General features: G+C 64.5%; 58 protein-coding genes (2 of these 58 running past the window's edge). 25 read left to right on the top strand and 33 right to left on the bottom strand.

Features of this window, described 5'->3' with window-relative positions; translation table 11 throughout:
* A protein-coding gene (locus HWX53_RS01590) for a septal ring lytic transglycosylase RlpA family protein (protein WP_175938826.1) crosses the window boundary here: on the bottom strand, nt 1–186 show its 5' end (the start). It extends 417 nt beyond the left edge of the window; 186 of the gene's 603 nt are visible here — the first part of the coding sequence; the start codon lies at nt 184–186; its stop codon lies beyond the left edge, outside the window.
* Nucleotides 187–852: 666 nt separating this feature from the next.
* Here HWX53_RS01590 and HWX53_RS01585 point away from each other — a divergent pair.
* From HWX53_RS01585 to HWX53_RS01575, 3 genes are all read left to right on the top strand, one after another.
* Nucleotides 853–1,497 (top strand): MBL fold metallo-hydrolase, encoded by a 645-nt coding sequence (locus HWX53_RS01585; RefSeq protein ID WP_175938824.1) that lies wholly within the window; start codon nt 853–855, stop codon nt 1,495–1,497.
* Entirely contained in the window at nt 1,494–2,147 is a 654-nt protein-coding gene (locus tag HWX53_RS01580) for an exonuclease (protein WP_175938822.1), read from the top strand. The genes HWX53_RS01585 and HWX53_RS01580 overlap by 4 nt, the downstream gene beginning before the upstream one ends.
* Before the next feature lie 95 nt (nt 2,148–2,242).
* Nucleotides 2,243–2,701, top strand: coding sequence for an Lrp/AsnC family transcriptional regulator (locus HWX53_RS01575; protein WP_008352298.1), 459 nt, complete (start codon nt 2,243–2,245; stop codon nt 2,699–2,701).
* A gap of 9 nt (nt 2,702–2,710) precedes the next feature.
* Here the strand turns inward: HWX53_RS01575 and HWX53_RS01570 are convergent, their stop codons facing one another.
* The 3 genes from HWX53_RS01570 to HWX53_RS01560 form a co-directional block, all read right to left on the bottom strand.
* Nucleotides 2,711–3,889, bottom strand: coding sequence for a cation diffusion facilitator family transporter (locus HWX53_RS01570; protein WP_175938820.1), 1,179 nt, complete (start codon nt 3,887–3,889; stop codon nt 2,711–2,713).
* Between the two features lie 191 nt (nt 3,890–4,080).
* The gene (locus HWX53_RS01565; protein ID WP_159837423.1) at nt 4,081–4,383 is read right to left on the bottom strand and encodes an H-NS histone family protein; all 303 of its coding nucleotides are present in this window, start codon (nt 4,381–4,383) and stop codon (nt 4,081–4,083) included.
* Nucleotides 4,384–4,733: 350 nt separating this feature from the next.
* Nucleotides 4,734–5,399, bottom strand: coding sequence for a pyridoxamine 5'-phosphate oxidase family protein (locus tag HWX53_RS01560; protein WP_175938818.1), 666 nt, complete (start codon nt 5,397–5,399; stop codon nt 4,734–4,736).
* 159 nt (nt 5,400–5,558) lie between these two features.
* On the opposite strand from HWX53_RS01560, the gene HWX53_RS01555 reads away from it, so the two are divergent.
* Entirely contained in the window at nt 5,559–6,782 is a 1,224-nt protein-coding gene (locus HWX53_RS01555) for an MFS transporter (RefSeq protein ID WP_244139979.1), read from the top strand.
* Between the two features lie 59 nt (nt 6,783–6,841).
* Here HWX53_RS01555 and HWX53_RS01550 read toward each other — a convergent pair whose 3' ends face one another.
* Nucleotides 6,842–7,987 carry a branched-chain amino acid ABC transporter substrate-binding protein gene (locus HWX53_RS01550; protein WP_175938816.1) on the bottom strand — a complete coding sequence of 382 codons (1,146 nt, stop codon included), beginning with the start codon at nt 7,985–7,987 and terminating at the stop codon, nt 6,842–6,844.
* A gap of 534 nt (nt 7,988–8,521) precedes the next feature.
* Here HWX53_RS01550 and HWX53_RS01545 point away from each other — a divergent pair.
* Complete coding sequence (locus tag HWX53_RS01545) at nt 8,522–9,226, top strand: dienelactone hydrolase family protein (RefSeq protein ID WP_175938814.1); 705 nt, start codon at nt 8,522–8,524, stop codon at nt 9,224–9,226.
* Between the two features lie 33 nt (nt 9,227–9,259).
* Here HWX53_RS01545 and HWX53_RS01540 read toward each other — a convergent pair whose 3' ends face one another.
* Together HWX53_RS01540 and HWX53_RS01535 are read right to left on the bottom strand one after the other, a co-directional pair.
* The gene (locus tag HWX53_RS01540; protein WP_175938812.1) at nt 9,260–9,442 is read right to left on the bottom strand and encodes a hypothetical protein; all 183 of its coding nucleotides are present in this window, start codon (nt 9,440–9,442) and stop codon (nt 9,260–9,262) included.
* 208 nt (nt 9,443–9,650) lie between these two features.
* Nucleotides 9,651–10,916, bottom strand: coding sequence for an MFS transporter (locus tag HWX53_RS01535; protein WP_175938810.1), 1,266 nt, complete (start codon nt 10,914–10,916; stop codon nt 9,651–9,653).
* Between the two features lie 324 nt (nt 10,917–11,240).
* Here HWX53_RS01535 and HWX53_RS01530 point away from each other — a divergent pair, with 324 nt between their 5' ends.
* From HWX53_RS01530 to HWX53_RS01520, 3 genes are all read left to right on the top strand, one after another.
* Complete coding sequence (locus HWX53_RS01530; RefSeq protein ID WP_175938808.1) at nt 11,241–11,453, top strand: hypothetical protein; 213 nt, start codon at nt 11,241–11,243, stop codon at nt 11,451–11,453.
* Nucleotides 11,454–11,530: 77 nt separating this feature from the next.
* The gene (locus HWX53_RS01525) at nt 11,531–12,565 is read left to right on the top strand and encodes a serine/threonine protein kinase (protein WP_175938806.1); all 1,035 of its coding nucleotides are present in this window, start codon (nt 11,531–11,533) and stop codon (nt 12,563–12,565) included.
* A gap of 230 nt (nt 12,566–12,795) precedes the next feature.
* On the top strand, nt 12,796–13,446 hold the full coding sequence (locus tag HWX53_RS01520) for a PepSY-associated TM helix domain-containing protein (RefSeq protein WP_347879140.1): 651 nt from the start codon (nt 12,796–12,798) through the stop codon (nt 13,444–13,446).
* A gap of 31 nt (nt 13,447–13,477) precedes the next feature.
* On the opposite strand, the gene HWX53_RS01515 is transcribed toward HWX53_RS01520, so the two are convergent.
* The 12 genes from HWX53_RS01515 to mgrA form a co-directional block, all read right to left on the bottom strand.
* Nucleotides 13,478–14,497: an XdhC family protein gene (locus HWX53_RS01515; protein WP_175938801.1), complete on the bottom strand. Its 1,020-nt coding sequence runs from the start codon at nt 14,495–14,497 to the stop codon at nt 13,478–13,480.
* Entirely contained in the window at nt 14,470–15,021 is a 552-nt protein-coding gene (locus tag HWX53_RS01510) for a carbon monoxide dehydrogenase subunit G (protein ID WP_175938799.1), read from the bottom strand. Before HWX53_RS01510 ends, HWX53_RS01515 begins: the two co-directional genes overlap by 28 nt.
* The gene (locus HWX53_RS01505) at nt 15,012–16,208 is read right to left on the bottom strand and encodes a VWA domain-containing protein (RefSeq protein ID WP_347879139.1); all 1,197 of its coding nucleotides are present in this window, start codon (nt 16,206–16,208) and stop codon (nt 15,012–15,014) included. Before HWX53_RS01505 ends, HWX53_RS01510 begins: the two co-directional genes overlap by 10 nt.
* Before the next feature lie 2 nt (nt 16,209–16,210).
* Nucleotides 16,211–17,107, bottom strand: a complete 897-nt coding sequence (locus HWX53_RS01500) for a MoxR family ATPase (protein ID WP_175938795.1) — start codon at nt 17,105–17,107, stop codon at nt 16,211–16,213.
* Entirely contained in the window at nt 17,107–17,913 is an 807-nt protein-coding gene (locus HWX53_RS01495; protein WP_175938793.1) for a xanthine dehydrogenase family protein subunit M, read from the bottom strand. The genes HWX53_RS01500 and HWX53_RS01495 overlap by 1 nt, the downstream gene beginning before the upstream one ends.
* Before the next feature lie 11 nt (nt 17,914–17,924).
* Nucleotides 17,925–20,324 (bottom strand): xanthine dehydrogenase family protein molybdopterin-binding subunit, encoded by a 2,400-nt coding sequence (locus tag HWX53_RS01490; protein WP_175938791.1) that lies wholly within the window; start codon nt 20,322–20,324, stop codon nt 17,925–17,927.
* 51 nt (nt 20,325–20,375) lie between these two features.
* A complete protein-coding gene (locus tag HWX53_RS01485) occupies nt 20,376–20,852 on the bottom strand; it encodes a (2Fe-2S)-binding protein (RefSeq protein WP_175938789.1) in 477 nt (158 codons plus the stop codon).
* Nucleotides 20,853–21,136: 284 nt separating this feature from the next.
* Nucleotides 21,137–22,579, bottom strand: a complete 1,443-nt coding sequence (locus HWX53_RS01480; protein ID WP_175938787.1) for an amino acid permease — start codon at nt 22,577–22,579, stop codon at nt 21,137–21,139.
* Nucleotides 22,580–22,718: 139 nt separating this feature from the next.
* Nucleotides 22,719–23,375: a response regulator transcription factor RqpR gene (rqpR, locus tag HWX53_RS01475; protein ID WP_175938785.1), complete on the bottom strand. Its 657-nt coding sequence runs from the start codon at nt 23,373–23,375 to the stop codon at nt 22,719–22,721.
* Nucleotides 23,376–23,383: 8 nt separating this feature from the next.
* Entirely contained in the window at nt 23,384–24,229 is an 846-nt protein-coding gene (locus tag HWX53_RS01470; RefSeq protein ID WP_175938783.1) for a sensor histidine kinase, read from the bottom strand.
* A gap of 319 nt (nt 24,230–24,548) precedes the next feature.
* Nucleotides 24,549–25,319 (bottom strand): ferredoxin--NADP reductase, encoded by a 771-nt coding sequence (locus tag HWX53_RS01465; protein WP_175938781.1) that lies wholly within the window; start codon nt 25,317–25,319, stop codon nt 24,549–24,551.
* Nucleotides 25,320–25,688: 369 nt separating this feature from the next.
* Nucleotides 25,689–26,735: an L-glyceraldehyde 3-phosphate reductase gene (gene mgrA / locus HWX53_RS01460; RefSeq protein ID WP_175938779.1), complete on the bottom strand. Its 1,047-nt coding sequence runs from the start codon at nt 26,733–26,735 to the stop codon at nt 25,689–25,691.
* A 212-nt stretch (nt 26,736–26,947) separates the two neighbouring features.
* Between mgrA and HWX53_RS01455 the strand changes: the two genes are divergently transcribed.
* Both HWX53_RS01455 and HWX53_RS01450 read left to right on the top strand, forming a co-directional pair.
* Nucleotides 26,948–27,742: a mechanosensitive ion channel domain-containing protein gene (locus tag HWX53_RS01455; protein ID WP_175938777.1), complete on the top strand. Its 795-nt coding sequence runs from the start codon at nt 26,948–26,950 to the stop codon at nt 27,740–27,742.
* Between the two features lie 76 nt (nt 27,743–27,818).
* Nucleotides 27,819–28,022: a DUF3185 family protein gene (locus HWX53_RS01450; RefSeq protein ID WP_175938776.1), complete on the top strand. Its 204-nt coding sequence runs from the start codon at nt 27,819–27,821 to the stop codon at nt 28,020–28,022.
* 11 nt (nt 28,023–28,033) lie between these two features.
* Here HWX53_RS01450 and HWX53_RS01445 read toward each other — a convergent pair whose 3' ends face one another.
* The gene (locus tag HWX53_RS01445) at nt 28,034–28,810 is read right to left on the bottom strand and encodes a phytanoyl-CoA dioxygenase family protein (RefSeq protein ID WP_175938773.1); all 777 of its coding nucleotides are present in this window, start codon (nt 28,808–28,810) and stop codon (nt 28,034–28,036) included.
* 315 nt (nt 28,811–29,125) lie between these two features.
* On the opposite strand from HWX53_RS01445, the gene HWX53_RS01440 reads away from it, so the two are divergent.
* Nucleotides 29,126–29,473, top strand: coding sequence for a hypothetical protein (locus tag HWX53_RS01440; protein ID WP_175938771.1), 348 nt, complete (start codon nt 29,126–29,128; stop codon nt 29,471–29,473).
* Between the two features lie 77 nt (nt 29,474–29,550).
* Here the strand turns inward: HWX53_RS01440 and metK are convergent, their stop codons facing one another.
* Nucleotides 29,551–30,738 carry a methionine adenosyltransferase gene (gene metK / locus HWX53_RS01435; RefSeq protein ID WP_175938769.1) on the bottom strand — a complete coding sequence of 396 codons (1,188 nt, stop codon included), beginning with the start codon at nt 30,736–30,738 and terminating at the stop codon, nt 29,551–29,553.
* A 284-nt stretch (nt 30,739–31,022) separates the two neighbouring features.
* Between metK and HWX53_RS01430 the strand changes: the two genes are divergently transcribed.
* From HWX53_RS01430 to HWX53_RS01375, 12 genes are all read left to right on the top strand, one after another.
* The gene (locus HWX53_RS01430; protein ID WP_175938767.1) at nt 31,023–31,907 is read left to right on the top strand and encodes a lipid A biosynthesis lauroyl acyltransferase; all 885 of its coding nucleotides are present in this window, start codon (nt 31,023–31,025) and stop codon (nt 31,905–31,907) included.
* Nucleotides 31,908–31,965: 58 nt separating this feature from the next.
* Nucleotides 31,966–32,838: a diaminopimelate epimerase gene (dapF, locus tag HWX53_RS01425; RefSeq protein ID WP_175938765.1), complete on the top strand. Its 873-nt coding sequence runs from the start codon at nt 31,966–31,968 to the stop codon at nt 32,836–32,838.
* Between the two features lie 34 nt (nt 32,839–32,872).
* A complete protein-coding gene (locus tag HWX53_RS01420; protein WP_175938763.1) occupies nt 32,873–33,592 on the top strand; it encodes a DUF484 family protein in 720 nt (239 codons plus the stop codon).
* A gap of 10 nt (nt 33,593–33,602) precedes the next feature.
* The gene (gene xerC / locus HWX53_RS01415) at nt 33,603–34,526 is read left to right on the top strand and encodes a tyrosine recombinase XerC (RefSeq protein ID WP_175938761.1); all 924 of its coding nucleotides are present in this window, start codon (nt 33,603–33,605) and stop codon (nt 34,524–34,526) included.
* A 36-nt stretch (nt 34,527–34,562) separates the two neighbouring features.
* Nucleotides 34,563–35,762, top strand: coding sequence for a class I SAM-dependent rRNA methyltransferase (locus HWX53_RS01410; protein ID WP_175938759.1), 1,200 nt, complete (start codon nt 34,563–34,565; stop codon nt 35,760–35,762).
* A 132-nt stretch (nt 35,763–35,894) separates the two neighbouring features.
* Nucleotides 35,895–36,965 carry a GTP-binding protein gene (locus tag HWX53_RS01405; RefSeq protein ID WP_175938757.1) on the top strand — a complete coding sequence of 357 codons (1,071 nt, stop codon included), beginning with the start codon at nt 35,895–35,897 and terminating at the stop codon, nt 36,963–36,965.
* 517 nt (nt 36,966–37,482) lie between these two features.
* Nucleotides 37,483–37,899: an RNA polymerase-binding protein DksA gene (gene dksA / locus HWX53_RS01400; RefSeq protein ID WP_061122132.1), complete on the top strand. Its 417-nt coding sequence runs from the start codon at nt 37,483–37,485 to the stop codon at nt 37,897–37,899.
* 344 nt (nt 37,900–38,243) lie between these two features.
* Nucleotides 38,244–38,780, top strand: coding sequence for an ATP-dependent protease subunit HslV (gene hslV, locus HWX53_RS01395; protein WP_175938755.1), 537 nt, complete (start codon nt 38,244–38,246; stop codon nt 38,778–38,780).
* 12 nt (nt 38,781–38,792) lie between these two features.
* The gene (gene hslU, locus HWX53_RS01390; protein WP_175938753.1) at nt 38,793–40,130 is read left to right on the top strand and encodes an ATP-dependent protease ATPase subunit HslU; all 1,338 of its coding nucleotides are present in this window, start codon (nt 38,793–38,795) and stop codon (nt 40,128–40,130) included.
* 326 nt (nt 40,131–40,456) lie between these two features.
* Nucleotides 40,457–41,539, top strand: coding sequence for a bifunctional DNA-binding transcriptional regulator/O6-methylguanine-DNA methyltransferase Ada (gene ada, locus HWX53_RS01385; RefSeq protein WP_175938750.1), 1,083 nt, complete (start codon nt 40,457–40,459; stop codon nt 41,537–41,539).
* Between the two features lie 195 nt (nt 41,540–41,734).
* Nucleotides 41,735–43,354 (top strand): glutamate--cysteine ligase, encoded by a 1,620-nt coding sequence (gene gshA / locus HWX53_RS01380; protein ID WP_175938749.1) that lies wholly within the window; start codon nt 41,735–41,737, stop codon nt 43,352–43,354.
* A 141-nt stretch (nt 43,355–43,495) separates the two neighbouring features.
* Nucleotides 43,496–43,996, top strand: a complete 501-nt coding sequence (locus HWX53_RS01375; protein ID WP_175938747.1) for a hypothetical protein — start codon at nt 43,496–43,498, stop codon at nt 43,994–43,996.
* Nucleotides 43,997–44,006: 10 nt separating this feature from the next.
* On the opposite strand, the gene HWX53_RS01370 is transcribed toward HWX53_RS01375, so the two are convergent.
* Nucleotides 44,007–45,566, bottom strand: coding sequence for a DHA2 family efflux MFS transporter permease subunit (locus tag HWX53_RS01370; protein ID WP_279612483.1), 1,560 nt, complete (start codon nt 45,564–45,566; stop codon nt 44,007–44,009).
* Between the two features lie 99 nt (nt 45,567–45,665).
* On the bottom strand, nt 45,666–46,163 hold the full coding sequence (locus HWX53_RS01365) for a MarR family transcriptional regulator (protein WP_175938744.1): 498 nt from the start codon (nt 46,161–46,163) through the stop codon (nt 45,666–45,668).
* 183 nt (nt 46,164–46,346) lie between these two features.
* On the opposite strand from HWX53_RS01365, the gene HWX53_RS01360 reads away from it, so the two are divergent.
* Nucleotides 46,347–46,634, top strand: coding sequence for a hypothetical protein (locus tag HWX53_RS01360; RefSeq protein ID WP_175938742.1), 288 nt, complete (start codon nt 46,347–46,349; stop codon nt 46,632–46,634).
* Nucleotides 46,635–46,935: 301 nt separating this feature from the next.
* Entirely contained in the window at nt 46,936–48,399 is a 1,464-nt protein-coding gene (locus tag HWX53_RS01355) for an efflux transporter outer membrane subunit (protein ID WP_244140034.1), read from the top strand.
* Nucleotides 48,400–48,408: 9 nt separating this feature from the next.
* Here HWX53_RS01355 and HWX53_RS01350 read toward each other — a convergent pair whose 3' ends face one another.
* The 10 genes from HWX53_RS01350 to gspF all read right to left on the bottom strand — a co-directional run.
* Nucleotides 48,409–49,191: a type II secretion system protein N gene (locus HWX53_RS01350; RefSeq protein ID WP_175938738.1), complete on the bottom strand. Its 783-nt coding sequence runs from the start codon at nt 49,189–49,191 to the stop codon at nt 48,409–48,411.
* Nucleotides 49,188–49,691, bottom strand: a complete 504-nt coding sequence (locus HWX53_RS01345) for a type II secretion system protein M (RefSeq protein ID WP_175938736.1) — start codon at nt 49,689–49,691, stop codon at nt 49,188–49,190. Before HWX53_RS01345 ends, HWX53_RS01350 begins: the two co-directional genes overlap by 4 nt.
* Nucleotides 49,688–51,061 (bottom strand): type II secretion system protein GspL, encoded by a 1,374-nt coding sequence (gspL, locus tag HWX53_RS01340; RefSeq protein ID WP_175938734.1) that lies wholly within the window; start codon nt 51,059–51,061, stop codon nt 49,688–49,690. Before gspL ends, HWX53_RS01345 begins: the two co-directional genes overlap by 4 nt.
* 31 nt (nt 51,062–51,092) lie before the next feature.
* On the bottom strand, nt 51,093–52,205 hold the full coding sequence (gspK, locus tag HWX53_RS01335; protein WP_175938732.1) for a type II secretion system minor pseudopilin GspK: 1,113 nt from the start codon (nt 52,203–52,205) through the stop codon (nt 51,093–51,095).
* Nucleotides 52,202–52,885 (bottom strand): prepilin-type N-terminal cleavage/methylation domain-containing protein, encoded by a 684-nt coding sequence (locus HWX53_RS01330; protein WP_175938730.1) that lies wholly within the window; start codon nt 52,883–52,885, stop codon nt 52,202–52,204. Before HWX53_RS01330 ends, gspK begins: the two co-directional genes overlap by 4 nt.
* Entirely contained in the window at nt 52,863–53,261 is a 399-nt protein-coding gene (gspI, locus tag HWX53_RS01325; RefSeq protein ID WP_175938728.1) for a type II secretion system minor pseudopilin GspI, read from the bottom strand. The genes HWX53_RS01330 and gspI overlap by 23 nt, the downstream gene beginning before the upstream one ends.
* On the bottom strand, nt 53,261–53,743 hold the full coding sequence (locus tag HWX53_RS01320; protein ID WP_175938726.1) for a GspH/FimT family pseudopilin: 483 nt from the start codon (nt 53,741–53,743) through the stop codon (nt 53,261–53,263). The genes gspI and HWX53_RS01320 overlap by 1 nt, the downstream gene beginning before the upstream one ends.
* A 12-nt stretch (nt 53,744–53,755) precedes the next feature.
* A complete protein-coding gene (gene gspG, locus HWX53_RS01315) occupies nt 53,756–54,220 on the bottom strand; it encodes a type II secretion system major pseudopilin GspG (RefSeq protein ID WP_244139978.1) in 465 nt (154 codons plus the stop codon).
* A gap of 117 nt (nt 54,221–54,337) precedes the next feature.
* Nucleotides 54,338–54,751, bottom strand: coding sequence for a general secretion pathway protein GspC (locus HWX53_RS01310; RefSeq protein WP_175938724.1), 414 nt, complete (start codon nt 54,749–54,751; stop codon nt 54,338–54,340).
* Nucleotides 54,751–54,838, bottom strand: partial view of a type II secretion system inner membrane protein GspF gene (gene gspF, locus HWX53_RS01305; RefSeq protein ID WP_175938722.1) — the 3' end only. The gene runs 1,130 nt beyond the window's last position; 88 of the gene's 1,218 nt are visible here — the last part of the coding sequence; the start codon falls outside the window, past its right edge — the gene reads right to left on this strand; it ends in the stop codon at nt 54,751–54,753. The genes HWX53_RS01310 and gspF overlap by 1 nt, the downstream gene beginning before the upstream one ends.

The following is a 54,838-nucleotide window of genomic DNA, read 5'->3' as shown; positions in this document are numbered from 1 at the left end:
GTCGGCCGGAACCGTGCTCAGGTTCGTGTCGAATGCGAGCGGCGCATTCGAGCGGGCACTTGCCATGCTAATAGTAGGCGTGGTCTGATGATATGACGCGACATCGCCCGAACCGGGCGCGGCGCAACCTGCCAGGACGCCGACAGCGAACAGGCTTGCGATATGTCGAATGAATCGAGCATTCATAGGCGGTTACCAACGGTAAAAGGGCCGCCGCGCCGCGCCGGTGAGCGCGCGTCAGGCAGCCAAAGGCTTGTCCGCGCAAAGCAGCGCGCCGCTCGCGTAAGCGAACGGCAGACTGATGCTCGGATGCGGCGTACTCGTGCCGCAAATGCCCGGTTATCGTTCACGTCTGGCGCAACCTGTCCCCGGCAGCCTGACCAGACCCCACATGCCGCCATCGAACGTGGCATCACGCTCGTGCCCGCCTCGACCACGAGACGGCGCAGGAACGGCGGCGTAGGCCCCATCCAGCGTGACGGCGGCAAAGGCCATCGAACGGACGCGCAGCGCCCGGCTGGACAAGACGTGTGCACCTACAAGAAGGTGCGTTGAGTTGCAGTTGCGAGGCTTTTGGCCCCTAACAGCTTACTGATGGCGATTGTAAAAACGCACTGGCATTTCGGCAGTCGCCCATTGACGGCATGACCAAACTCATGCACTAGTGAGCCCATTATACAAAAAAAGCGGGGTCTGGCTGCGCCGACTGCGGAAATCGTCATTGATTCTGCCTATGGGCGCAAGAATTTCCGATTGCGACAGTCTTTTCCAAGCGTCCGCGCGCGACCGTCGCGGCTTCCGAGCGGCCGGTACAATGAACGTTTTTACAGGCGCCGTCCCCCGGACAGACCGATGAAAGTCACTCTCGTTCCCGTCACGCCGTTCCAGCAGAACTGCTCTATCGTCGTTTGCGAAGCGACGCGCCGCGCGGCCGTCGTCGATCCGGGCGGCGACATCGAGCGGATCATCGCGGAGGTGGATCGGCAGGGCGTGACGGTCGAGAAGGTGCTGCTCACGCACGGTCATCTCGATCACTGCGGCGGCGCGAAGGCGCTCGCGGATCATTACGGCGTGCAGATCGAAGGGCCGCAGAAGGAAGACGCGTTCTGGATCGATCAGTTGCCGGCGCAATCACAGCGGTTCGGCTTCGCGAACGCGCAAGCATTCACGCCCGACCGATGGCTGGAAGACGGCGAGACCGTGCAGTTCGGCAACGAGACGCTGGAAGTCTTCTTCTGTCCCGGCCACACGCCGGGGCATGTCGTGTTCTTCAGTCGCGAGCATCGGCTTGCGTTCGTCGGTGACGTGCTGTTCGCCGGCTCCATCGGCCGAACGGACTTTCCGCGCGGCGATCACGCCGAGCTCATTCGTTCGATCCGCGAGAAGCTCTGGCCGCTCGGCGACGACGTCACCTTCGTTCCGGGCCACGGCCCGGCATCGACCTTTGGCGAAGAACGCCGCACGAATCCGTTCGTGCGCGATGGAGTCGCCGCATGAACGCGATCCCCGAAATCTACGTCAGCACGGACGTCGAAGCAGACGGCCCGATTCCCGGCCCGCACTCGATGCTGAGTTTCGCGTCGGCAGCGTACACGGCCGACAAGCAACTCATCGCCACCTTCTCCGCGAATCTCGAAACGCTCGAAGGCGCGGCCCCGCATCCGGTGCAGGCCGCGTGGTGGAAGACGCAGCCCGAAGCGTGGGCCGCATGCCGGACCGATCTGCAGAAGCCGGAAGTGGCGCTCGTGAATTACGTCGAATGGGTCGAGGCGCTGCCGGGCAAGCCCGTGTTCGTCGCTTATCCGGCGGGCTTCGACTTCACGCATATGTTCTGGTACATGATGCGCTTCGCCCAGCGCTGCCCGTTTTCGTGGTCGGCGCTGGATATGAAGACGCTCGCCTTCGCCATCACCGGCCTGCCGTATCGGAAGGCGATCAAGCCGCGCTTGCCGAAGCACTGGTTCGACGACTTGCCGCACACGCATGTGGCGCTCGACGACGCCATCGAGCAAGGCGCGCTCTTCTGCAACATGCTCGCGGATCTGCGCCACTTGCAAGCGACTTTGGCTTCAACGAAAGCGGCAGCGAGCGCTGACGAACCGACGGAAGATCATCCTGAAGGTAAAACACCGCCCGCAGGGCAGTGAGTTAGGGAATCTCCCTCGTTGCGCCCGCGTTGCATTGCGCTTCCTTTCTGGGGCCTCTACCATTGGAGTCAGATCGCGACCGAACGGAGGCGCAGTTGACTCTCGATACATTCTCACAAAAAATCCTGCGTCTTCTGCAACTGGATGCGCGGCGCTCCGTTCAGGAAATCTCCGATCAGGTCGGGCTGTCGAGTACGCCGTGCTGGCGGCGAATCAAGGACATGGAGCAGTCCGGCGTCATTCAGCGTTATACGGCGCTGCTCGACCGTGAAAAGCTCGGGCTACACGTCTGCGCGCTCGCGCATATTCATTTGACGCGCCATACGGAAGGCGGCGTCGAGCAATTCGAGCGCGAAATCGCCACCTGTCCCGAAGTGACCGAGTGCTACAGCACGACGGGCGAATCCGATTACATCCTGAAGATCGTCGCGCCCGACATCAAGGCGTACGACGCGTTTCTCCACGATCGCATCTTCAAGATTCCGGCGGTCGCGCAAGTGCGAACGAGCGTCGTGCTGCGGGAAATCAAGTTCGACACGCAATTGCCGCTTTAACCGCGCGCCTTATTCCGACGCGTTTCTCGCGGGTTGAGGCGCGGCCACTTTCACAGCCTGCGTCACGCGAATCTGACGCGCGCCCAGTCGTTGCCTGAGCGCGTCCAGATTTAAGTTAGCGAGTCGGGGAGCCGTCTCGCTCTCTGCCGCGTATGGCAAAACGATCTCCACGTCGAAGCCGCGCTTCAGATAGTGCAGGTTCAACGTATCGACGGATAAGCCCTGCTCTGAAAACGCAGCAGTCACCGCCTTCGTCACCGTCGAACGCAGCGGAAAGTTGCCGGGCAGCGGATTCACCGCATCGCTTTCCGGATCGACGTGAATGAGCGCGTCGATTACGCGCGAATCGGCCAGGATATGCGCCCGCGCGGATTCGGCGATGTAATGACCCTCCGACACGGAGATCAGCGGGTCCACAAGAATGTGCGCGTCGACAATGGCGAGATCGCCCATTTTGCGAGTGCGCAACTCGTGCACATCACGCACGCCGGGCGTGCCCAGCAAAATGCCGCGAAAATCCGCCGTGGTCGTTTCATCCAGCGCGCGATCCGAAAGGTCTTGGAGCGCATCCCATGCGAATGTCCATCCCATTCGGCCTACCAGAAAACCCACAAGGGCCGCCGCGATGGGATCGAGAATGCGAAACCCTGCGATACTGCCGACGATGCCGAGCGCCACGACAAGCGAAGAAGCCGCATCGGATCGCGCATGCCACGCATTCGCGACGAGCATTGCAGAGCGCACGCGTTCAGCCGCGCGCAGCATATAGCGAAACAGCGCCTCTTTCGAAACAAGAACGATTATGGCGACGACCAAAGCGCTCGCATGAACCGGCGGTATGTCGCCGAGATTCATGATGCGCGCGCCCGCGCGCCATAACATGCCGACGCCGACGGCAATCAGTAATCCGCCGAGGAATAGCGACGCCACGGTTTCGTAGCGGCTATGGCCGTAGTTATGATCCACGTCCGGTACGGCCGCCGCCTTTCGGTTCGCAATCAGAACGACGAGATCCGAAACGATATCGGCGAGTGAATGGACGCCGTCCGCAATCAAAGCCTGCGAATGCGCAATCAGCCCGACCGCGAGTTGGGCGGACGTGAGCCCGCTGTTAAGCGCGATACTCGTCCAGGTCGTGCGAACCGCGACATCGTGCTTCTCAGTGGCATGCGCCGTCGAAAGTGTCATGTAAAGTGCTCGTGGTGTCCATTGACAGCATTTTAACAGGCACCCGGCGCTTCCGCTTTTAAATCAACGACTTAATAACGCGACGCATTCTCGCCGAACGATTAACTGATTGCAGTGAAAGAATAGCGCGGCGGAAACGAAAAGGCCGCGCCTTTGGGCGCGGCCTTTTCATGTTTCGACTGAAGCGTGACTTATTTGCCGATCAGGAAACTATCGCGATCCTGACCCGCAATCCACTTGGGCGGCTTACCGCGGCCGGACCAGGTGCTGCCGCTCTCGGGATCGCGGTATTTCGGCGCGACACCCGTGCGGCTGCGTGATGCCTTAGCGGCTTTCGCACCCCGGCCACCGGCCAATTCCTGAAGCGTGATGCCGTAATCGGCCATTTTCTGCTTGATCTCATTAAGTACTTCGGCGTATTCGCGCGACTTCGCTTCTTCGATCTGACGCTCGAGAGACTCGCGCTGTGCGAGCAGTTCCTTGTATGAAGGCATGGCAAATCCCTAAGTGGTGTATTGGCTTGCGAGTCGAGTGCTCGCTCTTCGGTTATCAGTATAGCCTCGGACTGAATCGCAGATTAACACATTTCCGCTAAATAGCGGCATAGACGGATTGCGATTAATTGTATTGGCTAATTACTCGTAACATTTGCCGACTCGCGCGCCGTTTCTGAACGCCGGCGCACTGGCCAAAATCGCCGGATTCACTGTCCGATGCGCGTGAGAATGGCATGAGACGGAAACACCACCCCTCCAACGCATCAAAATTCGCATCAGATGGCAGTTTCTCGCGCAGTTTCGTGGCTCAGGCACAGCGTAAAGCGCCGCAGAAGTGTCAAGGCGCTCTATGCATGGCGTTCGAAACAGTCTATGAGCGCGGCTTTCAGTTCTTCTGCACTCAGCTTGGGTTTATCAAACGTAAAACGATTGCGTGCGCCTGAATCAAGCAAATCGCAGCCATACCGGTCTATCCCCAATAATCGGATGTCGGCGGGCCGGCTTGCAAGCGTGTCGGAGAATGCGCACAGCGCGGCTTCTTCGTCGTCACTCAACGGTTCCAGAGGATCGATTTCATTTCCGTCGAGCCAGCCCATCGCCCCGAAGCCGCCGATATAGCGCATGCGCTCTGTCGACAGTACCCAGAAAGCGAAGTCGCCTAATGCCAGATAACGCGCCGCATCCGGGTGATAGCGCAGATATCGCCGCGCCAGTTGTTCGTGATCCGATTTTGCCGCAGGTTCGAACGTGCCCAGCAAGGTCAGGCGCTGACCTTCCAGGACGCTTGCGCCATTGGCATGCGCGACGAGAAAGCCGGCGCGCGGATCGGCTTGAAGATTGCGCGTGTGTTCCGCGAGGTGACTGATGAGCAACATCGGCGCATGACGCGCGGTAAGCGCGAATGGCAATGCAGTCGGATAAGGAAAGCCGGCCGGATCGCGCGAATGAGTCGCGAGCGTTCCTTCCGAAACACGATGCAGCAAATGAAGCGGCGCTTGCGGCGGGATATTCATGAAAAGAGGTCGACAAGTGAACTGCCGAAAATGGTAAATCAGCGCGGTCAGCGTGTCTCCTGGCCGTTCGATAGAATCGTAAGCTCTCGCGAAAGGCGGCATGATCGGCGGTTGTCCCACGTCATTGCCGCCGCGCGCCACTTTTCCAACGGCTCAACCGTGTCCGACTCGACTTCCGCTTCTTCCACCCGCGAGTCCAACCCATCGCTCGCGGTGCACCGCAGTCTCCCTCAAGCCACGCGCCAGCGCGCCCGCTATGCCACGATGGCCGTCTTCTTCATCGCCGGCATGATGTACGCGTCGTGGGGCGTCCATGTCCCGACTGTGCGCGACAAGTTCGCGCTCAGCCCCGGCATGTTGTCGCTCGCGCTGTTCGCGGTCGCCGGCGGCTCCATTTTCGCGATGATCACCAACGGATCGTGGATCGCGCGCGCCGGCACGCGCACGGCGTGCATGGCGGGCGGCATCGCGATGACGGCATGCGGCGCGCTGATTCTCGTCGTGCCGTCTTTCTGGCTGCTGCTGATCGTGCTCGCGGTGTTCGGCGCGGGCATGGCCACGCTCGATGTCGCGATGAACGCCGAAGCGAGCGCCGTCGAAGAAGCGCTCGGGCGGCCGATCATGTCGTCGCTGCATGGCATGTTCAGCATCGGCGGGATGGCGGGCGCGGCAATCGGCGGCACGCTCCTCGCGCACGGGCTCGCGCCGGCGGCGCACCTGGCGCTCGCGGCGGGCACGAGTCTCGTCGTGCTGCTGGCCTCGATGCCGTCCGTGCTGCCGCACGTGCCGCATCACGAGGCGCACGCGAAGGCGTCGTCGTCGAATCGCTGGCGCTCGGGGGCGCTGTGGGCGTTGGGCGGCCTCGCGCTCGTCGCGCTGATCGCGGAAGGCGCCATGTACGACTGGGCCACCGTCTATATGCGTGATGTCGTCGAGGCGTCGCCTTCGTTGTCGAGCGCCGCGTACGCCGCATTTTCCGGCGGCATGGCGGCCGGGCGTTTCGGCGGCGATGCGGTGCGCGCCCGCTTCGGCGCGCCGCAGCTCGTGTTCGGCAGCGCGGGGCTCGCGTTCGTCGGCATGGTGATGGCGCTCGTCGTGCCGAACGCGTTCGTCACGATGACGGGCTTCACGCTCATGGGCCTCGGGCTCGCGAACATGATGCCGGTGCTCTTCGCGGCGGCGGCGCGCGTCGAAGGCGTGACGGCCGCCGAAGGGCTCGCGCAGGTCGCGGGGCTTGCGTACTTCGGTTTGCTGCTCGGGCCGGTGCTGATTGGCGGCGTCGCGCAGGTGAGCACGTTGCCCATCGGCTTGTGCGTCGTCGCGGCGTGCTGCGCGGCGATCGCGCTGATCGGTCCGCGCATCCTCAGGCGCCTGAAGATATAAAAAAACGCGCGGACTTTCGAAGGTCCGCGCGTTCTTCCCGGGCTCACGCCCAACCGCAATTACATCTTGACGACGTCGAGCAGCGTCTTCTTGCCTGCCTTGTAGTCGTACAGCGAGATCACGCCGTGCTTCAGATCGCCCTTCGAATCGAAGGTCGTCTGGCCGATCACGCCCTTGTAGTCCGTGTTCGGCATCGCGGCGAGGATCTTGGCCGGATCGACCGAGTTCGCGCGCTTCATCGCGTCGACGATGATGTACACGGCGTCATACGTGAACGGCGCGTAGATCTGGATCGGCTGGCCGAAACGCTTCTGATACTTCGCAGCGAATGCCTGACCGCCTTCCATCTTTTCCAGCGCCATGCCTGCTTCCGAGCACACGACGTTGTCGGTCGCGTCGCCGGCCAGGTCAGCCAGCTTTTCCGTGCAGACGCCGTCGCCCGCGAGCACCTTCGCGCGCAGGCCGAGCTGCTTCGCCTGCTTGGCGAACGGGCCGCCGGTCGCGTCCATGCCGCCGTACATCACGGCGTCGGGGTTCTCGCCCTTGATCTTCGTCAGAATCGCGCGGAAGTCGACGGCCTTGTCGTTGGTCGCGTCGTGCGAGACGACCTTCAGACCCAGCGACTTCGCGGTCTTCTCGAACTCGTTCGCGAGGCCCTGGCCGTACGCGGTCGAATCGTCGACCACGGCGACGCTCTTCACCTTCAGGTTCTTCGCTGCGTAGTTCGCGAGCGCCGGGCCTTGCTGCGCATCGGTCGCGACGACGCGGTACGTCGTCTTGAAGCCTTGCTGCGTGTAGGTCGGGTTCGTTGCGGACGGCGAGATCTGGACGATGCCCGCGTCGCTATAAATCTTCGATGCCGGGATGGACGTACCGGAGTTCAGGTGGCCGACCACTGCGACGACCTTGTCGTCGACGAGCTTCTGCGCGACTTGCGTGGCGGTACGCGGGTCGGCTGCGTCGTCTTGCGGGTCCAGTTGCAGGGTGATCTTCTGGCCGCCGATGGTGAGACCCTTCGCGTTGATCTCTTCGACTGCGAGCCGCGCGCCGTTTTCGTTGTCCTTGCCCAGGTGAGCGATACCGCCGGTCAGCGGAGCGACGTGACCGATCTTGACGACCTGGTCGGCTGCTGCGGACGTTGCCAACGTAGCGAACAGCACGGCTGCGGCGCTGATCGGCAACACTTTTTGAAGCTTGGTGTTCATGTAAGTCTCCAGTTTCGGTCCCAAAAACAACGTAATCGCCCTGTGCCCCGTCTTTCATCACGATCGCTCAGTCCCGTGGACGACCACGCCGGATGCATCGTATTGCACTTGGCAAGTCCTTCCGGCCGGCTGTTTGTGGCAGCCGCCATCCGCACCGCGCGAGAAGTGTAGGGTTGTCAAATTAATTTAGGGAAGTTTTTTAAGATACTGGTGTGACTACCGATTAGCGGCCAGTTGAGAACGCCGCCCGTTTGTGGTGGCGATTGCGCCGCGAGGCCCAACCGATGCGGGTTTCGGCCCGGCCTTTACGTCCTCTGCCACTCTGCCGATAATCGCGCGCCGCGCGTCGCCATTAGCCGGTTTCAAAAGCCGTTTAACGCTTGACTTTAGGCATGCGCCTCTAAAAATCGCCTGCCCGGTCAATCCGCGTGCCTGCTTCCCGCCAACGATTGACCGCGCTCAGGCGGCTGAAAGGGAAAGCTGGCAAACTCACTCGCCTGCGTTCTTATAGTCAACCAAGCAAGGAGCATCGACGTGACCGTAACCGTGACTTCCCGATGGATCGACATTCCCGCCGACGGCGGCAGCTTCCAGGGCTACCTCGCGCTGCCCAAGACGGGGACGGGGCCTGCCGTGATCATCCTGCAGGAGATCTTCGGCGTGAACGCGCATATCCGCAGTGTCGCCGATCAATACGCCGCCGATGGCTATGTCGCGCTCGCGCCCGACGTTTTCTGGCGCACGCAGCCGCGCGTCGAGCTGGGCTACGAAGGCGCGGATCGCGAGAAGGCGATGGAACTGCTGCAAAAGACCAACGTGGATTCGGCCGTCGCGGATGTCGGCGCCGCTGCCAAGGCGTTGCGCGCGCTGCCGGAAGTGAGCGGCAAGGTCGCCGCGATCGGCTATTGCTTCGGCGGCCGGCTCGCGTATCTCGCGGCGGCGCAAGGCTCGGTGGATGCGGCCGTCGCGTACTACGGCGGCGGCATCCAGAATCAGTTGGACAAGGCCGATCAGGTGAAGGCGCCGATTCAGTTCCATTACGGCGAACTCGACGCGCACATTCCCGCCGACGCCGTCGATGCCGTGCGCCAGCGTTTCGCCGGCCGCGCGGACTCGGAACTGTACGTCTACCCGGCCGCCGATCACGGCTTCAACTGCGGCGATCGCGCGTCGTATAACGCGAAGGCGTCGGCGCTCGCGCACGGCCGCACGCTGACGTTCCTCGGCCAGCACCTGTAAGTAGCGAACGCGCGCGGCGCACGCCGCGCGCCGTCATATCAGCGCGGGCAAGCCCTCGACCAGCAGGAACGCGACGAGCACGCCGACGAGCGCCCCGCACGCTCGCAGCACATTGTTCTTGAAGTGCGATGCGCACGGAATGGCGCCTAAGAACAGCGCGCCGGCAAGCGCCATCGGGATGACCAGAATGAAATCGCCGATCGTGAAATACGTCATGGTGCGTCTCCCATCGTCCTGCTTTTCTTGCTCGAATCGTGCCGGCGCAAATGTGCGCATCGACGATTCGAGTATAGGCGGCGGGAGAAAGCGCGTTGCGCCGTCGTCGCGAAACAGGGTTCGCTGAAAACGCCGGAGCCTTGTGACAGAAGGCTCCGCAGCCCGCGTTATTAAGTGGACGCGGTAAAACCCTTAGTTTCGTCCGATTTCATTCTGCTTTCGACGGCGCGCGGATCAGCGCCCGTTCGCGGCCGTTCAGATACGCCGCAGCCGCGACGCCGATCACGAGCAGTCCCGCGATCAACCCGACCACGCCCGGCCAGCCGAAGCCGGTCCAGAAGTGCCCGCCATACGATCCGATCAGGCTCGATCCCAGGTAATACGCCAGCAAATACAGCGCGGCGGCCTGACCTTTCGCCTGCGTCGCGAGCCGGCCGACCCAGCCGCTCGCCACCGAATGTCCCGCGAAGAAGCCGAACGTGAGGCAAGCAATTCCGCCGATGATCACCGGCAGCGACATCGAAAGCGTCAGCGCGATGCCGGTCATCATCAGCACGATCGCGGCGATCAGCACGCGACCGCGGCCGAAGACATCGGCCATCTTGCCCGACCACGGCGACGCGACCACGCCCGTGAGATACACGGTGAAAATGGCGCCGATCTGCGTCTGGTTGAGCCCGAACGGCGCGCCCAGCAGCCGATAGCCGACGTAGTTGTAGACCGTGACGAAGCTGCCCATCAGTACGAAGCCGGTCAGAAAGAGAAACGGCAGCCCGCCGTGCTGCAAATGCCCGACCAGCGAACTGCGGTGATGCGAGAACCCGACGCCGCGCCGAGGCTTGAAGCGTCGCGACGGCGGCAGCAGCGACCGGAACGCGAGCGTCGCGAGCAGTCCGAGCACGCCGATGCCGCCGATCGCCACGCGCCAGCCGAAGAAGTCCGCGAGCACGCCGCTGATCACGCGCCCCGCCATGCCGCCGATCGCCGTGCCGCCGACGTAGAGGCCCATCGCGAGGCCGAGTCCTTCGGGATGCACTTCTTCCGCGAGATAGGCCATCGCGACGGCCGGCACGCCGCCGAGCGCGAAGCCTTCGAGCGCGCGCACGAAAAGTAGCGCGTGCCAGTTCGGCAGCAGCGCCGCGATGACCGTCAGCACCGACGACGCGAGCAGCGACAGCGTCATCAATCGATGACGGCTCCAGCTTTCCGAGACGAATCCCGCGATGAAAATAGCGACGGCCAACGCCGCCGTGCTCACCGACACCGCGAGCGCGCTAACCGCCGGGCTGACACCGAAGCCCTTCGTGAATTCGGGAAGCAGCGGCTGCACGCAGTACAGCAGCGAAAACGTCGCGTAGCCCGCGAAGAGCAACGCGAGCGAAGCTCGCCAGTAGGCCCGCGAGCCGCGCTCGAGGTAAAGATCCGCAGGCGCGGGCGGCACATCCTTGCGCTGCGGCGCGGGTGATGCGTTCACGAATGAAGTCTCCGCTTAAAACCGAAACCCTCAACGATACGCCGTCCGTCAGGGTTTTGCCTGATGCAGCGGCGCATTTCATGTGCCGCTGACAGCAAACATGCGTCGAACGTCTGCGCTGGGCAACATATCGCGGCATTGGGCATCGCGTTTGCGCGTTGCCATAGGCTAAAGTAAGCGCACAATCGTTCATGAAAGCCGCGCAGGTCGCGCTTCCCGCAACAAAGACGCGGCGATTGTCTGGTGCACGCGCCGTCGCAAGCGCGTGCTGTTGGAACATATGACCGGCGTCTCATCGAGCCGGCATGGAAACGGGGTTTCATCATGCAAATCGGTTCGATTGTCCGCTCCGTGCATATTGCCGTGCCTCACGGCGCTCGCGGCATCGTCATGCGCATTCTCGGCGACATGGCCATGGTCGCGTGGTACGCGGGCGAGCCCGGCGTCACGAAGCTCCTGAACACGGAGCCGTTCTTTCTCGAAGACCTGATCGATACGGGCGATATCGTGCGCCCGTCGAACTCGGTCGTTCATTGAGCGGCGTTGTGTCGGCGACCCGAGCGCCGAGTTGAAGCGACGCTGATGCCTTCCGCCGGAAGGCGCACAATGCCGGAATGAACTCAGATCATTCCGACTCAGCCGGCGTCCCCGCTTCCGACGCCGCGCCGCCCTTCGCCGGCCTCACGCCCGAGCGCGTGCTCGACGCCGTGGACAGCGTGCTCATGACCGCCGACGCGCGCACCGACGGCCGGCTGCTCGCGCTCAACAGCTACGAAAACCGCGTGTATCAGGTAGGCGTCGAAGACGGGCCGCCTGTCATCGCGAAGTTTTATCGGCCGGAGCGCTGGTCGAATGAAGCGATTGTCGAAGAACACGCGTTCGTCGCGAGCCTCGCCGCGCGCGAGATTCCGGCGGTTCCGGCTCGCGTCCTTCAAGGCGCGACGCTCCACGAATTCGAAGGCTTTCGCTTCGCCGTCTTCGATCGGCGCGGCGGTCGCGCGCCCGACCTCGACAACCGCGAAACGCTCGAATGGCTCGGACGCTTCATCGGGCGCATTCACGCCGTTGGCGGCATCGAGCCGTATCGCGAGCGGCCGACGCTCGATATTCAAACCTTCGGCTTTGAGCCGCGCGAGTTCCTGCTGACGCATGGCTTCGTGCCCGACGACGTGCGCGAAGCCTACGAGCGCGCCGTATCGATGGCGCTGGACGGCGTCGCGCAATGCTTCGAGCGCGCCGGTGACGTGCGGCATCTGCGCATGCACGGCGACTGCCACCCGAGCAACGTGCTGTGGACGGACGCGGGCCCGCATTTCGTCGATTTCGACGACAGCCGCATGGGACCGGCGATTCAGGACTTGTGGCTTCTGCTGCCGGGCGGCCGCGCCGAAGCGTCGCGTGCGCTCTCCGACTTGCTCGCAGGCTACGAAGATTTCTGTGACTTCGACGAGCGCGAGCTGCATCTGATCGAGGCGCTTCGCACTTTGCGGCTGATCCACTACGCCGCGTGGCTCGCGCGCCGCTGGCACGATCCCGCGTTCCCCGCCGCGTTCCCGTGGTTCAACACGCAGCGTTACTGGGAAGATCGCATCCTCGAGTTGCGCGAGCAGATCGGCGCGATGCAGGAAGGGCCGCTCTGGCCCGTCTGAAATTTTTGGTGACGAAGCGGCGTCTTTCCGCCGCCAGAAAGCATTGTGCCAGGCGTTTCGGCATGCAATGATAACGATTCTCATTTGCCCGCCTTGAACGACTGCGAATCGGTTAGGGCGTGGCGTTGCCGACGAACCCGCCGACTCCGGAGAGACGCTTGAACGCGCCTGACACCCTCACCCCGCCGCCGACGAGCGGCACCGATCGCCACCGTCCGCAAGGACGCCAGATGAACGACGCCGAAGAAGCCGCGCGCAAGAACCGCTCGCGCCGCTCGACGTTTCTGAAATGGCTGCGCAAGGTTCACGGCTGGGTCGGCTTGTGGGGCGCGCTGCTCGGGCTTCTATTCGGCGTGACCGGCTTTCTGCTCAACCACCGCGCGCCGCCGCTGCGCGTCTCGACCGGCGAGCCGCAAGTTTCACAGATGCAGCTTCCGCTGCCCGCGGGCGGTTTCAAATCGCCGCGCGACATGGGCATGTGGCTCAAGAAGGAACTGAAACTCGACGGCAACGTCGGGCGCACGCGGCGCGAGCCGGCGCATCCCGTGGGTTGGGGCGACAAGAGCACGATGCAGCCCGAGCAATGGTCGACGATGATCGCGTCGCCGGGCAGCAGCGTGATGGCGGAGTACTGGGTCGGCAACAACTTCGTCTCGGTGAAGCGCACCGAAAACACCTTTCTCGCGATGCTGACGAACCTTCACAAGGGCGTCGGCCTGAGCGTGGGCTGGGTATTGCTGATCGACACGCTCGCCGGCAGCCTGATTCTTCTGTCGCTCACTGGCGTGCTGCTGTGGACCGAGCTCAACAAGCGGCGCACGGCGGGCGCGGCGATCGTGACGGTGTCGCTCGTCGCGATGATCGTGTGCGGGCTGATGTAAGCGGCAACGGCGGCGTTTTATCGTGCGACCGTCACACCCCGCACACTTCGCCCTTTCCGGCGACTTCACGCGCCGCCTTCGCGCCTTCCACTTGCAGCAGTTCCGGCAGCGACACGCCGTTTTTCGCCGCCGTCACTTCCGCGAGTATCGATACGGCAATTTCCGGCGGCGTCCGGCTGCCGATATAGATGCCGACCGGTCCGTGTAGCCGCGCGAGTTCGGCATCGCTGAGATCGAACTCTTTTAGCCGCTCGCGCCGCGCCGCGTTATTGCGCCGCGAACCGAGCGCGCCGACATAGAACGCCGGCGTCTTCAACGCCTCCATGAGCGCGAGATCGTCGAGCTTCGGATCGTGCGTGAGCGCGATCACCGCGCAACGCTCGTCGAGCTTCATGTCCATCACGGTGTCGTCGGGCATGGTCCGCACGATGGTCGTGCCCGGCACGTCCCACTCGTCGGTGTATTCCTCGCGCGGATCGCACACGGTCACCTGATAGTCGAGCCCGACCGCGATGCTGCACAGATAACGCGACAACTGCCCCGCGCCGATCACGAGCATCCGGTAGCGCGGACCGTGAATTGTCAGCAGCTTCGCGCCGTCGAAGAGCACGCCGTCCGTGGCCTGCGCGGGTTCGAGGCGCGCGGCGCCCGTCGCCATGTCGAGCGTGCGTGCGACGAGCCGCCCGCTTTCCACTGCCGCGCACAGTTGCGCGATGCCGCTCTCGCGCGTGAGCGGCTCCAGCACCAGCTGAATGGTGCCGCCGCACGGCAATCCGAAGCGATGCGCTTCCTCCGCGCTGATGCCGTATTTCACCGCTTCCGGCTTCGACTGCTCGATGCCCCGCTGCCGCACCCGGTCGATCAGATCGTCTTCGATGCACCCGCCCGACACAGAGCCGACCACATGCCCATCGTCGCGCACCGCGAGCATGGCGCCTTCGGGCCGGGGCGACGAGCCCCACGTCTTCACGACCGTGACCAGCAGCGCGCGATACCCTTCCTCGAGCCATCGCGCGCTGTTCTTCAGGACTTCGAGATCCACGCTGTCCATGATTTCTTTCCTTTCTCTTCCTTGTCGGCGTCGGCCGGTTCGTCCGCGACGCCGTTCTGTTCTTGCTGCGCTTCGCCGGCGCCCTGCAACTTCGCGCCGAAACGCTTGAAGAACTCACCCGCGATCTTACGCGCTGCGCCGTCCACGAGCCGCGAGCCGATTTGCGCCAGCTTGCCGCCCACCTGCGCGTGCGCGCTGTAGGTGAGCTTGGTGGTGTCCGCGTCCTCGCCGGGTTCGAGGTTCACTTTCGCCGTGCCCTTGCTGAAGCCTGCCGCGCCGCCCTGCCCTTCGAAGACGATCGTATAGGTATGTGGCGCGTCGATATCCGTCAGTTCCATGCGTCCCTTGAAGCGTGCCTTGACCGGGCCGACGGCGGCAGTCATCCCGACGGCATAGGCATTTTCGCCGTCCGCTTCGATGCTGTCGCAGCCGGGGATGCAGGCTTTCAGCATGGCCGTGTCGTTGAGCGCCTCCCACGCGCGATCCTGCGGCACCGGCAAGGTATGCGTTTCGGTCAGTTCCATTGCGTGTGTCCTCCTGGCATTCGGGGCGCGCCGCGCGCGGAAAGCGCCGCCATTTCCCGCCCGACAGCGGCCAGGCTGTCGAGGTTGTGAGCCGCGAGCATCGCGTCGACGTGCGGCAGGATCGCGCGCACGCCTCGCGCGCGCGGCGTGAAGCCGGCAAATCGCAACAGCGGATTGAGCCACACGAGCCGATGCGCGAAGCGCCTGAGCCGCGCCATTTCGGCATCGAGCACGTCGATGGCCTCGTGATCCAGCCCGTCGGTCACGAGGAGCACGGTCGCGCGGCCCGCGAGCACGCGACGCGCCCAGCGCCGGTTGAATTCCGCGAGCGCCGCGCCGATGCGCGTGCCGCCCGACCAGTCCGCGACTTGCTCGCCTAGCGCGGTCACCGCGACATCGGGATCGCGCTCGCGCAACGCGCGCGTCGCGTTCGTGAGCCGCGTGCCGAACAGGAACACCTGCAAGCGTTCGCGCGATTGCAAAAGCGCGTGACAGTAGTACAGCACGGCGCGCGAATACGCGCTCATCGAACCGGAGATGTCGAGCAGCAGAACCAGCGGCGGCCTGCGTTCCACCACCGCGCGATACTTCCACACGGTCCAGTCACCGCCCGCGCGAACCGCTTGCCGCGCGCTCGCGCGCAAGTCCGCGTGCGTGCCGCGCGACGCCGCCTTGAGCCGGCGCGTCGGCTCGGTCGCGAGCGGCAGCCGGTGCGCGCGAATCTGATGCCGCAACGCGCGCCATTCGTCGGCGGTGAGCGTGTCGAAATCGCGATGACTCAGGCGTTCTTGCGCGCTGAACGACAGCCGCGCGTGCGTCTCTTCGGCCTGCGCTTCGGGCTGCGGCGTTTCGCGCGTGTCGGTGCGCGTCGCGAGGGCATCGGCGAGACGGTTGTTGCGCTTCGGCGGCGGCGCGGCGCTTTGAATCTTCGGCAAGAGCAGCGCGCGCAGCTTGCTTTCCCAATCCGGATCGCGCCAGAAGAGATCGAACGCCGAGTCGAAGATCTCGCGCTCGTCGCTCGCATGAACCAGCAGGCACGCGAGCGCCGCGCGCACGTCGTCGCGGCGGCTTAAGTCGATGAAGCGCAGCGCGTCGAGCGCATCGACCGCCTGCGTCGGCGACATGCCGAGCCCCGCGCCGCGCAGCAAGCGCACGAAGTGCACGACGTTGCGCGCGAACGGTGGCATGGTCACGCTCGCGCCGTCGAAAGGCATTGCGCGAGCGTCGCGGCGTCCATGCGCGCGAGATCGTCCTGATACTTCAGCAGCACGCCGAGCGTGTCCTGCACGGATTGCGGATCGAGTTCGGAGACCGACAACGCCGCGAGCGCGCGGCACCAGTCGATGGTTTCCGCGACGCCCGGCGCCTTGAACAAGTCCATCGTGCGCAACTGATGGACGAACGCGACGGCCCGCGCCTGCAACGCCGCGCCGGCCTCCGGCGCACGCGCCGCGACGATATCGAGTTCGACGTCGCGCGCCGGATAGCCGATCCACTGATACAGACACCGGCGCTTCAACGCATCGTGGACTTCGCGCGTGCGGTTGGACGTCATCACGACGAGCGGCGGCCGCGCCGCGCGCACGGTGCCGTACTCGGGAATCGACACCTGAAAGTCCGACAGCAGTTCCAGCAAGAACGCTTCGAATGGCTCGTCCGCGCGGTCGATCTCGTCGATCAGAAGCACGCGCCGCGCATTCGCGTTCGCGGGATCGGGCAACAACGCCTGCAAGAGCGGCCGCTTCAGCAGAAACTCGCCGCGATACAGCGAATCGTTCGACGGCGTTTCGCCCGCGGCTTCCGCGAGGCGCAGCGCCATGATCTGACGCGGATAGTCCCATTCGTACAGCGCGCTCGCCGTGTCCAGCCCTTCGTAGCATTGCAGACGCAGGAGCGTCGTGCCGTACAAGCCCGCCGCCGCCTTCGCCAGTTCCGTTTTGCCGACGCCCGGCTCGCCTTCCAGAAAGAGCGGGCGCTGCATCTTCAGCGCGAGAAAGAGTGCCGTCGCCAGTTCGCGGCTCGCGAAGTACTGCTGCTCGCGCAGGCGCGCGAGCGTCTCGTCGATGGAAGCCGGTTCGTCGATCATCACGCCGAGAACGACAGCGCGCGTTCGATGGCGCGGCCCGCGAGCACCGGAATGAGATGCGCGCGATACGCGGCGCTCGCGTGCATGTCGTCGTTGAGGCCGTCGGCGGGAATCGTCACGTTGCGCGCGGACGCCACCGAGAAGTCCTTCGACAACGCGGCTTCTAGCTCCTTCGCCCGAAACGCGGAAGGCGCGGCGCCCGTGACGCCGACGCGCACGCCGTCCGCATGCTTCGCGACGAACACGCCGACGAGCGCGAAGTGCGACGCCGGATTGCGGAACTTCTCGTATCCCGCGCGCTCGGCGAGCGGAAACTCGACGGCGGTGATCAGTTCGTCCGGTTCGAGCGCGGTCTCGTACATGCCGAGGAAGAAGTCGTCGGCGGCGATGCGGCGGCGGTCCGTCACGATGATCGCGTTGAGCGCGAGCACGGCGGACGGATAGCAGGCTGCGGGGTCGTCGTTGGCGAGCGAGCCGCCGATGGTGCCGCGCTCGCGCACCTGTCGGTCGCCGATGCGGCTCGCCAGGTCGGCCAAGCCCGGCAGCGCACGTTCCACATCCGCGTTCGCGCCGACTTGCGCGTGGCACATCGCGCCGCCGATGGTTAGCTTGTCGGCATCCAGCGTGACGGTTTTCATCGACGCGATGCGCGTCACATCCACGAGCGCCGACGGCTGCGCGAGCCGCAAACGCATGGTCGGCAGCAAGCTCTGGCCGCCCGCGAGATATTTGGCGTCGCCGTTCGCCGCGAGCGCGGCCACCGCCGCTTGCGCCTCGTCCGGCCGTTGATAGTCGAATGCGTACATATCGGTCTCCGTCAGGCGGTTTCGGCAGTTTGGGCGGTTTGGGCGGCGTGCATCGCGGTCCAGACGCGGTGCGGCGTCGCGGGCATCTGCAAGTCCTTCACGCCGAGCGGCGCGAGCGCATCGAGAATCGCATTGATGACGGCGGGCGGCGAGCCGATCGCGCCCGCTTCGCCGCAGCCCTTCACGCCGAGCGGGTTGTGCGTGCACGGCGTGCCTTTCGCGGTCTCGACGGTGAAGCTCGGCAAGTCGATGGCGTGCGGCATCGCGTAATCCATGAACGAGCCGGAAAGCAGCTGGCCGCTCTCCTTGTCGTACACGCAGCGCTCCAGCATGGCCTGGCCGATGCCCTGCCCCAAGCCACCATGCACCTGGCCTTCCACGATCATCGGATTGATCACGTTGCCGAAATCGTCCACGGCGGTGAACTTCTGGATGCGCGTTTCGCCGGTGTCGCGATCCACTTCCACTTCGCACACGTACGCGCCGGACGGATACGTGAAGTTCGTCGGATCGTAGAATGCGTTTTCGTTGAGGCCAGGCTCCATGGTTTCGAGCGGGAAGTTGTGCGGCACGTACGCGGCGAGCGAGACTTCCGCGAAGCTCTTCGTGCGGTCCGTGCCCGCGACGCGGAACACGCCGTTCGAGAACTCGATGTCTTCGGCCGACGCTTCCAGCAAATGCGCGGCAATCTTCTTCGCCTTCGCTTCCACCTTGTCGAGCGCCTTCATGATGGCCGAGCCGCCGACCGAAATGGACCGCGATCCGTACGTGCCCATGCCGAACGGAATGCGCCCGGTGTCGCCGTGAACGACTTCGACGTTCTCGATTGCGACGCCCAGCCGGTCCGCCACCACTTGCGCGAACGTCGTCTCGTGCCCCTGACCGTGACTGTGCGAGCCGGTGAACACGGTGACGGAGCCCGTCGGATGCACGCGCACTTCGCCTGCTTCGAAAAGGCCTGCCCGCGCGCCGAGCGCGCCCGCGATGTTCGACGGCGCGAGCCCGCACGCCTCGATGTAGCACGAATAGCCGATGCCGCGCAGCTTGCCGTCTTTCTCCGACTGCGCGCGACGCTCGGCGAAACCCGCGACGTCCGCGAGTTCCAGCGCGCGGTTCAGGCACGCGTCGTAGTCGCCGGTGTCGTAGGTCAGGCCGACCGGCGTCGCATACGGAAACTCGCGGATGAAGTTGCGGCGGCGCAGTTCCACCGGATCGATGTTGAGCTCGCGCGCCGCCGTCTCGACGAGCCGTTCGACCACATACGTGGCTTCCGGACGGCCCGCGCCGCGATAGGCATCCACGGGAACGGTGTTCGTGAACACGGCCTTCACTTCGGCGTAGATGGCGGGCGTGGCGTACTGGCCGGCGAGCAGCGTCGCGTAAAGCACGGTCGGCACCGACGACGCAAACGTCGACAAGTACGCGCCCATGTTCGCCGTCGTGTGGACGCGCATCGCGAGGAACTTGCCGTCGTTGTCGAGCGCGAGTTCCGCTTTGGTGACGTGATCGCGGCCGTGCGCGTCGGAGACGAAGGCTTCGGAACGCTCGGCGGTCCATTTGATCGGACGCCCGACTTTTTTCGATGCCCACGTCAGCGCCACGTCTTCCGGATACAGGAAGATCTTCGAGCCGAAGCCGCCGCCTACGTCCGGCGCAATCACCCGCAGCTTGAATTCCGGCAGCGACAGCACGAACGCCGCCATCAACAAACGCTCGACGTGCGGATTCTGATTCGCGACATAGACCGTGTAGCTGTCGTCGTGCTTCGAATAGCTCGCGTTGACGGCGCGCGGCTCGATGGCGTTCGGCACGAGCCGCTGATTCACGATATCGAGCGTCGTCACATGCGCGGCCTGCGCGAACGCGGCGTCGGTGCGCGCCTTGTCGCCGTGGCCCCAGTTGTAGCAGACGTTGTTGGGCACGCTGTCGTGCACGAGCGGCTGGCCCGGGTCGGCGGCGCTGCCCGTATCGACGATAGCGGGCAGTTCTTCGTAATCGACCTCGATCAGTTCGAGCGCATCTTTCGCTTCCTTCACCGATTCCGCGACGACGAGCGCCACCTGATCGCCCACGTGCAGCACTTTGTCGTGCGCGATGACCGGATGCGGCGGCTCGTGCATCGGCGAGCCGTCCGTACTGTGGATCAGCCATCCGCACGGCAAGCCGCCGACGTTCTCGCCTGCGAGATCCTTGCCGGTGAACACGCCGATCACGCCCGGCGACGCCAGCGCCTGCTCGGTATTGATGCCGCGAATGCGCGCGTGCGCATGCGGCGAGCGAAGGAACACGCCATAGCTTTGGCGCGGCAGCACGACGTCGTCGGTGTACTGGCCCGCGCCGGTCAGGAAGCGATAGTCTTCTTTGCGCTTGACGCCAGCGCCGATCAGTTTCTGTTGCTCAGGGGCATTCATCGCGGTCTCCGTGATAGGCGCGATTCATGGTGTCGAAAAGGAACGAGGAAGTCAGGCGCCCGCTTTCATGTTCTGCGCGCCTTCGAGGACCGCCTTCACGATGTTGTGATAGCCCGTGCAGCGGCACAGATTGCCGTCGAGCTGATCGCGGACTTCTTCCTCGGTGAGATCGGGCGATTCGGCTGCGAGCGCGCTCGCGCTCATCACCATGCCGGGCGTGCAGAAGCCGCATTGCAGGCCGTGGCATTCCCTGAACGCCGCCTGCATCGGATGAAGCTGGCCGTCTTTCGACATGCCCTCGATGGTCGTCACGCTCATGCCGTCGGCCTGCGCGGCGAGGATGTTGCACGATTTGATCGCGCGGCCGTCGAGATGAACGGTGCACGCGCCGCACTGCGCGGTATCGCAGCCGATATGCGTGCCGGTCAGCCCGAGGTTTTCGCGGAGAAACTGAACGAGCAGGACATGCGGTTCCACCTTCGCGGTCACGGGTTTGCCGTTGACCGTCAGGCTGATGCTGAGCGTCATTACTGTCTCCTTGTCGACCGCGGCGGGCTTTTCGCCTCGCTACGGTCCTTGCATGATTGCAAGGGGATGGACCAGCCTCAACGTCACTCGGGTCACGCACGTCGCCACGTCTCTACCTGCCCGCGCGTCGCGTCCGGCTGGAATTTCGTGTTATGTGTACGGCGAGTAAAGCACAAATCAGCGGGCGTCGCTATTAGGCGCACGCCCGTGCCGCGCCGGCGACGGACGAAAAAAAACGCCGTCCGGAGGGACGGCGCTCTTTAGCCGAACGATCAGACAAACGCTCAGTGCGTAACGGTTTCGCGCTTCGCGGCCTTCGCGTTCGCGGGCTGCGCCTGAACGCGGCCCAGCGCCGAATGACGGCGCGAGTACACGAAGTAAATCACGAGGCCGATCACGAGCCAGACGACGAACGCAATCCACGTCGTCGCCGTCAGGTTGAGCATCAGGAAGAGGCACGACGCCACCGCGAGAATCGGCACGACGGGAACGCCCGGGCAGCGGAACGCGCGCGGCAGGTCGGGATGCGTGCGGCGCAGGATCAGCACGGCGATGGACACCATCGAGAACGCGGCGAGCGTGCCGATGTTGATCAGCTCGGCCAGCACGTTGAGCGGCACGAGCGCGCCGATCAGGCCGAAGAAGATGCCGACGAGCCACGTCGTGAAGAACGGCGTCGCAAAGCGCGGATGCACGCTCGAGAGCTTCGCGGGGAGCAGTCCGTCACGCGACATCGCGTAGATGATGCGCGTCTGGCCGTAGCTCATCACGAGAATCACGGTGAGCATGCCGAGCACCGCGCCGAGGTCGATGAAACCCGCCACCCAGTTCTGCCCCGCCACTTGCAGCGCGTACGACACCGGATGCGAGATGTGCGCGAACTGCGCTGCCGGCACGATGCCCGTCACCACCGCCGCCACCGCCACGTACAGCACCGCGCACACCGCGAGCGACGAGATGATGCCGATGGGCAGATCGCGCTTCGGGTTCTTCACTTCTTCGGCCGCGGACGACACCGAATCGAAGCCGATGAACGCGAAGAACATGACCGCCGCCGCGCCGAACACGCCCGACCAGCCGTGCGGCATGAACGGATGCCAGTTCGCCGGCGTGACATGGAATACGCCGACCGCGATCACCAGCAGCACGACCGTTACCTTGATCGCGACCATCACGTTGTTGATGCGCGTGGATTCCTTTACGCCGATCGACAGCAGCCACGTAATGACCATCATCACGAGGAACGCGGGCAGGTTGAAGTACGTGACGTGGTCCGGCAGCGCGCCGGGCGCGGCGGTGAGCGCCGTCGGCAGGCTAATGCCGAAGCCCGACAGCAGCGATTGCAGATAGCCCGACCATCCGACCGAAACGGCGGACGTCGCGAGCCCGTATTCGAGCATCAGATCCCAGCCGATGATCCACGCGGCCAGTTCGCCGAGCGTCGCGTACGAATACGTGTAGATGGAACCGGCGACCGGAATGGTCGACGAAAACTCCGCGTAGGCGAGCGCGGCGAAGCAGCAAGCGATGGCCGCGACGATGAACGACACCATCAGCGCGGGCCCGGCCTGCACGGCGCCCGTGCCCGTGAGCACGAAGATGCCGGTGCCGATGATCGCGCCGATGCCGAGAAACGTCAGGTCCAGCGCGCCAAGCGTTTTCTTGAGTGACGTGCTGTGCGCGCCGGCCAGCATGTGCTCGATGTTTTTCTTGCGGAACAACGACATTGCGACAAGTCTCCATGCGGCGCTCGCGCGCCCTGCTGCGGGAAAACCCGACATTCTATCGGAGACTTCGAAATTGCCCAGAAATTGGGCAGCATGCGCAGCGCCGGTGCGTTTTATCTTTTGCAAGATAAAACGCGGGTCAGCCTGCGATCGCTGGGTTCATATCCACAAGGCGGTTCGAGAGGACATAGAACGTGAGTTCGGCGTTGTTGGCCAGCTTCATCTTGTCGAGCAGGCGCGCCCGATACACGCTAACCGTCTTTACCGACAACGACAGCGCGTTCGCGATGTCGGTCAACCGCTTGCCCGATGCCAGCATGCACAGCGTCTGGAACTCGCGGTCCGACAAGTTCTCGTGCGGCATCCGTTCGCTATCCAGCGAGACGTAATTGGCGAGCGCCTCCGCCATTTCCGGGCTGACGTACTTCCGGCCGGCGGCGACCTGTTGAACCGCGCGGATCATCAGCGCCGGGTCCGCCGTCTTCGAGAGATAACCTGCCGCGCCGGCCTTCAGCGCGCGCACCGCATACTGGTCTTCGCGATACATGGAGAACATGAGCACCGGCAGACGCGGCGCGTCGCGCTTCAGGCGCTTCAGGACGTCGAGGCCGGTCGTATCGGGTAGCGAGATGTCGAGGAGCGCGACGTCGAAAGAGACGCGCGCAGCGAGCGCCAGCGCCTGCGCGCCCGTTTCCGCTTCGCTGACCTCCGACGCGACGCCGCGCTCCAGCAGCAATTGCGCGACGCCACGGCGCACGATGGCGTGATCGTCGGCGAGAAGAATCTTGAGCGCCATGCGCGCGCTCAGTCGTTGACCGCGCGCAGCGCGGCGCGCGGCGCGGCCGTCCACGGGAGGCGCGCGCGCACGCAGGTCCCGCCCGTCTTCGATGCGCCCACGCGCAGCGTGCCGCCGAACGCCTCGCAGCGAGAGCGCATGCTCGCGAACCCGAGCCGCCCGGCTTTGCGGCGCGCAACGGGCGTGATGCCGATGCCGTCGTCCTCCACGACGAGCGTGAGCGCGTCGTCGTCGGCTGCGAGCGTCACGTTCGCGCGCGTCGCATGCGCGTGCCGCGCGACGTTGTTTAGTGCTTCCTGCGTGATGCGAAAGAACGCATGGGACAGACCCTGCGGCAAACGCTTCGCGTAGATTTCAACTGAACAAGATAAGTTAACGGAGAGACCGGCGCGCGCGCCGAAGGTTGCGAGCCATTCTGCGAGCGCGGCGGGAAGACCGTCGTCGAGCGCCGGCGCGTGCAGGCCCTCCACGATCCTGTGGTTGGACGCAGCGACTTCGGCGAGACATTCGCGCGCCTGGCGCAGCGCTTCTGTGCAGGCAGCGGGCGCATCGGCGGGCAGCAGATATTCGGCGCGCGCTACTGCGAGGTTCGCAGCGGTGAGAATGGCGCCTGCTTCGTCGTGCAGGTCGGCGGCGATGCTGCGGCGAACGCGCTCATCGGCCGCGCAGACTTGCGAAGCGAGATCCCGTACGCGGGCGCGCAGGCGCTCGACCTCGCGGTCGCTTTCCAGCTTGGCGTCGAATAGAGCGGAAAACGGTAAGCCGGATGCCTCCGGCGTCGCTGACGACACACCGCGCACGGTGGCGCAGGACGTTGCACGCTGATCCAGTCCGATCAGGGCCGACGGGTTCATTTTTCCTCGCTTTGAGCGCAACTTGAGCTACGTCCTCGGCAGACCACGAGTCGGCGTAACTAAATTTACACTCTGTAACATGGAAATCGGACGATGCAGGCTTTGCGCATCGCTTCGACGTGACCGCATCATATCTCAAAAATATGATTAATCCATGTCCGACAAGGCTGCGGCGGGAGAACTTCATGTCGATTAGTAACAGCAGTGCGGCCGAACCGCCAAGAATGCCTGTCCGCAGATGTAACAAGTTGCCCGCAAGCACGCGAAAAAAAACCGGAGCGATCTGCCCCGGCTTCTTTTCGAACAAGCCAACCACGAATCAGCCGACGAACGCCTTCTCGACGACGTAATGCCCCGGATGGTTGTTGCTGCCTTCCTGGAAGCCCAGTGAGTCGAGCAACTGGCGCGTGTCGCGCAGCATGTGCGGGCTGCCGCAGAGCATCACGCGGTCGTTTTCGATCGAGAACGGCTCCACCGACAGATCCGAGAACAGCTTCTTCGTCTCGATCAGGTCGGTGATGCGGCCGCGGTTCGCGAATTCTTCGCGCGTCACGGTCGGGTAATAGACGAGCTTCTCCGAAACGATCTCGCCGATGTGCTCGTGCGCCGGCAGGTGCTCCGTGATGAAGTCCTTGTACGCGAGTTCATCGACGAAGCGGCACGTATGCGTCAGCACGATCTTTTCGTAGCGGTCGTAGACGTCCGGGTCCTTGATGATCGACATGAACGGCGCGAGGCCGGTGCCAGTGGAAAGCAGCCACAGCGTCTTGCCCGGCAGCAGGTTGTCCGCGACCAGCGTGCCCGTCGGCTTCTTGCCGATCAGCACGGAATCGCCGACCTTCAGGTGCTGCAGACGCGAAGTCAGCGGGCCGTCCGGCACCTTGATGCTTAAGAATTCGAGATGCTCTTCGTAGTTCGCGCTCGCGAGGCTGTAGGCGCGCAGAAGCGGCTTGCCGTCGACTTCGAGGCCCACCATCGTGAACTGGCCGTTCTCAAAGCGGAACGAGGCGTCGCGAGTGCAGGTGAAACTGAAAAGCGTGTCGGTCCAGTGGTGGACGCTCAGAACGGTTTGAGAGTTGAGGTTGCTCATGGCTTCTTGGACTATGCGAAAACGGTGACGCTCACGGCCGGAACGCCGGAACGCGGGTCGCTCGACGCCGCGCGAAAGGACGAGCGGCTGGCGCTTTCGTCCGAACTTTCGGCTCTGTGCGGCGTGTTTGCGGCAGGCCCGCGTCGGCAGTCGTGCAGCCGGGCGTTGCATGGGCGCAATCGGCTATTCTAACTCGATAGCCGCGAAGCGTCCTCGGGCCGGATCGCCAGCAGCGCGTGACGATCCGCCACGCGCCGCCGAATGTGCTCGCTGCCGGTCAGCAGCGAATGAACCGCCAGCGCGCATGATAGCAACCGCAGCCGAGCCGCTTCCGAATCACCCTTCTGACGGAAGGCGGCTGCAAGACGTTCAGATGCGCTGATCCGTCGACGGCTTTTCCCACAGATTGATGCCGCCTTCCTGCGCGTACTTGTCAATTTCCGCGAGTTCTTCCTGGCTGAACTCCAGATTCTTCAACGCGCCGACGTTTTCGGTGACTTGCTCCGCGCGGCTCGCGCCGATCAGCACCGAGGTCACGCGCCCGCCGCGCAGCGCCCACGCCAGCGCCATTTGCGCGAGGCTTTGGCCGCGCCGCTGCGCCAGCTCGTTCAGCTTGCGCACGTGCTCCAGATTTTCCTGGCTCAGGTGTTCCTGCTTGAGCGATCCGCCGCCCGGCTTGTTGACACGCGCATCCTGCGGCACGCCGTTCAGATACTTGCTCGTCAGCAGCCCTTGCGCGAGCGGCGTGAACGCGATGCTGCCCGCGCCGATTTCATCGAGCGTATCCAGCAGTTCTTCTTCGATCCAGCGGTTCAGCATGTTGTACGACGGCTGATGGATCAAAAGCGGCACCTTGTGCTCGGCGAGCAGCTTGGCCATTTCGCGCGTCTTGGACGCCGAATACGACGAGATGCCGACATACAGCGCCTTGCCCGAATGCACGGCGGTCGCGAGCGCGCCGGCGGTCTCTTCGAGCGGCGTATCGGCATCGAAGCGATGCGAGTAGAAGATATCGACGTAATCCAGCCCCATGCGCTTCAGGCTCTGGTCCAGGCTCGCGAGCACGTACTTGCGCGAGCCGCCGCCCTGTCCGTACGGACCGGGCCACATGTCCCAGCCGGCTTTCGTCGAAATCAGCAGTTCGTCGCGATACGGCTTGAAGTCGTCCTTGAAGAGACGTCCGAAGTTGGCTTCCGCGCTGCCGTACGGCGGCCCGTAATTGTTCGCCAGGTCGAAATGGGTGACGCCGAGATCGAACGCGGTGCGCAGGATGTCGCGTTGCGTCGAAATGGGCGTGGTGTCGCCGAAGTTATGCCAGAGACCGAGCGACAACGCCGGCAGTTTGAGACCGGATTTGCCGCACGTGCGGTATTGCATCTGCGAGGAGTAACGCTCGGATGCTGCTTCGTAAGCCATGACAGTTTTCCTTTGCGAGTGGCGGTTTTGGACTAACTTTGACAATCGTGAAGCCGGTGGATGCGCGCCGCTGCTCTATGCTCGCGAATCGACCAAAGCCGTCAATGTTAAGGCAATCGGCGACGGCGCGAGCGCCGGGCATACGTGTCCCGATATGCGGGAGCACGCGGCGCGCCGTCCCGTCAACGCACACCTCGCACAAGGAGTACTCAATGAATTCAATCGACAAATTGCGCCCGGCCTACGACTTCATGCTCACGCTCGGGCTGACGTACGGCATCAACATTCTGATGGCGATCCTGATCGTCGCCGTCGGCTGGTGGATCTCGAACATCGTCGCCAACGCGCTGCGGCGCACGCTCAACCGCACGAACGTCGATGCCACGCTGACGCCGGTGCTCGCCAGTCTCGTGATGTGGGCGATACGCGTGGTCGCCATCGTCGCGGCGCTCGGCAAGTTCGGCATTGCGGCGGCGAGCATCCTGACCGTGCTCGGCGCGGCGGGGCTTGCCATCGGACTGGCGCTGCAGGGCACGCTGCAAAACATCGCAGCCGGTTTGATGTTGCTGCTACTGCGGCCGTTTCGCGTCGGTGACTATATCGAGGGTATCGGCGTGACGGCGGGTACGGTGAACGAGATCGGTCTATTCACGACGCGGCTCACGAAGGCCGACGGCGTCGTCATGTACGTGCCGAACAGCATCATCTGGGCGAATCCGGTGACCAATTTCAGCGCGAACGAAAACCGGCGCGTGGTGCTCAATTTCCTCGTGCAGCACGGTCAGGATGTCGAGCGCGTGCTGTCGGAACTGCGCAGGCTCGTCACGGGCGATGCGCGCATCGTGCAGGACGGCGCGTCGGCGCCGTGGATCGCCGTCACGGATTACACCGATACCGGCGTGAAGTTCAACGTCGGCGTGTGGACGCGCGCAAGCGACCATCCGGCCGTGCAGGCCGACTTGCTGCGCCAGATTCAGCCGCTCACGCGCGTGCCGGTCGCGGCGTGACTTCGACCTGACTGGACGCCCTGCGGCGTGCCTTGTAAGCTGGCGCGCCCTATCTCAGAACCCGCGAGGACACTTCATGACCCGAGCGATTTCCTTGGCCTTGCTCGTCGGCGGCATCGTGCTTTTGTACTTCGGCGGACAGTCGTTTCACTCGTTGAGCAACGACGTGTCGCGCTTCTTCACGGGCTCGCCGACTAACAAGACGATCTGGCTGATCGCGGGCGGCATTGTCGCGTCGCTCGCGGGGCTGATCGGGCTCGCGCTGCCCTCGAAACGCTGAACGCTGAACAATCAGACGAGCGCGACTTCCGGCTTCGACGCGGATCGCGTGCCCGGCAACGCCGCGTTGCTTGCGCCGCGATACGTGTAGACGAGCGAGAACTTCACCTGATCGGTGAGATTCTTGCCTGCGGAATGCAGCGTGTTGCAGTGAAAGAACACGACATCGCCCTTCGCCAGCTTGGGCGAAACCGCCGTGCGAATCAGCGCCGTGTTTTCCGGCAAATCGGCGCGGAAGAATTTCGCGTCGTCGAACCGGTCCGACGTGAACGCGAGCTTGTGGGAACGCGGCACGAACCACAGCGCGCCGTTTTCGACGGTTTCATCGCCGAGCGCGACCCACGCGGAAACCAGATCGTCACGCTCGAACGCCCAGTAACGCACGTCGCGATGCCAGCCCGTCAGGCTGCCGTACGCCGGGTGCTTCGTCATCACGCAGTTGTGATGCGCGCGCGAGAGATACGGCGTCTCGCCGAAGTACAACTCCATCCAGCCGCGCACTTCTGGCGATGTCGCAAACTCCGCGAATAGCGGATGGCGCCCGTACGCGTCCAGAAGCCGCCGCACGGTATGTCCACCCGGCGCGTGCTTCGATTCCGGCGCGCCGGGATACTTCAGGTCGGCTTCGTATTCGAGCGGCGCGGCGGCTTCGGCCAGTTGCCGCTGCGCGACGTCGCGCAACGCATCGCAGCGCGCGTCGGACACCAGCCCCTTCACGATGACGAAGCCTATTTGGCGCAGCTCGTGCACCTGATCACTCTTCGATTTCAGCGACGTTTGTTCAGACATGTTCGTTTCAGCCTCAGCGCGGCTTCGATATCGCCTCATGCAGCCAGCGCAATACCCGAAATTGGGGCGAATACGGGCATTGTAAGTCGCGCGAGCCGCGAAGGCGCTCGCAGCATGGCTCGCGCGCCGCGCCATAAGCGACTGCTTCAGTAGCCGGCAGGGAAAACGCGGACTTACGACAGTCACGCACGTCCGGTACATTGGCCGCATCGTTTCGGTGCAACTTCGCGGCCGACGTTGAATCGAAGCCTGGAACGCTATTTTTGAGACGACTACTGTCGAGTTTGCCACCACGCAGACGAACCTATCGCCGACATGAACCACCGAATCGCTAAGGGCCTTCGACGCGCCGCATCTCGTGCGGCTCGGCCCGCCCGGCGCGGCATGATCCGCGCGTTGCGACATCATTCCGCCCGCACGCAGGCGCTTGCGCCGCAAGCCACCGCGCGTCCGGTCGATGGCATCCGCTCCTGGTTTCGCGGATTCTTTCTGAATCTCCGTGCACGCGCCGCCTCGCGCGACGTGTCGCTGCGCACGCTGCTGCACCGCCCGATGCAACTGCGCGCGCCATCGCCGAAGCCGCGAGCGGCCGCGCTGACGAGCCGCCGGCCGCGTCGCACGTCGGCCACCAGCCCCGGCTGGTACGCGTTCGCGGTGCGCTGAAGAAAGACGCGCGTCGCCCAAAAAGAAAAACCGGCAGGCGCGATGCCTGCCGGTTTTTTCTTTGTCGCGCCTGAAGCTTACGCCACGCGCACCACCGGCTCGGTGCCGGCGGCTTCGGCCAGCAACAGCGCCTTATCCGCGGCTTCCCACGAGAATTCCGGCTCTTCGCGGCCGAAGTGACCGTACGCCGCCGACTTTTCGTAGATCGGGCGCAGCAGGTCGAGCATCTGGATGATGCCCTTCGGACGCAGATCGAAATGTTCAAGCACGAGCTTGGTGATCTCGGCATCCGACACGCGGCCGGTTCCGAACGTGTTCACCATCACCAAAGTCGGACGCGCGACGCCGATGGCGTACGACACCTGAATCAGGCAGCGCGACGCCAGACCGGCCGCGACCACGTTCTTCGCGACATAACGGCCCGCGTAAGCGGCCGAGCGGTCCACCTTCGACGGGTCCTTGCCCGAGAACGCGCCGCCGCCGTGCGGAGCCGCGCCGCCGTACGTATCGACGATGATTTTGCGGCCCGTCAGACCGCAGTCGCCTTGCGGACCGCCAATCACGAACCGGCCCGTCGGGTTCACCAGGAACTTGATGTCGCCCTTGATGAGTTCCTTCGGCAGCGTCGGCTTGATGACTTCTTCGATCACGGCTTCGCGCAGTTGCGGCAGCTCGATATCCGGCGCGTGCTGCGTCGAAAGCACGACGGTGTCGATGGAGTGCGGCTTGCCATCCACGTAGCGCACGGTGACTTGCGACTTCGCGTCCGGACGCAGCCACGGCAGACGGCCGTCGCGGCGCAGATTCGCCTGACGCTCGACGAGACGGTGCGACAGGTGAATGGGCAGCGGCATGAGTTCGGGCGTTTCGTCGCACGCGTAACCGAACATGAGGCCCTGGTCGCCCGCGCCCTGGTCGAGATTGTCGTCGTGCGCCTTGTTCACGCCTTGCGCGATATCCGGCGATTGCTTGTCGTACGCGACGAGCACCGCGCAGCCGCGATAGTCGATGCCGTAGTCCGTGTTGTCGTAACCGATGCGCTTGATGGTGTCCCGCGCGATCTGGATGTAATCGACGTTCGCGGTGGTCGTGATTTCGCCCGCGAGGACGACGAGACCGGTATTGCAGAGGGTTTCCGCCGCGACGCGCGAGTATTTGTCCTGAGACAGGATGGCGTCGAGAATGGCGTCGGAGATTTGGTCGGCGACCTTGTCCGGGTGGCCTTCGGAAACGGATTCGGAGGTAAACAGGTAGTCGTTCGACACGCTTCAGACTCCAATTGAGTACGGTTGAGATTCACGTAGCCGACTTCGTTTGGAGTCTGAAGCGGCGACGCTTTAGCGGATGTCCTTTCTCCGTCCTGAAACCTGATGCACGCGATGCATGCATCTGGCTCTGGCCGGCTTCGCCCCGCAAGTTGTCCATTAACTCGGCGAAGCCCGTATTATACCGGTTTCCCGTGTTTTTACAGAGTCGAACGCTTGTCGTCATTCGTCCCGCGCTTATCCTCCGCCGGTAGCCGCCGCCCGTATGTTCGCGGGAGCACGTCATGTTAGGGCGCATCGGCGTGTCGCTCGCCATTGGCTTTCTTAAGTTTCTCGCGATCATTCCTTACGGCATTACCGCGCGTTTCGGCGATGGCCTCGGCTGGCTGCTTTATCAGATTCCGAGCCGGCGCAAGCGCATCGTGCATACGAACCTCAAGCTCTGCTTTCCCGAATGGTCGCCCGAGCGCCGCGAGGAAGTCGCGCAGATGCACTTCCGCCATGCCATTCGCAGCTATGTCGAGCGCAGCGTGCAGTGGTTCGGATCGGCGAAGAAGCTGGAAAGGCTGATCGAAGTGGACAGCGCCGTCGATCTCACCGATCCCGATCTGCCGCCCACGCTCTTTCTCGGGCTGCACTTTGTCGGCATCGAGGCGGGGTCGATCTTTCTGAACTACTCGCTGCACCGGCAATGCGGATCGCTGTATCAGCCGTTCTCGAATCCGCAGGTCGAAGAGATTGCCAAGCGGCAGCGCGCGCGCTTCGGCGCGGACATGGCGAGCCGCGCGGATAGCGCGCGCATCGTGCTGCGCTGGCTGCGCGACCGCAAGCCCGTCATGCTCGGCGCGGACATGGATTACGGCATGCGCAATTCCACCTTCGTGCCATTCTTCGGCATTCCGACGTGCACGCTGACCGCCGTCGGCCGGCTCGCGAAGACGGGCAAGGCGCAAGTGGTGCCGTTCATCGGCGAGGTGCTGCCGAACTACAAGGGTTATCGGCTGAAAATCTTCGCGCCGTGGGAAAACTACCCGACCGGCGACGACGATGCCGACGCGCGCCGCATGAACGCGTTTCTCGAAGAGCAGATTCCGCGCATTCCCGAGCAGTATTACTGGGTCCACAAGCGCTTCAAGACGCGGCCGCCGGGCGAGGCGAGTTTTTATTGAGCCGCGCGGCGCCAAGCGGCACGAAACGCCGCCCCGAGGCTCACATACAATAGCGGCCATGAAACTCAAGTTCACCAAAATGCAGGGCGCGGGCAACGACTTCGTCGTGCTCGACGGCTACTCGCAGGCGCTCGATCTGAACGCCGCGCAGGTTCGCGCGCTCGCCGACCGTCACTTCGGCGTCGGCGCGGATCAACTGCTGCTGGTCGAAAAGCCGACCGTCGATGGCGTCGACTTCAAGTACCGCATCTTCAATTGCGATGGCGGCGAAGTCGAGCATTGCGGCAATGGCGCGCGCTGCTTCGTGAAGTTCGTGCGCGATCGCGGGCTGACCGCTGCTTCGACGGTGCGCGTGCAGGTGCAGAAGGGCGTCATCACGCTGACGATGCAGGACAACGGCGAAGTGACCGTCGACATGGGCGCGCCGGTGTTCGCTCCGCCGCGCGTGCCGTTCGACGCGAGCGGTCTCGACGGCCGCAGCGAAGGCAACGATACGCTCTGGCCGCTCGATGTCGGCGGAAAGACGCGCTGGGTGTCCGTCGTGTCGATGGGCAATCCGCACGCGGTGCAGGTCGTCGACGACGTGAAAGCGTATCCCGTGCTCGCCGAAGGGCCGCAGATCGAGCGCCACCCGCGCTTTCCGGAGCGCGTCAACGCGGGCTTCATGCAGATCGTGGATCGTCATTCCGTCAAACTGCGCGTCTTCGAGCGCGGCGCGGGCGAAACGCTCGCCTGCGGCACGGGCGCATGTGCGGCGGTGGCCGCGGGCATCCGGCGCGGTTTGCTGGATTCGCCGGTGCGCGTCGAGACGCACGGCGGCACGCTCACGATCAGCTGGGACGGCGCACGCGACGAATCCGCCGCGCTTTTCATGGCCGGACCCGCCGCGACCGTCTTCGAAGGCGAGATCGAGCTTTCGGACATCGGCTGACTTGAGCCCACGCATTCAAACGTATCAGGCAAACATGAATCCACGCGAAGTCGCCGACTATCTGCTCGACAACCCCGACTTTTTCGTCGAGCACGCCGAACTGCTCGGCACCATCCGGCTTTCGAATCCGCACGGCAAGTCGGCTGTGTCGCTGCAGGAACGGCAGATGGAAATGCTGCGCGACAAGAACAAGCAACTCGAACGGCGGCTTGCCGAACTGCTGCGCTACGGCCATGAAAACGACAGCATCGCCACGAAGTTCAACCGCTGGACCGTGCGCGTGACCGGCCAGCGCGACCCGTACGCGCTGCCGTCCACCATCAGCAAAGGGCTGTGCGAAGTGTTCGACGTGCCGCATGCCGCGCTGCGCATGTGGGATGTCGATGAAGCGTATCGCCAGGCGGATTTCGCGCGCCACGTCGGCGAGGAAGTGCGTATTTTCGCGGGCAGCCTCGACGCGCCGTATTGCGGCGCGAACAGCGGCTTCGCGGCAGCGCAATGGCTCGGCGTGGCGAACTCGGCATCGGCGTCCAGCGGCGGCTCGCTGGAAGACGCGTCCGCCGAACGCGGCATTCAGTCGATTGCGCTCGTCGCGCTGCGCGATCCGCAAGCCGGCCCGGATGCGCCCGCGTTCGGCCTGCTCGTGATGGGCTCGCCCGACGCGCGGCGCTTTCACGACGGCATGGCGACGGATTTCCTCGCGCAGATCGGCGTGCTGGCGAGCGCGGCGCTCTCCCGCCTGCTGCCGAACTGAGCGACGCGACATGCAGCCCGCCGATCACATCGCCGCTTATCTCGCGATGCTCGAACACGAGCGGCGGCTGTCGGAGCACACGCTGCGTGGCTACACGTACGAACTCGGCGAACTGCGCGCGCTCGCCAAGGGCCGCGCGCTCGAAACGCTGACGGCCGCCGACATGCGCGGCGCGGTCGTGCGCGCGCACGCGGCGGGGCTGTCGCCGCGCTCCATCGCGCATCGGCTGTCGGCGTGGCGCGCGTTTTACCGCTGGCTCGCCGAACGCGTCGAGATGCCCGCGAACCCTGTCGCGACGGTGCGCGCGCCGAAGCGCGAAAAGACGCTTCCGAAGGCGCTTTCCGTCGACGACGCAATGGCCCTGATGGACGCGCCGCGCGCCGACAGCACCGAAGCGTTGCGCGATCACGCCATGCTCGAACTGTTCTATTCGTCGGGGCTGCGGCTCTCGGAACTCGTCGGGCTCGATGTCCGCCACGTCGATACGAAGGACCATCAGTCCGCCGGCTGGCTCGATCTGGCTGCAGCCGAAGTCACCGTGCTCGGCAAAGGCAAGCGCATGCGCAAGGTGCCGGTCGGCCGCAAGGCGATCGATGCGCTGCGCGCGTGGATCGACGTCCGCGGCGAATTCGTCAAGCTGGACCCGCACGCGCTCTTTCTTTCCGTGCGCGGCAATCGCATGTCGCCGGGCGTGGTGCGCGAGCGCGTCAAGCGCATGGCGCTCTTGGCCGGCATTCCGGCGAATGTGCATCCGCACGTGCTGCGGCATTCGTTCGCCACGCACGTCTTGCAGTCGAGCGGCGACCTGCGCGCGGTGCAGGAACTGCTGGGTCATGCGAGCATCACCGCGACGCAGATCTATACATCGCTGGACTTTCAGCACCTTGCTCGTGTCTACGACTCGGCGCATCCGCGCGCGAAGAAGCGCGACTAACACCGCGGCGCCATGCGCGCTGCTCCGATCATCGCAATGAACACCATCACGCTCAAACCGGCGAAGGACAAGTCGCTCGTTCGCCGCCATCCGTGGATTTACGCGAACGCCATCGCGCGCATCGACGGCAATCCCGCGCCCGGCGCGACCGTCACCGTGCGCGCCGCCGATGGCCGTTTTCTCGCGCGCGCGTCGTACAGCCCGCATTCGCAGATTCGCGCGCGCGTCTGGACGTTCGACGAAGCGGAGCCCGTCGATCACGCCTTCTTCAAGCGCCGCGTGCAGCGCGCGGTCGCGCATCGGCAGACGATGGTCCGCGATACCGGCGCGACGCGCCTCGTCTTCGGCGAAGCGGACGGCTTGCCGGGCCTCATCGTCGATTACTACGTCGCCGATCAGGGCTCGCACGCGCAGCTCGTCTGTCAGTTCATGGCGACGGGCGTCGAGGCGTGGAAGCCGGCGATCGTCGATGCGCTGATCGCCGCGACCGGCTGCCCGAACGTCTACGAACGCTCCGATGTGTCGATCCGCCAGAAGGAAGGGCTGGAACAGACGACCGGCGTGCTCGCGGGCGATCCACCGCCGGACACGCTCATCACGAACGAATGCGGCGTGCGTTATCACGTCGACGTGAAGCACGGCCACAAGACCGGCTTCTACGTCGACCAGCGCGACAACCGCGTGCTCGTGCAGCAGAACGCGCAAGGCCGCGACGTGCTCAACTGCTTCTGCTATACCGGCGGCTTTTCGCTCGCGGCGTTGAAGGGCGGCGCCGCGCGCGTCGTGTCGGTGGATTCGTCCGGCGAAGCGCTCGCGCTCGCGCGTGAGAACGTCAAGGCCAACGGCTTCGACGCGGAAAAAGCCGAATGGCTCGACGCCGACGCCTTCAAGACGCTGCGCCGTCTGTACGACGAAGGGCAGCGTTTCGACCTGATCGTGCTCGATCCGCCGAAGTTCGCGCCGTCGCGCGAAACCGTGGACCGCGCCGCGCGCGCGTACAAGGACATCAATCTGAGCGGCTTCAAGCTGCTGCGTCCGGGCGGGCTGCTGTTCACGTATTCGTGCTCGGGCGCGATCGATGCGGACTTGTTTCAGAAGATCGTCGCGGGCGCGGCGGCCGATGCCCGCGTCGATGCGCGCATCCTCAAGCGCCTGGGCGCGGGCGTCGATCACCCGCTGCTTACGGCGTTTCCGGAAGGCGAGTACCTGAAGGGCCTGCTGTTGCAAATCGCGTGAGCGGCCTTATCTGGCTGCGGCAAGGTCACGCGGCGCAAAGCGCCCGCTGGGCGAATATGTTTCAATAACCGATTCAGTGCGCCACCGACCGGCCGCGCGATTCCGAACACTGACAAGGAAACAGGCGACACCATGATTCCCGTAACCATCCTGACCGGCTTTCTGGGCAGCGGCAAAACCACGCTGCTCAAGCGCATCCTGAACGAGAAGCACGGCATGAAGATCGCCGTTATCGAGAACGAGTTCGGCGAAGAGAACATCGACAACGAAATTCTCGTGCAGGAAACGAACGAGCAGATCATCCAGATGAGCAACGGCTGCATCTGCTGCACGATTCGCGGCGATCTGGCGCGCGCGCTGGAAGACCTCGCGAACCGCAAGAAGGCGGGCACGCTCGATTTCGACCGCGTGGTAATCGAAACGACGGGTCTCGCGAATCCGGGTCCGGTCGCGCAGACGTTCTTCATGGATAACACGGTCGCCGACGAATTCCTGCTCGACGCGATCATCACTTTGGTCGATGCGAAGCACGCGAACGCGCAGCTCGACCAGCACGAAGTGGTGCAGCGGCAAGTCGGCTTCGCGGATCGACTGTTCATCACGAAGTCCGATCTGGTGGATGCAGACGCGCTCGAAGCACTGAAGCATCGGCTGGTGCACATGAACCCGCGTGCGGCGATCAAGGTCGTCAATTTCGGCGATGCAGACATCAAGGAAATCTTCGATCTGCGCGGCTTCAACCTGAATTCGAAGCTGGAAATCGATCCGGATTTCCTCGCGGAAGACGAGCACCATCATGACCACGATCACGCGCACGACGACGATCACGACCATTCGACGTGCGGGCACGATCACAGCCACGATCACGAGCATCACCACCACCATCATCATGCGCACCACGACGACAAGATCAAATCGTTCGTGTATCGCAGCGACAAGCCGTTCGATCCGAACCGCCTCGAAGATTTTCTCGGCGGCATTTTGCAGATTTACGGCGAGCGGCTGCTGCGCTACAAGGGCGTGCTCTATATGAAGGGCGTCGATCGCAAGGTCGTCTTTCAGGGCGTGCATCAGATGATGGGCAGCGACCTCGCCGCCAAGTGGATGCCGATCGAGAAAAAGAACAGCAAGATGGTGTTCATCGGTATCGAGCTGCCGAAAGATCTGATCACCGACGGCCTCGACGCCTGCCTGGTGAAATAGCGACCCGGCACGCATTTCGCTGATCTGCGCCAAGCGCGCGAAAGGCGGGACGCAACGTCGATGCGAAGATGCGCCGCCCGCGAGCCTCGCCGGCGGCGTTTTTCGTGGGCGTTTATTGTCGCGGTTATGTAGTCGCGCCCACCAAACGACATCGCTTTTTGCGGGTTCAGGCGTTATATTTTTGAAATTCCGGCGGCTTTCGACAGGGTTTTCCTCGGTTATCGTCGGAAATTGCGGTTCAGTTACAATACAGCCCCACTGGAGAAGGGCGAATCCGTTCGGCGCATACGAATACGGGCGTTGGCCGTCGGATGTCAGAAAAGGATGCCCCGGCGGACGATCTGCTGATAGGCCGCGAGGGCCGCAAGGCGAGCGTTGAAACGGAGCAGCCAATATCGGTTTCCAGAGGAGTTCGGCCCCGCATCGAGTGTCGCGTGACGCCAAAACGCTGCATGCATGCGGGCAACGCAAGTGCGGGCGTTGCGAAGACATCGCCTTACATTGAAGAAGCAAGCAGATGACAACGAAACTCTTGACCGAAGCCGAAATCCTGAAGATGAGCGAGAAGGACTACATGAACGAGGAACAACTCGCCTTCTTCAAGAACCGGCTCGAGCAGTTGCAAGCGGACATTCTCAAGAATGCCGGCCAGACGACGGAAAACCTGCGGGAAACGGTGATCGTGCCGGACCCGGCGGACCGCGCGACCATCGAAGAAGAGCATGCACTGGAACTGCGCACGCGCGACCGCGAACGCAAGCTCCTGAAGAAGGTGCAGCAATCGCTCGCGCGCATCGAATCCGGCGACTACGGCTGGTGCGAAGAAACCGGCGAGCCGATCGGCATTCCGCGGCTGCTCGCGCGCCCCACGGCCACGCTCTCGCTCGAAGCGCAAGAGCGCCGCGAACTGCGCCAGAAGCTCTTCGGCGACTAAAGCGGCAACCGCGCGGCGAACGGTGCGGGCCCGCCCGCAACGGGGAACGCGCCGCCGCGAAAAACCGCGAGTTGGGCGTTAGCACGAACAAAAGGCACACGTGAACCGTGTGCCTTTTTGCTTTTCGCGCGTCCACAAACCCACACCTTGATAAATGCCGCCGCGCCCTAAACTGAACTCGACGCGCCCGCTCATCGCGAAGGCGCGCGCGCGGCGCCGTACGCTTCGAGCCCTCCGGCCGGGCGGAACCCCGCGCCGTGCACTCCATCGAATTCTCGACTGCGTGGCGGCTCGTCACTGATCGCAAGCCGCCCGCGTTCTTCTGGTTTTCTTAAGGAACGCACATGGAACAATTTCACGGCACGACCATCGTCTCCGTGCGACGCGGCGGCAAAGTCGCGTTGGGCGGCGATGGTCAGGTGACGCTCGGCAACATCGTCATGAAGGGCGGCGCCAAAAAAGTGCGCCGCATCTATGGCGGCAAGGTGCTGGTCGGCTTCGCCGGCGGCACGGCCGACGCGTTCTCGCTGCTGGATCGCTTCGAAGCGAAGCTCGAAAAACATCAGGGCAATCTGACGCGCGCCGCCGTCGAACTGGCGAAAGACTGGCGCACCGACCGCATGCTGCGCCGTCTCGAAGCCATGCTGATCGCCGCCGACGCCCAAGCCACCCTCGTCATCACCGGCAACGGCGACGTGCTCGATCCCGAAAACGGCATCTGCGCGATCGGCTCGGGTGGCGCGTATGCGCAAGCTGCCGCACAGGCGCTTGCGGAAAACACCGAGCTTTCGCCGCGCGATATCGTCGAAAAGGCGCTGACCATCGCCGGCGACATGTGCATCTATACCAATCACAATCGCGTCATCGAGACGATCGAATAAAGGAACCCAGCGATGACCACCATGACTCCCTCCGAGATCGTCTCGGAACTCGACAAACACATCATCGGCCAGGGGCGCGCGAAGAAGGCGGTTGCCGTCGCGCTGCGCAACCGCTGGCGTCGCCAGCAGGTCGCCGAGCCGCTGCGCCAGGAAATCACGCCGAAGAACATTCTGATGATCGGGCCGACGGGCGTCGGCAAGACCGAAATCGCGCGGCGTCTCGCGAAACTCGCGGACGCGCCCTTCATCAAGATCGAGGCGACGAAGTTCACCGAAGTCGGCTACGTGGGCCGCGATGTCGACAGCATCGTGCGCGATCTGATCGAAATTTCCGTCAAGCAGACGCGCGAGGCGGAAATGAAGAAGGTGCGCACGAAGGCGGAAGATCGCGCGGAAGATCGCATTCTCGACATTCTCCTGCCGAGTGCGCGCCCGGTAGGCTTCGGCGCGGCCGAAGCGACCAGCGAAGGCGATAACACCACGCGCCAGACGTTCCGCAAGCGCCTGCGCGAAGGCGCGCTCGACGACAAGGAAATCGAACTGGACGTCGAATTGCCGCAAGTCGGCATGGACATCATGGGGCCGCCGGGCATGGAAGACATGACCGAGCAGATCCGCTCGATGTTCGCGAACATCGGCGGCGGCAAGAAGACGCGCCGCAAGGTGAAGGTGAAGGAGGCGCTGAAGCTGCTGACCGACGAGGAAGCCGGCAAGCTGCTCAACGACGAAGAGGTCAAGACGAAGGCGGTGCAGAACGTCGAGCAGAACGGCATCGTGTTCCTGGACGAGATCGACAAGATCGCGTCGCGCAGCGAAGTCGGCGGGGCGGAAGTGTCGCGCGCGGGCGTGCAGCGCGACCTGCTGCCGCTCGTGGAAGGCACGACCATCAACACGAAGTACGGGATGATCAAGACGGATCACATTCTGTTCATCGCGAGCGGCGCGTTCCATCTCGCCAAGCCGAGCGATCTGATTCCCGAACTGCAAGGGCGTTTCCCGATTCGCGTGGAGCTGGATTCGCTGTCCGTGGGCGATTTCGAGTCGATCCTGAATTCGACCGATGCGAGTCTCGTCAAGCAGTACAAGGCACTGCTCGCCACCGAAGACGTGGAACTCGATTTCGCCGACGACGGCATTCGGCGTCTCGCGGAGATCGCGTTCTCGGTGAACGAAAAGACCGAGAACATCGGCGCGCGGCGGCTCTATACGGTGATCGAAAAGCTGCTGGAGGAAGTCTCCTTCGCGGCAGGCAACCACGCGGGCCAGCCGGTGAAAATCGACGCCGCGTATGTGGATCGCGCATTGGGCGATGTCGCGGAAGACGAGGATTTGTCGCGCTACGTGCTTTAAGTCGCGCCGGCAAAGAGAGAACCGGGCCTTCGCGCCCGGTTTTTTTGCGCCTGCTACGCGAGAAGGCAAAAAAAAGCCCGCCTAGTTGGCGGGCTGAATCCATATCAGGAGGAGACATGGAGGAGACAGTTCCAATCATACACAGCGGGTTGATGCGACGCAATAGAAATTTTAGTAAAAACCCCTATGGCGTCGATGTGTGGTATCTGCGCGTCACTTTTTGTTGCAGCGCTGGACGAGAGAGAAATGACAGAGCAAGGAACGGCGCGTAACCTCACCGACACGGCTTTACATTGGACGCGTACCCTAAAGCCGCCGAGTTCATCATGAACGCCGCCGAATTTCCCCGTTATCAAACCGACGAAAGCCGCTGGCAAGCCGTCGCCGAGCGCGACGCCCAAGCCGACGGCGCATTCTTCTTCGCCGTGCGCACGACCGGCGTGTTCTGCCGGCCGTCGTGCGCGTCGCGGGCGCCGCGTCGCGAAAACGTCTCGTTCTTCGCGACGACCGACGAAGCCGAAGCCGCCGGCTATCGCCCGTGCAAGCGTTGCCAGCCGACGAGCCTGCCGCGCGAACTCGCCATCGTCGAGCGCGCGTGCAAGGTGCTCGACGCCGATCCGCAGCAGCGCATGACGCTCGCGCAACTGAGCGACGCCGTGCACGTCAGCCCATTTCATTTGCAACGCCTGTTCACGCGGATCGTCGGCATTTCGCCGCGGCAGTATCAGGCCGCGAGGCGGGCAGGCGTGCTGCGCGACGCGTTGCAGCGCGGCCGCGACGTCACGCGCGCGGCGCAGGACGCGGGCTTCGGTTCCTCGTCGCGCATGTACGAGGCCGCGCCCGCCGAACTGGGCATGACGCCTTCCGCGTATCGGCGCAAGGGCGCGGGGCTGACCGTGCGTTATGCCACCGCCGCCACGCCGCTCGGCGCCGTGCTCGTCGCCGCGACGGATAAAGGCGTCTGCAAGATCGCATTCGGCGATGATCCCGCCACGCTCGTCGAGCAACTCGCGGCCGACTTCCCGCTGGCGGAGCGCATGCAGGACGACGCGCGCATAGAGCCGTTCATCGCGCAGATAGGCGCGTATCTCCACGGCACGCGCGAGCGTTTCGACTTGCCGCTCGACATCGGCGCGACGGCGTTTCAACAGCGCGTGTGGGATGCGCTGCGTCAGATACCGTACGGCGAGACGCGCAGCTACACGGACATCGCGGCGTCGGTCGGTTCGCCGGGCGCGGTGCGGGCGGTCGCGAGCGCGTGTGCGTCGAATCCGGTGGCGCTGGCGATTCCATGTCATCGCGTGATCGGCAAGGACGGCGCGATCGCGGGCTATCGCTGGGGACTGTCGCGCAAAGAAGCGTTGCTGGACACCGAGCGCGCGCATAGCGAAGCAGGAAAGGTCGCGTAAGAGCCGTATTTCGGCCGAAGCGCCCGGCGTCGAACGACGCGCGGGCGCTTTTTATTGCAACGGCGTTTCGCGTCGATCGCGCTGCGAACCACGCCAATCGGTGCCGCAAGCACGGGCAACACCGAGATGTTAAAGTGCCCGCTACCCGAAAATTTGACCGAGCGCGTTCCCATGCGCTCTTCGCAGAACGCTTCAATGGCAAACACGAATCCCGCTCACTCCGCAGCCGGCGCGTATCGGCGCAGGCTCGCCGCGCTCGCGTCGGGCTCGCATGCCGACGCCCTGCGCCAAGGCTTGCGCGGCATCGAAAAAGAAAGCCTGCGCGTGACGCCCGAAGGCAAGCTCGCGATGACGCCGCATCCGCGGTCGTTCGGCTCGGCGCTCACGCATCCGTTGATCACGACGGACTACTCGGAAGCGCTCGTCGAACTCATCACGCCCGCCGAGCCGGACGCCGCGCGCGCGCTCGCGCGCCTCGACGCGATCCATCGCTTTGCGTACGCGCATCTCGGCGACGAGTTGCTGTGGAACCACTCGATGCCGAACGCGTTGCCGCCCGAGAACGAGATCCCGCTCGGTTATTACGGCACGTCGAACATCGGCAAGCTGAAGCACGTATATCGCCGCGGACTCGCGCTGCGTTACAGCCGCACGATGCAATGCATCGCCGGCATTCACTACAACTATTCGCTCGACGAAAACGTGTGGCGCGCGTGGCAGGCGCTCGATCCGGCGAGCACGGTGTCGTTGCAGGATTTCCGCTCGGAGCGTTATTTCGCGCTCATCCGCAATTTCCGCCGCACGAGCTGGCTCTTGATGTATCTGTTCGGCGCGTCGCCCGCGCTGGATAAGCGCTTTGTCGAAGGCAAGCCGCATCAACTCGAAGCCTTCGACAGCGACACCTTCTATCTGCCGCATGCGACCAGCCTGCGGATGAGCGATCTCGGCTACACGAACAACCCGGCGCAGGCCGATCTGCTGCCGAGCTACGACCGTCTGGACGCTTACCTCGACGTGCTCGCGAAAGCCGTGAGCCAGCCGTACGCGCCGTATGAAGCCATCGGCACGCAGCGCAACGGCGAGTGGGTGCAGATCAACACGAACGTGCTGCAGATCGAGAACGAGTTCTACTCGACCATTCGCCCGAAGCGCGTCACGCACTCCGGCGAGCGTCCGCTGCACGCACTGGCCGAGCGCGGCGTGCAGTACATCGAAGTGCGCTGTCTGGATATCGATCCGTTCGCGCCGACGGGCATCGCACTAGAGACGGCGCGTTTTCTTGATGCGTATCTGCTCTACTGCGCACTGGAAGACAGCCCGCTGTTGCCGCGCGAGGCGAGCATCGAAGCAAACGACAACTTCAGCGCCATCACGAAGGAGGGACGCAAGCCGGGCCTCACGCTGCGTCGCGACGGCGCGGAAGTATCCATGCAGCAATGGGCGAACGAATTGTTCGATGCGATCGAGCCGGTCGCCGGCACGCTCGACGCGCTTTCCGGCAGCGACGACCACATGCGCGCGCTTACGGCGCTGCGTTCGCGCATCGCGGATGCTTCGTTGACGCCGTCGGCGCGCGTGCTTCAGACGATGCGCGACAAGCAGCAGTCCTTCGACGAGTTCGCTTTCGATATCAGCCGCGAGCACGCGGAATACTTCCGCCGTCGCCCGCTGCCGCCTGAAGAAGAGCGCAAGATGGAAGCGCTCGCGGCGCAATCGCTCGCCGAGCAAGCCGCCATCGAACGCGAGCAGACCGAGCCGTTCGACGCGTTCATCGCCGCGTACGGGAACTACAAGCCCGACAGCGTCGGTGTCTGAGCACACATCACGAGCAGTTTTTTCTTGCTGCGCCGTGGCGCGTGCGGCAAAAACGACGCGTTTTGCAACAGAGGGAAACGCGCCGAACACCGCACGCGCGTGCGGGCCAAAATCGGCTTTTTATCGACTATCGGGAATGCGATGAACTACCGACTCATCAGCGCAGCCGCGTCGCTGGCCTTGATTGCCGGATGCGCGGCCGAAACGCAGGTCAGCAGCCAGACGATCGAGCAGGCCACCGCGCCGCTCACCTGCATGAGCAAGCTCGAATGCGACGCCTGGTGGGCGCGCGCGCAGGTCTGGGTGACGAATCACTCCGAGTACAAGTTGCAGGCCATCACCGATTCGGTGATTCAGACGGCCGGTCCGTCGAGCGGCAAGCGCGCGCTCGCGTATCAGGTCACCAAGACGCCGAGCAACGAAGGCACCGCGACCATCGGCTTCGCGGCGCACTGCGACAGCCCGCTCGGATGCGATCCGAATCCGTGGCAGGCGGGCGCGGACTTCAAGCAGTTCGTGCGCAACGGCACGTCGCGGCCCGTGAACGCGACGCCGCAAGCCGTGCAGCAGCCGCAGCAGATGCAGTCGGTGCCGCTGAATCTGGACAGCCAGCCGGCGCAATCCGTCACGCCGATTCAGTGACGCCCGCGCGTCAATGCCCCATCGACGCCGACGCGCCCTTGCGCGGACGCGTCAGCCAGACCATCGCGGCGAGCACCAGAAACGCATAGAACGAGATGCGGAAGAAGTCGTTGGTCGACATCATGTACGCCTGCGCGGCCACGACGCGATCCAGTTGCGCGGTGAGCGCCTGCCCCGACAGGCCGACGCCCGACAGTAAATCGGAATAGGCGGTGGTCGTCTGCGCGTACGGCGTGACCGATTCGGTGAGCACGGCGTGATGCCGGATCATGTCGTTTTCCCAGAACGTGGTGCTCACCGCCGTGCCGATCGCGCCCGACAGCGTCCGCAGAAAGTTCGACAAACCCGCCGCGCCCGCCAGCCTTTCGTCGGAGACGCTGGAGAGCGTAATCGTCGTCATCGGCACGAAGAAGCACGCCACGCCGATGCCCTGAATCAGCCGCGGATACACGATGTCGTGGAACGGCGTGTCGAGCGTGAACGTCGAGTTCCAGTACGACACGAACGCGAACACGATAAACGCGAAGCTCGCCACGACGCGCAGGTTCATGCGATGCATGTTCTGGCCGATCATCGGCGAAAGCACGAGCGCGAGGATGCCGACCGGCGCGGTCGCGAGTCCCGCGAGCCACGGCGTGTAGCCGAGCACGGTTTGCAGCCACAGCGGCAGCACGACGACCGACCCGAAGAACGCGAGAAAGCCGAGCGACGTAATGAGCACGCCCATCGCGAAATTGCGGTCGCGAAAGAGCGACAAGTCGATGACCGGCTCCTTCTCCGTGATCTCCCAGACGAACATGAACGCGAGCGAGATGGCCGCGATGATCGCCAGCGCCACGATGAAGTTCGAATTGAACCAGTCGCGGTCCTTGCCGAGGTCGAGCATCATTTGCAGACTCGCGACGCCGATCACGAGCAGCGCGAGCCCGACGCCGTCGATGCGCTGATTCGTCGTCTTCGTCTCATGGCCGCGCAGGAGGAAGTACGCGATGGCCGCCGAAAACACGCCGATCGGCACGTTGATATAGAAGATCCACGGCCACGTGTAGTTATCCGTGATGTAGCCGCCCATCACCGGGCCGAAAATCGGCGCGACGATCACGGTCATCGCCCACAGACCGAGCGCGAGCCCACGCTTTTCCGGCGGATAACTGCGCATGAGGATGGTTTGCGAGAGCGGGACCATCGGGCCGGAGACGAGACCTTGCAGCAGCCGGAACGCGATCAGCGACTCGAAGTTCTGCGCAAATCCGCACAGCGCCGAGGCGACCGAGAACAGCAGCACGGAAATGGTGAAGAGCTTCACCTCGCCGACGCGCCGCGCGAGCCAGCCGGTCAGCGGCACCGCAATCGCGGACGCGACCGAATACGACGAAATGACCCAGGTTCCTTCGCTCGTCGCGACGCCCAGACTGCCGGAAATCGTCGGCACCGCGACGTTGGCGATCGACGTGTCGAGTACTTCCATGAACGTGCCGAGCGCGAGGCCCATTGTCAGCAAGGCGAGGATGCCGCCGGTCAATGGAGCCGGGGCGGCGGAATCGGGCGCGGTCGTGGCGGTCGTCGACATTCTTGTTGTGCTCCAGCGCGTGAATTATGTGTGTCGCGGCATTCTCTGCCCAGACAGTGATTAGGGCAACTCGTGGCGGCCCGAACTCGATGAATTGCTCTAGTCGGCGTCGGACTCGTCGAGCCCGCAACCTGCGCTCGCGTCCGTCGGCGAATTCCCGATGATCCGCGCCAGCATGGCGATCAGCAGATCGAGTTCGGCCCGGCTGAAACCGTGCAGCTGATCGTTGAGTACCGCCGCGCCGATGGCCGGCAGCCGCGCGGCGGCGTCTTGGCCGCGCTCCGTCAACGTGAGTTCGACGATGCGCCGGTCCGCGTCGCTGCGCGTGCGACTGACGAAACCTTTCTTCTCCAGCCGGTCGAGCATCCGGGTCATCGACCCGCTGTCATACGACATCTCTCGCGAGAGTTCGAGCGGCGTGCGCGCCCGCCCCGACGCCAGCGAAAGGATGACGCCGATCTGCTGCGACGTGAGATCGAGCGGCTTCAGCGCCTCATCCGTGCGCGCGACCAACACATTGCGCGCCTTTGCGAGGTGATAGCCGAGGCTCGTTTCGAGGCGGATCGTGGCGGGATCGTAGAGCGGTTCGCTATCCATGCGGGTTGACGTCGGCGCGGCGTGCCGCGAAACAACAGTTCAAGAAAAGCAATCGCCAGTATCTTGAAAAGTAGTTGCATAGTCAATATTATTCTATGCAACGAGTTATGCGCTTCATGCGCCGCCCGAGACTATGTTTTGATCCCAGCTGCGTCGTTCGAACGACGCCTGAAGAGACCGTAAATGACCCGCTTCGCAGAGACCGCCCGCACCGCCCGCCGACGCATCGGCCAAGTCAGCAGCACGATCGCCAGTGCTTCCCGTCACTTCGTCCCGCCGAAGTTGAATTCGTGGAAGCTCGCGCTTTATCTGATCGTGTTCCTGCTGCCGGGCGGCTCGTTGGCGGTGCTCGGAATGGGCTGGTTCGAGAATCGGCATCGGCGCAAGGGCGCAGCTTCCGAGAAAGCGGGCGGTGCGTCGTCGCGCACGCTGATCGGCGGCCCGTGCGCGGGCGGCTCGACCGGCCGTTGAATCGCGTTCATCGTCACGAGTAACGCGCCGTAACCTATATCTTCCCGCACGTAACACCCGCCTTACGGCTAAGCCGTTACCCTAACGTCTGCCCGACGCCCGCTGCGAACCACGCTGCGGGCGTTCCGTTACTATCTCGGCTGACCGCGTTCGCCGCACCGGACGAACCGCCGCCAACCGAATTCTCGACAAGCAGATGCCGTATCGCCCCGCCGTTTCCGCTTCCATCGCGTCCCGCCATTCCGCCGCTCGTCGCACCGTGCGCAATTTGAGCGCGATCGCAATTGCCGCTGCCTGCGCCATGTCGATCGCGGGTTGCGCCGTCGGCCCGGATTATCAGCGTCCTACCACGCCGATGCCCGCCGCCTTCAAGGAAGCGCCCGAAGGCTGGAAAGTCGCGCAGCCCGCCGACCGCGAGGACCGCGGCGACTGGTGGAGCGTCTACGACGACGCGCAGCTGAACGATCTCGAAACGCGTCTGAACCAGTCGAACCAGACCATCGCGCAGTACGCGGCGGCGTATCGGCAGGCACGCGCGCTGGTCGGCGAAGCGCGCGCGGCGTATTTCCCGACCATCGGGGCGTCCGCGTCGGCGTCGCGTTCGGGCAGCCGCCTGACGACCGGGACAGCCACAAGCCGCAGCACGGTCGGCAACGACTTTAGCCTCGCGCTCGATGCCTCGTGGGAGCCGGACTTGTGGGGCAGCATCGGCCGGACGGTGACGGCGCAGAAGGCGGGGCAGCAGGGCGCGGCGGCGGACCTCGCCAACGCGCGTCTGTCCGCTCAGGCGACGCTCGCGCAGACGTACTTCCAGTTGCGCGCGCTCGACGCGCAGCAAAAGCTGCTCGACGAGACCGTCGCCGCGTATCAGCAGTCGCTCAGGCTCACGCAGAACCAGTACGCGCAAGGCATCGTCGCGCGCTCGGACGTGATTCAGGCGCAGACGCAGTTGCAGTCGGCGCAGGCCGCGGCCATCGACAACGGCGTGGCGCGCGCGCAATACGAACATGCCATTGCGGTGCTCGTCGGCGAGCCGGCGTCGACGTTCTCGCTGCCCGCGATGCCGCTCGACGCCACGCCGCCGACCATTCCCACGGCGATGCCGTCCGCGCTGCTGGAGCGGCGTCCGGATATCGCGTCGGCCGAGCGGAAGGCGGCCGCGGCGAACGAACAAATCGGCATCGAGATGGCGGCGTATTTCCCGACGCTCACGCTCTCAGCGCAGGGCGGGTTCGAAAGCACGGTGTTGTCGCAATTGCTGCGCGCGCCGTCGCGTTTCTGGACGCTCGGGCCGGATATCGCCGCGACGATTTTCGATGGCGGCTTGCGCGCGGCGCGCACGGAAGCGGCCCGCGCCGCCTACGATCAGAATGTCGCGACGTATCGGCAAACGGTGCTGACCGCGTTTCAGGACGTCGAAGACAATCTCGCGTCTCTGCGAATCCTCGAGAAGGAAATCGTCGTGCAGCAGCAGGCGGTTCAGTCCGCGCAGCAGGCGCTCGCCATCATCAACAATCAGTACAAGGCGGGAACGGTCGCGTTCATCAGCGTGCTGACCGCGCAGACCACGGCGTTCACGGCCGAGCAGAAGCTCGCGAGCATCGCGGGCCAACGCATGGTGGCGTCGGTGGGGCTGGTGAAGGCCCTGGGCGGCGGCTGGGACGTCGCGCAGATGAACCGCGAGACGGGCGGCGTAGAAGCGCCGACGCCGGCTTCCGCGCCCGAGGCGATGTCCGCGACGGGAAAGAACGCAGCCGGCGGCTGATTACGCGCTCTAATAATGGTTGAACGTCAGCGCGACGGTATCCGGATCGGTGTGTCGGCCGAGCAGATTCAGGAGTCCCGCGAGATTTTCGCGCTGCGCCGGTTCAGCCTTCGCGGTGCCTTCGAAGGTCGTCGCGTCTTGCGAGATCACGCCACTGCCGGTCAAGAGCAGAGGGCCGCGGGTTGTCGAGAGATCGATGCTCGCCGTCGCCCCTTGCGCCTGCAACGCGACGCGGTACGACCCGAGCGGCTTGACCCGCGACACGCGCGAAGCCATGTCGTCGAGCGTCACCACGAACTGTCCGTAAGCATTCCTGCCGAGCAAGCGGAATTCGGTCCACGAAAGCCGCACCGTCCCCTCGAAATTCAGCGTATTGAACGGCGCGCCCAGACCGGCGAGCAGCGTCGCCGGAACCGCGATGCCGCCCGCCGAAAGCGTCGCGCCGCGCGTCGTGGCATCGACGATCAGGGGATCGGGCATCGCCTCGGTCTGGCGCATGGTCATATGCACGCGGCCGGTGAAAAGCGGCCAGAACGCCGTCGTCCATTCGATGCGCCCCGGCAGCAGCGTCGCGCCGGAGCCGTCCGTGCTCGCCGCGAGCATCAGCGTCGCCGAGCCGCGCCAGAGCGAACCCGAAGGATCGGCGAGATTCACGTGGCCGCCCGTCGCCTTCGCGAACTGCGGCGTGATCCACGCGGCGGGCATCATCACGAGCAGCGTTCCCGCCACCGAGAGCACCATCACGATGAGTCCCGGCAGCGCGAGCCTGAGTCGGCGAGTCCAGTAGCTCATTTGACGCTGGCCGGTTGCAGCGATGCCGTCAGGTCCACCTGGCCGTCCGGCTTCAGCGCCTGAATATGCGCTTCCGACACCTGCACCTTGAACTGCTTGCGCGCGTCGTCGAGCCACATCGTCCAGTTCGGAAACGACGCGTTCTTCAACTGAATCTGCACCGCCGCGCCGATGACCTGCACCTGCGTCGGCTGCATGTTGTTGTCCGCGAGCGACTTGGCGAGCGCATCGCGCAGCGCGCCGCCCGTCGGCGTCACGCCCTCGGCGCTGCCCGCGAGCGAGCGCGCTTCGTTCGCTTGCGCGGTCATCGTGGCGAGCTGGCGCTGCATCGTCGGCAAGGTGTCGCGCAAGCGGGCGCGGCCTTCGTACGCGGGCGCCCACAGCACGAGATAAACCAGCGCGATGCCGAGCAGCAGGCCGCCCCACATCAACAGCGTCTTTTCGCGCGGCGTGCGCGCCTCCCAGAACTCGGAGAGCGTTCGTCCGATTTCCGCTTTCATTGGCCGCTCCTGATGGTCCATTTGCCAGTGTTCGTGTCGATGGCGCCGTTCAGCCCGTTGGCCGCGAGGCGCTTGCCGAGGTCAGGATCGACCTTGGTGTCCGGCTTGAACGTCACTTCCAGATGACGGTCCCGATAATCCAGCCCGGCGATGCCGTTCACCGGCACCGGACCGAGCGAGCGCGCGAGGCCGTCGGCGAGCGACAGAAAGTCCGACGGCGACAGCTCGCCCGACGCCACGCGCAGCCGGTCGAGATTGCGCGCCATCTGGTCGGGCGCGTCGAGCACGGTTGTCGTCTTCGGGAAGGTGTTGAGCAGCAGTTCGGTCATCTGCGCGTTGATGGCGTCGCGCTGGCGCGAAAGCTGAATCCACTGCACGTTGATGCCGACAATCGACACGATCACCGACGCCGCCACGAGCGCGATCGGCACGCGCAGGCGGCGCATGGTCGCGCGGTCGAGCCGCCACGGCTGCGCCGCGAATTCGAACTGGCACAGGTCGAAGCGGCTCGCGAGCGCATTGCGGGCGAGCGCCTCGAACGCGAGCGGCTGCGCGCCCGCGACGGCCGCGTATTTGCCCGACGCCGCGAGACGCGGCTCGTCGCCGGGAATGTCGGCGAGCGAATACAGCGTGAGCGGATGCCCGCCCGCGAGTGCGTCGAGCGTTGGCGCAATCGAATCGACGGGCAGCGCGAGCCCTTCGCCGAGCGCCGCGCGTTCGCCGCGCGCGATGGCGATCTCGACGCGCGGCGCGCCGCCGGTCGCGGGCGCCGCCGCTGGCACGTCGCCGATCAGCGCGGGCGCGGTCGAAATCACGTTGCCGAGCAATCCCGCGATGAAGGGCGTCGGTGGCGCTTCGGCAGCTTCGGTTTCGCCTTCCGGCGTCTCGATGACAGGCGCGGCGGCCGGAACGGGCAGGCAGCGCATGGCCGGAACGGGCAGGCAGCGCATGGCCGGAACCGCCTTCAGATTGCGATGCCCGGTGCTCATGAACGCATCGCAGACAAAGCGGAACCAGCCGCGATCGATCACCGCGACCACGCGCCGTCCGTCCGCGAGCGCGACCGGATCGACGGCGATGTGGCACGTCTGCGGGTCCTGGATCAACTGGTCTTCGACAACGTTCGGCAGCGCCTGACGCAGCCTCGGACCTTTGAGCGGCGGAACGGTAGCGGCGAGCAGCAGCGTGTCGCGCGCCGCGACGATCAGCACGGTCGCGTTGGCGCGCGGCAGAACGCCGACAGCGGCGCGGCCGGCGCGTTGTGTCTCGCCGCGCTTGTCCAGCAGCAGAAACGGCAGGTCGGGCAGTTGCCACTCCTGCGAGCGCACGGCGGGATCGCGCGGCGGTAATAAAACAATCAGTGTGCTCAAAGGCCACTTCCTCTTGTCAGTAACAGCGTCATCAGAGCGCGTCGCGCGTATAGACGATGCGCGTGGTGTGCGTGGTCGCATCGCGGTACACGAGCGTCGTGCGCTCCAGTTGCGCGCGCTCATGTTCGACGCGGCCGTGAATCACAAAATAGCGCGTGGTCACGTCGAGCTGGTTCGGGTCGATCGACGTGGAACGGACGCCCGCGCCGGTCAGCGCGAGCTGCACGTTGCCGATATCGTGGAAAAACACCGTCTCGCGCCGAGCGACGAACGCCTGCGCCTGCGAAAGGCTCATGCCCGGCACCACGGCGGCGACCACCGTGGCCGGCGCGGTATTCATGTTCACGGGGGTCGTCGTCGGCAGGACAGTCACGAACGGCCGCAGCTTCGCGACCGCTTCGGCCGAAAAGCCCGGCACGTCGAGCAGCGAATCCACGCTGATCATTTGCAGCGGCGCGACCGGCGCGTCGCTGTCGGCGTCCTTGAGGCCGGGATCGTCGGTGAAATTGCCGCCGCCCGTGCCGCCGCCTTGCGCCATCGCCGCCATGGCCTCCGCGGGCGAGCTCGCCGCAGTCGCGCCGTTGCCCGTCTGCGTCTGGAAGCGCGTCGCGGAGCGCGAGAGTCCCGCGCGCATCTGCAAGGCGACCGTCTTCGCGAGCGATCCGTTGATGCCGAGCATCGTCAAAAGCCGCTGGAACGCCTGAATCTGCTCGACGTTGATGGTCAGCACGCCGGGCGCCGGCGTCGCGACGAGGTTGCGCAGGTTGAACTTCGCCTGCGCGTCCTCGATGGAGCCGGACAGAAACGTCTGCGCGCCTTCCTGCGAGCGCACTTCGCCGATCTGCCCGAGGAAGTCGGAGAGCTTCGTCTTCGCGATCGGCACGCCCCACACGCCGCCGAGATACGTGACGGTCGGCGAAGTATCGGCTTCGGAACGCAGAATGAGCCGCGTCCAGTCGAGCGCGCTGCGCGAAATCCACTGCGCCTGCGCAAGCAACCGCTGATTTTCGATGCGCCGCACCTGCACCTGCTGCCGCCACAACATGCCCGACACGAGAATCGACGAGAGCGCGACCACCAGCAACGCGCTGATGATCGCGACGCCGCGCTGTCTTTTGCTCAGGCCCGATGCACGCATCGTCATTCTCCGACCAGAAACACGCGCGTGATCGGCACGCGCAGATTCGGCGCGCCGACCGCCACCTGAATGCCCGACACGGCACGCGCGAGCGGCGCGTTGCTGAGTTGCGGCACCTTCAGATTGTTGTCGTTCTCGTTGATCTGCGAAAGCACGTCGGCCATGCGCGTCGTCCAGCCTTTCGTCGGAATGTAGACGCGCGTCGCGAGCGACCGGACGCCGCCCAGCAACGGCACGGCGCTCCAGCCATCGGCGGTGTCGCTCGACGAAAGCGCGCGCCGCACTTCGCCGACGTTTTCGAGCGGCGGCGACGCGAATCGCACGATGCGCCCGTCCGTCAGCCGGTAGCGCACGACCTGCAGGCGCGGCGCGGTAGCGGGCGCGAACACGCCGCGCACGATCTGGAGCGACCCGTTGCCGAGCGAGACGGCGGGTTGGCCGGCTTCGTCGTCGGTCGCGGCCTGGCGCGCGTCGATACGCATCTGGTCGAACAACTGCGCGACCACGCGCTCGTCTTCCATCGCGTTCGTGATGGTCGCGCGGCCGCGAATGATCTGATCGAGCCCGCGCCACGACAGCACCGCGATCACCGCGAGAATGGCAATAGCGATGAGCATTTCGAGCAGCGTGAAGCCGCGCTGCCGGCGCGCCGCGCGCCGCGGCTCAGAGCGAACGATTCGTTTCATTCGCCACCACCGTGACCATTTGCGCGAGATAACCGGCGCGCCCCGGCGTCGCGACGAACATTTCGACGCGACGGAAAATGGGATTCGGCGTCGCCGAGACGCGCTGCGTGCAGACGAGCTTCAGATTGCCCTGCGAGCAGTCGAAGGTGCGCGAGCCGATGTCCGGAAACACATGCGCGAGCCGCAGTTGCGCGAGTTCGTTGTCCGCGCTCCAGCCCGCGAGCAGACGCCGATGCAGGTCCGCTTCGCTCGTCGCCATCGACCCGACCGCGCGCAGCGATGCCGCGAGCGCCACCGCGAGGATCGCCAGCGCGACGAGCACTTCGATCATCGTGAAGCCGCGTTGTGCGCCGCGTTGTGTGGATCGTGACCGCATCACCGCACCTGAAAGCGGCCGTTGCCGCTGCCGATGATCGTCGCGCGGCCCACCGCCGAAACGAGCGTGATTTCCATGGGCGTGTCGATGGCTTCGGTGCCGAACACGAGCCGGCTCACGGTCTTGTCGGAGTCCAGAAACTGGATGGTCACGCTCGTCACGCCGCCTTCCCAGCGGCGCGCGCGCAAAAGGTCGTCGCGCAGCGGGCGCCAGCCGTCTTCGGTGCGGATATCGAAGCGGAACCCGCCTTCCACCGGCTGAAACGCGATCGGCCGGGCGCGCACTTGCGCTTCGTCGCCTGCCGATTCGAACAGCAGCGCGAGCCGTTGCGCTTCTTCGTTCAGATCGGTGCGCGGATTGCGCGTGAGCTGCAGCGACGCGAGCGACACGAGCAAGCCCGCGATGACCAGCACGACGAGCATTTCCAGCAGCGTGAAACCCGCATTGCGACGCGCCGCCCGGTGCCTGCCGTGCCTGTTCACTTCACGTTCCTTTTACTGCCACGAGCCGACGTCGGCATCGTTGCCCTCGCCGCCCGCCTTGTTGTCCGCGCCGTAGCTGAACACGTCGATTTCGCCGTGCACGCCCGGATTCAGATATTGATACTGGCCGCCCCACGGATCGGCCGGCAGGCGTTCCAGATAGCCGCCGTCCTTCCAGTTGTTCGGCACGGGTTCCGTCGTCGGCTTCTCGACGAGCGCGCGCAGACCCTGCTCCTGCGTCGGATAACGGCCGTTGTCCAGCCGGTAGAGCTTCATGGCCTGCATGATGGTGCCGATGTCCTGCTTCGCGGCCACCCGACGCGCTTCGTCGGGGCGGCTCATGATCTTCGGCACGATCAGCGCGGCGAGAATGCCGAGAATCGCGATCACGACCATGATTTCGATGAGCGTAAAACCCCGTTGACGGCGCGCCTTGGCCTTCGTGATTTCCATGCGGCGTTGCGTCCACATTTGCATGACTGCTACCTCGTGTTGATTCAGGGCTTGCGCCCGCTTGATTAAAAACATGCGGCTTCGTTCGACCGAAGCCGCAGAGCATTCTATCGACCGGCCGTCATCGCGCCGTGACCGTGCTCAACGGACGTAAATCGTGGGTCCGGGCGGCACGGGCGGCAGGAAGATTTCCGACTTCGCGCCGTTGCGTTCGACGATGATCGATCGCGCTTTCACCTGCGAGAGCTTCACGCCCTGCGCGAGCGGCCCGCCGAGCGACACCGCCCGCGGCGGCTCGCCGCCGTAGCTGACGATGGCCGCCGCGCCGCCTTGCAGCGCGAGAATCCCGAACAGATGCACGTCCGAATTCGCTTGCCGCTCCAGCTGGCCACCGAAAATAGTCGCGGCCTGTTCGACCGACGGCGTGCGCGTCGCGGCGGCGGCGGGCGACGGCGCGTTCTGGTGAGAAGTCAGCGTGACGACCCAATAGGTCACCGTCACGCAGAAGAGCGCGAGAGCGGCGAGCGTGAGCAGGCGAGTTTGGAGGGCGTTCATTACTGCACCAGATTATTCAGTTCGATGATCGGCAGCATCACCGCGAGCACGATCACCAGCACGACGCCGCCCATCGCGAGAATCAAG

The sequence above is a fragment of the Caballeronia sp. BCC1704 genome, from assembly GCF_902833455.1.
In the GTDB taxonomy this organism is placed as follows: Bacteria; Pseudomonadota; Gammaproteobacteria; order Burkholderiales; family Burkholderiaceae; genus Caballeronia.
The sequence above is the reverse complement of the archived record's forward strand: the minus strand, read 5'-3'. Positions and strand labels throughout refer to the sequence as shown.

Bases quoted from the DNA above. Each gene is read 5' to 3' on its own strand.
- HWX53_RS01585 (WP_175938824.1), top strand. From the start codon at position 853: ATGAAAGTCACTCTCGTTCCCGTCACGCCGTTCCAGCAGAACTGCTCT.
- HWX53_RS01580 (WP_175938822.1), top strand. From the start codon at position 1,494: ATGAACGCGATCCCCGAAATCTACGTCAGCACGGACGTCGAAGCAGAC.
- HWX53_RS01570 (WP_175938820.1), bottom strand. From the start codon at position 3,889: ATGACACTTTCGACGGCGCATGCCACTGAGAAGCACGATGTCGCGGTT.
- HWX53_RS01565 (WP_159837423.1), bottom strand. From the start codon at position 4,383: ATGCCTTCATACAAGGAACTGCTCGCACAGCGCGAGTCTCTCGAGCGT.
- HWX53_RS01560 (WP_175938818.1), bottom strand. From the start codon at position 5,399: ATGAATATCCCGCCGCAAGCGCCGCTTCATTTGCTGCATCGTGTTTCG.
- HWX53_RS01550 (WP_175938816.1), bottom strand. From the start codon at position 7,987: ATGAACACCAAGCTTCAAAAAGTGTTGCCGATCAGCGCCGCAGCCGTG.
- HWX53_RS01540 (WP_175938812.1), bottom strand. From the start codon at position 9,442: ATGACGTATTTCACGATCGGCGATTTCATTCTGGTCATCCCGATGGCG.
- HWX53_RS01530 (WP_175938808.1), top strand. From the start codon at position 11,241: ATGCAAATCGGTTCGATTGTCCGCTCCGTGCATATTGCCGTGCCTCAC.
- HWX53_RS01525 (WP_175938806.1), top strand. From the start codon at position 11,531: ATGAACTCAGATCATTCCGACTCAGCCGGCGTCCCCGCTTCCGACGCC.
- HWX53_RS01520 (WP_347879140.1), top strand. From the start codon at position 12,796: ATGAACGACGCCGAAGAAGCCGCGCGCAAGAACCGCTCGCGCCGCTCG.
- HWX53_RS01515 (WP_175938801.1), bottom strand. From the start codon at position 14,497: ATGGACAGCGTGGATCTCGAAGTCCTGAAGAACAGCGCGCGATGGCTC.
- HWX53_RS01510 (WP_175938799.1), bottom strand. From the start codon at position 15,021: ATGGAACTGACCGAAACGCATACCTTGCCGGTGCCGCAGGATCGCGCG.
- HWX53_RS01505 (WP_347879139.1), bottom strand. From the start codon at position 16,208: ATGCCACCGTTCGCGCGCAACGTCGTGCACTTCGTGCGCTTGCTGCGC.
- HWX53_RS01500 (WP_175938795.1), bottom strand. From the start codon at position 17,107: ATGATCGACGAACCGGCTTCCATCGACGAGACGCTCGCGCGCCTGCGC.
- HWX53_RS01495 (WP_175938793.1), bottom strand. From the start codon at position 17,913: ATGTACGCATTCGACTATCAACGGCCGGACGAGGCGCAAGCGGCGGTG.
- HWX53_RS01490 (WP_175938791.1), bottom strand. From the start codon at position 20,324: ATGAATGCCCCTGAGCAACAGAAACTGATCGGCGCTGGCGTCAAGCGC.
- HWX53_RS01485 (WP_175938789.1), bottom strand. From the start codon at position 20,852: ATGACGCTCAGCATCAGCCTGACGGTCAACGGCAAACCCGTGACCGCG.
- HWX53_RS01480 (WP_175938787.1), bottom strand. From the start codon at position 22,579: ATGTCGTTGTTCCGCAAGAAAAACATCGAGCACATGCTGGCCGGCGCG.
- rqpR (WP_175938785.1), bottom strand. From the start codon at position 23,375: ATGGCGCTCAAGATTCTTCTCGCCGACGATCACGCCATCGTGCGCCGT.
- HWX53_RS01470 (WP_175938783.1), bottom strand. From the start codon at position 24,229: ATGAACCCGTCGGCCCTGATCGGACTGGATCAGCGTGCAACGTCCTGC.
- HWX53_RS01465 (WP_175938781.1), bottom strand. From the start codon at position 25,319: ATGAGCAACCTCAACTCTCAAACCGTTCTGAGCGTCCACCACTGGACC.
- mgrA (WP_175938779.1), bottom strand. From the start codon at position 26,735: ATGGCTTACGAAGCAGCATCCGAGCGTTACTCCTCGCAGATGCAATAC.
- HWX53_RS01455 (WP_175938777.1), top strand. From the start codon at position 26,948: ATGAATTCAATCGACAAATTGCGCCCGGCCTACGACTTCATGCTCACG.
- HWX53_RS01450 (WP_175938776.1), top strand. From the start codon at position 27,819: ATGACCCGAGCGATTTCCTTGGCCTTGCTCGTCGGCGGCATCGTGCTT.
- HWX53_RS01445 (WP_175938773.1), bottom strand. From the start codon at position 28,810: ATGTCTGAACAAACGTCGCTGAAATCGAAGAGTGATCAGGTGCACGAG.
- HWX53_RS01440 (WP_175938771.1), top strand. From the start codon at position 29,126: ATGAACCACCGAATCGCTAAGGGCCTTCGACGCGCCGCATCTCGTGCG.
- HWX53_RS01430 (WP_175938767.1), top strand. From the start codon at position 31,023: ATGTTAGGGCGCATCGGCGTGTCGCTCGCCATTGGCTTTCTTAAGTTT.
- dapF (WP_175938765.1), top strand. From the start codon at position 31,966: ATGAAACTCAAGTTCACCAAAATGCAGGGCGCGGGCAACGACTTCGTC.
- HWX53_RS01420 (WP_175938763.1), top strand. From the start codon at position 32,873: ATGAATCCACGCGAAGTCGCCGACTATCTGCTCGACAACCCCGACTTT.
- xerC (WP_175938761.1), top strand. From the start codon at position 33,603: ATGCAGCCCGCCGATCACATCGCCGCTTATCTCGCGATGCTCGAACAC.
- HWX53_RS01410 (WP_175938759.1), top strand. From the start codon at position 34,563: ATGAACACCATCACGCTCAAACCGGCGAAGGACAAGTCGCTCGTTCGC.
- HWX53_RS01405 (WP_175938757.1), top strand. From the start codon at position 35,895: ATGATTCCCGTAACCATCCTGACCGGCTTTCTGGGCAGCGGCAAAACC.
- dksA (WP_061122132.1), top strand. From the start codon at position 37,483: ATGACAACGAAACTCTTGACCGAAGCCGAAATCCTGAAGATGAGCGAG.
- hslV (WP_175938755.1), top strand. From the start codon at position 38,244: ATGGAACAATTTCACGGCACGACCATCGTCTCCGTGCGACGCGGCGGC.
- hslU (WP_175938753.1), top strand. From the start codon at position 38,793: ATGACCACCATGACTCCCTCCGAGATCGTCTCGGAACTCGACAAACAC.
- ada (WP_175938750.1), top strand. From the start codon at position 40,457: ATGAACGCCGCCGAATTTCCCCGTTATCAAACCGACGAAAGCCGCTGG.
- gshA (WP_175938749.1), top strand. From the start codon at position 41,735: ATGGCAAACACGAATCCCGCTCACTCCGCAGCCGGCGCGTATCGGCGC.
- HWX53_RS01375 (WP_175938747.1), top strand. From the start codon at position 43,496: ATGAACTACCGACTCATCAGCGCAGCCGCGTCGCTGGCCTTGATTGCC.
- HWX53_RS01370 (WP_279612483.1), bottom strand. From the start codon at position 45,566: ATGTCGACGACCGCCACGACCGCGCCCGATTCCGCCGCCCCGGCTCCA.
- HWX53_RS01365 (WP_175938744.1), bottom strand. From the start codon at position 46,163: ATGGATAGCGAACCGCTCTACGATCCCGCCACGATCCGCCTCGAAACG.
- HWX53_RS01360 (WP_175938742.1), top strand. From the start codon at position 46,347: ATGACCCGCTTCGCAGAGACCGCCCGCACCGCCCGCCGACGCATCGGC.
- HWX53_RS01355 (WP_244140034.1), top strand. From the start codon at position 46,936: ATGTCGATCGCGGGTTGCGCCGTCGGCCCGGATTATCAGCGTCCTACC.
- HWX53_RS01350 (WP_175938738.1), bottom strand. From the start codon at position 49,191: ATGAGCTACTGGACTCGCCGACTCAGGCTCGCGCTGCCGGGACTCATC.
- HWX53_RS01345 (WP_175938736.1), bottom strand. From the start codon at position 49,691: ATGAAAGCGGAAATCGGACGAACGCTCTCCGAGTTCTGGGAGGCGCGC.
- gspK (WP_175938732.1), bottom strand. From the start codon at position 52,205: ATGACGATGCGTGCATCGGGCCTGAGCAAAAGACAGCGCGGCGTCGCG.
- HWX53_RS01330 (WP_175938730.1), bottom strand. From the start codon at position 52,885: ATGAAACGAATCGTTCGCTCTGAGCCGCGGCGCGCGGCGCGCCGGCAG.
- gspI (WP_175938728.1), bottom strand. From the start codon at position 53,261: ATGCGGTCACGATCCACACAACGCGGCGCACAACGCGGCTTCACGATG.
- gspG (WP_244139978.1), bottom strand. From the start codon at position 54,220: ATGCAAATGTGGACGCAACGCCGCATGGAAATCACGAAGGCCAAGGCG.
- HWX53_RS01310 (WP_175938724.1), bottom strand. From the start codon at position 54,751: ATGAACGCCCTCCAAACTCGCCTGCTCACGCTCGCCGCTCTCGCGCTC.